Below are 40,735 nucleotides of genomic sequence, written 5' to 3'. Positions count from 1 at the left end.
AAGTATAAATAACGACACCTTATTTGCAAATAAATAACGTATTTTGTTGTTAAATATTTCTTTTTGTTTTTATTATTATTTTTTTAAAATTATATTTTTTTAAATCAAGTTTAGAATATTTATAATTTAATTATTTCCCTGCTTCCAATATAACTACTCTGTTGATTTTCAATAGAGTACGGCGAAAAGTCTTTCGGGATCACGATATAACAATAAGGCACAGTAATATTATGTGTAAGTGGGTGTTTGGGTAACAGGGGCAAAAACGAATAGGGATAATAACTGCGAAAATCACGCAGTTATCACCGATGAGTGAGCGGAAAAAATGCGGCATCCTGCACCGGGAGGTGGTCTCCCGGCGGATTGTGGGGGGATTAATCGATTAACTGGTATTTTTCTGACAAGACATGCGCCAGGTGTTTGAACATGTTGAATACTGCGGTGGTTTTGTGCGTTGGCAAACCATCATTATCGAGAAAGTATTCGCCACGGAATACCAGCACGCCATTTTTCTGTTCCACCGCATTAGCCACCATGCCATGCAAGTAGTCTTCGTGCTGCTGAATCAGCGCATTGGCTTCCTGCAGCAGGGCTTCACGGCCAATCGGCGTTTTTTCTTCATTTATGTGTGTAAAACCAGACATGGAATTTCTCTCCTGCAAATACCCCTTGCTTTGATAGCGTTATTGTACCGCCGGAACATAAATTATCGCAAACCGACTGATTTTTAGTCGTGTGTCTGCCGATAAACACAAGATGGTCCATTGGCGAAAAGGCGTTTTACATGCTAATTAGGTTGCGTGGTGTTATTTATCAGGTAGAGTGTGGGATTTTGCACCGTCCGGCGGAATGATGGTGTTGCACTGGGACGGAGCCGGTGATCGCCTGAAGCGGTGCAGTAAAAATAATCCTGAATGATCATAGGGTTGCGACGCTGCTAATGCGTGTGACGCGCCGTCGCAGCGCTAAAAAAACGATTTTCCCGCAACCATGATGGTTCAGGCTACGCCGGCTGGAAAGCCAGAGAGAATAACTGAGAAAGTTTTTTCTTTTTTTAAAGAATTCAGTAGGTAACAGTATATTATGGGTAAAGCTCTCGTTATCGTCGAGTCCCCGGCAAAAGCCAAAACGATTAATAAGTATCTTGGCAATGACTACGTGGTGAAATCCAGCGTGGGGCATGTACGTGACTTGCCGACCAGCGGTTCAGGTTCCACAACTAAGAAAGGCGTTGAGGCCAACGGCGAGAAAGCCAAAAAAGCAGTTAAGAAAGATGAAAAAACTGCGCTGGTTAACCGTATGGGGGTAGACCCGTATCACGGCTGGCAGGCCCATTACGAGATCCTGCCTGGCAAGGAAAAAGTGGTATCGGAACTGAAAACGCTGGCGCAGAACGCCGATCATGTCTATCTCGCAACCGACCTTGACCGCGAAGGGGAGGCCATTGCATGGCACCTGCGGGAAATTATCGGTGGCGATGACAAGCGTTTCAGTCGTGTGGTGTTCAATGAGATTACTAAAAATGCTATTCGTCAGGCGTTTGATAATCCAGGTGAACTGAATATCAACCGTGTCAATGCCCAGCAGGCGCGCCGTTTTATGGATCGTGTGGTGGGGTACATGGTGTCGCCGCTGCTGTGGAAAAAAATTGCCCGCGGTTTGTCAGCCGGGCGAGTGCAGTCGGTGGCAGTGCGTCTGGTCGTGGAGCGTGAACGCGAAATCAAAGCGTTTGTACCGCAAGAGTATTGGGAATTACATGCTGACCTGATGACGAGCGCGGATATCGCATTGCAAATGCAGGTTACGCATCACAATGGTAAACCGTTCCGGCCAGTAAATCAGGTACAGTCGCAGGCCGCGGTCGCGTTGCTGGAAAAAGCCAGCTATGTGGTGGCGGAACGCGAAGACAAACCCACCAGCAGCAAGCCGGGCGCTCCGTTTATTACGTCTACGTTGCAGCAAGCCGCCAGCACCCGCCTGGGCTTTGGGGTGAAAAAAACCATGATGATGGCGCAGCGCTTGTATGAAGCTGGCCATATCACCTATATGCGAACCGACTCCACCAACCTGAGCCAGGATGCGCTGGCGATGGCGCGTGGTTATATCCAGGGTGAGTTCGGTAAGCGTTATCTGCCGGATGCGCCCAATCTCTACACCAGTAAGGAAAATTCACAGGAAGCGCACGAAGCTATTCGACCTTCTGACGTTAGTGTATTGGCCGAACAACTCAAAGACATGGAAGCTGATGCGCAAAAACTGTATCAACTGATTTGGCGACAGTTTGTGGCTTGTCAGATGATGCCAGCCCAATACGACTCCACCACACTGGTAGTGAGTGCCGGTGATTATCAATTGCGCGCCAAGGGGCGAACCCTGCGTTTTGATGGCTGGACCAAAGTGATGCCTGCGCTGCGTAAGAGCGATGAAGATCGCACCTTGCCAGCGGTAGACGTGGGGCAATCTTTGTCGCTGGAAAAACTGTTGCCAAGCCAGCACTTTACCAAACCGCCAGCGCGTTACAGTGAAGCGTCGTTGGTTAAGGAGTTGGAAAAGCGTGGTATTGGCCGACCGTCGACGTATGCCGCTATTATCTCCACCATTCAAGATCGTGGTTATGTGCGGGTGGAGAATCGCCGTTTCTATGCGGAAAAAATGGGTGAAATCGTTACTGATCGGCTGGAAGAGAACTTCCGCGAGCTGATGAACTACGATTTCACCGCCCGTATGGAAAATAGCCTCGATTTGGTAGCGAATAGTCAGGCCGAATGGAAGGCCGTGCTGGATGAGTTCTTCGCCGAGTTCAGTAAACAGCTGGAAACTGCCGAGATGGAGCCTGATGAGGGGGGAATGAAGCCGAACCAGGTGGTGCTGACCAGCATTGATTGTCCAACCTGTGGCCGCAAAATGGGAATTCGTACCGCCAGTACTGGGGTATTCCTCGGTTGCTCCGGTTATGCGCTGCCGCCTAAAGAGCGTTGCAAAACCACCATCAACCTGATTCCGGAAGCCGAAGTGCTAAACGTGTTGGAGGGGGATGAGGCTGAAGCTAATGCGTTGCGCGCTCGTCGTCGTTGTGCGAAGTGCGGTACCGCAATGGACAGCTACCTGATTGATAATCAGCGTAAACTTCATGTGTGTGGTAACAACCCGTCCTGCGATGGCTATGAGATTGAGCAAGGCGAATTCCGGCTTAAAGGTTATGACGGCCCGGTGGTGGAATGCGAGAAATGCGGTTCCGAAATGCACCTGAAAATGGGGCGCTTCGGTAAATATATGGCCTGTACCGGTGAAAATTGCAGCAATACCCGCAAAATTTTGCGTAATGGTGAAGTCGCGCCGCCGAAAGAAGATCCGGTGTCGCTGCCGGAGTTGTTGTGCGAAAAATCCGATGCTTATTTTGTGTTGCGTGATGGCGCGGCTGGTGTGTTCCTGGCTGCGAATACGTTCCCGAAATCGCGGGAAACGCGTGCGCCACTGGTGGAAGAGCTGGTGCGTTTTCGTGACCGTCTGCCGGAAAAATTGCGTTATCTGGCCGATGCGCCGGTAACAGATCCGGAAGGCAACAAAACGCTGGTGCGGTTTAGCCGAAAGACCAAACAGCAGTATGTTGCTTCTGAAAAAGAAGGCAAGGCGACGGGATGGTCGGTGTTCTATGTCGATGGAAAATGGGGTGAAAGTGCCCGTTAATTAAGGCAATAATTGACTAAAGCCGTATTTTTTTCCATCGATAGGGGTTACATTACGTTAAGCCAGCCTGCACAGGCTGGCTTTTTTGATCCATCAACCATGAATATCATCCGCAGGCAGCCGATAATAAAAAGGAAATAAAAACCCATTTTCCAGTGCCAGTACTGTCTAACCAATACAGAAAATGGTTATATAAAATAAATTTTTATGATTAAGTGGCATTTGCCTGGCGAGAATCTACACCGTTGCATTGAGCTGTCACCACCTTGTCAACGCAGATAACGTCAATAGCCCAGATGCCGCCGCGAATGACATATTACGGAATGGGATAACTTATGAAACTGCAACAGCTTCGTTATATCGTTGAAGTTGTTAATCACAATCTGAACGTTTCTTCCACTGCTGAAGGGTTGTACACCTCACAGCCGGGGATCAGTAAACAGGTTCGGATGCTTGAAGATGAACTGGGTATTCAGATTTTTGCTCGCAGCGGAAAGCATTTGACTCAGGTGACGCCTGCAGGACAGGAAATCATTCGTATCGCTCGTGAGGTACTGTCCAAGGTGGATGCCATCAAGGCGGTTGCCGGTGAGCATACTTATCCTGATAAAGGTTCGTTGTATGTCGCAACCACCCATACCCAGGCGCGCTACGCGTTGCCTGAGGTGATCAAGGGATTTATCGAGCGTTATCCGCGAGTGTCGCTGCACATGCATCAGGGGTCGCCCATGCAAATCGCTGAGGCGGTAGCGAAAGGGTCGGCGGATTTCGCTATCGCTACCGAAGCGCTACATTTGTATGAAGACCTGATCATGCTGCCGTGTTATCACTGGAACCGTGCTGTGGTGGTGAAACCCGATCACCCTTTGGCGGGGAAAACCGAAATCAGTATCGAGGAACTGGCTGCGTACCCTATAGTCACGTATACCTTCGGTTTTACTGGCCGCTCTGAGCTGGATACAGCTTTCAATCGCGCTGGGCTGACACCGCGCATTGTGTTCACCGCGACGGATGCTGATGTGATTAAAACCTATGTCCGACTAGGGTTGGGTGTTGGCGTTATTGCCAACATGGCGGTAACGCCGACCAGCGATCCTGATCTGGTCGCTATCAATGCCGATAATCTGTTCAGCTACAGCACCACTAAAATCGGTTTTCGTCGTAGCACGTTTTTGCGTAGTTACATGTATGACTTTATTCATCGTTTTGCGCCGCACCTGACACGCGACGTGGTAGATAAGGCCATTTCCTTGCGTTCGAATGAAGAAATTGAAGCCATGTTTAAAGACATCACATTACCGGTGAAATAAGGCACTGGCTTTCACATCACCACATAACGCAACAAGGGCAGGTGAGAACCTGCCCTTGTGATCATGAAATCAGATAAATAAAAGGATAATCAGTTAGATATCCACCTTTTCTTTATATTCGCATAAATCTTCTATCAGGCACGCGCCACAGCGTGGTTTACGAGCAACGCAGGTATAACGACCATGAAGAATCAGCCAGTGGTGGCAGTCAACCTTGAATTCCGCCGGAACATATTTGAGTAGTTTTTCTTCTACCTGTTCGACCGTTTTGCCCGGTGCAAAGTTGGTACGATTGCAAACGCGAAAGATATGAGTATCTACTGCGATAGTGGGCCAGCCAAACGCGGTGTTCAGTACCACATTAGCCGTTTTGCGGCCCACGCCAGGCAGTGCTTCCAGCGCAGCGCGATCTTCCGGTATCTGGCCCTGATGCTTCTCCAGCAGAATGCGGCAGGTTTTGATGATGTTCTCCGCCTTGCTATTGAACAACCCGATGGTTTTGATATACGACTTTACGCCGTCAACGCCTAAATCCAACATTGCCTGCGGCGTATTCGCTACCTGATAGAGCTTTTCCGTTGCTTTGTTGACGCTGACGTCGGTCGCCTGTGCGGACAGCAGCACCGAAATGAGCAATTCAAACGGGGTGTTGAATTTCAGCTCGGTGGTCGGATGCGGGTTGCTATCCCGCAGGCGGCTAAGAATGGCAATCCGTTTCTCTTTGTTCATGTTATTCCGCTAGCGTATGCGAACCAAAGGGAGCGGGACGCACCGTACGGGTGCGCCGCTGTTTACGTCTCTCGTCAATAACGTATTTGCCGGCCAGCATCAACCCCAGCCCGATAAACGCGCCGGGCGGCAGAATCATCAACAGGAATGGCGAGTCCATATGTACGACTTCGACCCGCAGCACTCGCGCCCAACTGCCCAGCAGCAGGTCTGCGCCGTCAAACAGGGTGCCGTTGCCAAGGATTTCCCGCATTGCGCCCAGTACAAACAGTGCGCTGGTTGCGCCCAGTCCCATAAAAAGCCCATCCAGTGCCGACAGTATGACGGTATTTTTTGATGCAAACGCTTCTGCGCGCCCAATGACGATGCAGTTGGTGACGATCAGCGGGATGAAAATCCCCAGCGACTGATACAACCCATACGCGTAAGCATTAATTAGCATTTGCACGATGGTGACCACGGAGGCGATAAGCATGACGTAAATCGGAATGCGAATCTCGCCCGGTACCCAGCGGCGCAATGCGGAAACGGCAATATTGGTGCATGTCAGCACCAGCGTAGTAGCCAATCCTAGCCCGATGGCATTGGTGGCGGTAGATGAGACGGCCAGCAGTGGGCACAGCCCCAACAATTGCACCAGTGCAGAGTTGTTTTTCCACAATCCCTGCAGGGCCAGTTCTTTAGTCTGGTTCATGATTTGTCTCCACATGGCGTCAGGCTGGACAATTGCGGTGGCAAGGTTTGTAAAAACAGTGCGCTGCGTTTCACTGCATTCACCACGGCTCGCGGGGTGATGGTGGCACCGGTAAATTGGTCAAACTGGCCGCCGTCTTTTTTTACTGCCCAGCGCTTGTCCTGCGGGTCAGTGATTGTCTGACCGGTAAAACGGGTGATCCAGTCGGAAACGCGAATGTCTATCTTGTCGCCGAGACCCGGTGTTTCATGATGTTCGGTGACGCGTGTGCCCAGCACGGTACCATGAAAGTCTGCGCCAATCAGCAGATGAATCGCGCCGGAATAGCCGTCAGGCGCGATACTTTCCAACGCGGCGGCCACTGGAATGCCATCACGACGGGCGATATACACGCGATGAGGCGAGGTGGAGCCCAGCGCCGGGTTGGTCACCAGATAACATTCGCTGAGCAGATCATTGTTATAACGATCAGCAGGAAGCACCTGGTCCAGCAGTGCGCGCTGTTGCATGATGACCTGCTGTGAAATGGTTTTTTCGGTCAGATAATTGACCAGCGCCGTTAGCCCGGTGGTGAACGCAGCGAACAAGGCCAGCGTAGTGGCGTGGCGACGCATAGTGGTCAGCAGCATAATCCGTCCTTAGCGATGGCCGTAAGCGCGAGGTTTGGTGAAGTAATCAATCAACGGCACAGTAATGTTGGCTAACAGCACGGCGAAGGCCACACCGTCGGGATAACCGCCGTAGGTACGAATCGTCCATACCAGTATGCCAATCAAGGCACCGAAGATCAGGCGGCCTTTGGGCGTAGTGGAGGCTGTCACCGGGTCGGTGGCGATGAAGAACGCCCCCAGCATGGTTGCGCCGGAAAACAGATGTAGCAGCGGCGGGGCGCTGACCTCCGGATGAAGATGCCAGCCCACCAGTGCGCACAAGGACAATGCGAGCAGAAAACTGAACGGAATCTGCCAGTGAATCAGGCGTAACAACAGCATGAACAGGCCACCGGCCAGAAACGCCAGGTTAATCCATTGCCAGCCTTGTCCGGCCAGTACACCGGCAAATAACGGCTGATGCAACACCACATCAGGTTGATGGCCGCTGCGTAGCCCGGTTTTGAATGCATCCAGCGGGGTAGCCTGACTAACGCCATCAACGCCCTGAATCAGTTGCTGGATAGTTTGTCCCGCTGTTCCATGACCGGTGAAAATGGCCATCAGCGCATCCTGGAAACCGACCGGCGAGGCTTGCAGACCCTCTGGCGGTAACCAACTGGTCATCTGCACCGGAAAAGAGATCAGCAATACCACATAACCTATCATGGCCGGATTGAACGGATTTTGCCCCAGTCCACCATACAGTTGCTTGGCGATGATAATGGCGAAGGTGGTGCCTAATACCACCATCCACCAGGGGGTAAATGGTGGCAGACTGACTGCCAGCAATAGTGCCGTCAGCAACGCGGAACTGTCCTGCAGCGTTTCCATTACCGGACGTTTTCGCAATGACAATACCATCGCTTCGGTAAAGAGTGCGGTAACGCTGGCCAGCGCCAGTTGAATCAGGTTGCCGTACCCGAAAAACCAGACTTGTGCCGCGATGCCGGGCACACAGGCGATCAGAACCCAACGCATAATGGCGCGGGTGGATTGGCGGTTATGGGTGAACGGTGAGGGTGCGATTCTGAAAGCCATTTAATCCTCTTGCGACGCCAGCGTTGCGGCGGCCTTGCGAGCATTGACTCTGGCGATAGCCGCCGCAACGGCGGCTTTGCGCGGGTCGATGTTTTCGGTCTGGGTGGTATTATCTGATGAGGCTGAGAGCACCGGCTCCGGTGGCTCTGCCGCTATTGATAATGACTCGTCAGGTGACAACGTCACGTCTGCTGTGCTGGCGGACTGCGCGGCCTTGCGAGCGTTGACTCTGGCGATAGCGGCAGCAACGGCGGCTTTGCGCGGGTCCGCCTCATCGTGTGTTTCAGCCTGTCTGGTTTGAACGTGAGCCATATTTGCCGCCGCAGCAACGTTTGGCACGTCGTTTTCTGTTGTGCTCAGCGATTTTTCTGTCTGATGCTCACGTGCTTGTGCCTTGCGAGCTTCGCGGGCAGCAATCACCGCGCTGTTATCAGGCTGCTGGCCCGGTTGAATCAGGATGTCGGGTTGAGCTGCGGTTACTTGTTTGCTGCGAACCCTTTCCAGCGCCGCCATTACCGCGTCTTTGTCGGTGGCGGCTACGCTGGCGGCTGCCTGTTTATGACGTTGCTCGCGTGCCTGTTTTTCTCGTTCCAGGCGGGCCTGACGTGCATCAAAACGCGCTTTGGCTTCCGTTGCTTTACGGGATTCCAGATCCAGCGCCTGAATCTCGGCTTTTTCCTGACGGTAATACTGCACCAGCGGGATATTACTGGGACAAACGTACGCGCAGGCACCGCATTCGATGCAATCAAACAGATGATGCTGACGCGCTTTTTCGTGTTCCTGCCCACGGCTGAACCAGTAGAGTTGCTGTGGCAGCAGCCCGGCTGGACAAGCATCGGCGCATTTTCCGCAACGAATGCAGGCTTGCTCCTCTTCTTGTGCCTGAATCTCATCACGGGCGGGAGCCAGAATACAGTTACTGGTCTTGATGATCGGCACGTCCAATGCCGGCAGGGTGAACCCCATCAGCGGCCCGCCCATGACGACCATCGGCTGGGTAGTCGTGACGTGATAACCCGCGTGACGCAACAGATGACGTACCGGTGTGCCCAGTCTGGCCCAGACGTTGCCGGGCTGGCGCAATGCATCGCCGGTCAGGGTGACTACACGTTCAGTTAACGGTTCTCCATCAATCACCGCTCGTTTGATGGCATACGCGGTGCCGACATTTTGCATCAATACGCCGATAGACGCCGAATGTTTGCCGAAGGGCACCTCTTTGCCGGTCAGAATACGGGTTAACTGTTTGGCGCCGCCGGATGGGTATTTCGTGGGAATGACCCGCATTTGAATGCGTGGGTAATCCACCAGCGCCACCCGCAGAGCGGCGATGGCTTGCGGTTTGTTGTCTTCTATACCGAGCAGGATGCGTTGCGGCTGCAACAGATGGTCGAGGATATCGACTCCTTGTGCTATTTCCTGTGCGCACTCTTGCATCAGCCGGTCGTCGGCGGTGATGTAAGGTTCGCACTCGGCAGCGTTGATAATCAGGGTGTCGATGCCATGCAAGCCGCCCTGCAATTTGGCGGCGGTGGGAAAGCCAGCGCCGCCCAGCCCGGCGATGCCGGCCTGATGCAGGTGTTCAACCAATTCAGCCGGTGTTGCCTGACGATAATCAACAAGAGTGCGGCGCTCACCCCATCGGTCCTGACCGTCAGGAATGATAATGATGCTGAGTTCCGTCAAACCGGAAGGGTGGTTGCTCATGTGCTGACGAATGGCGTGCACGGTTCCGGAGGTTGGTGCGTGAACCGGCAACATTCGGCCAACGCCACGCGTCAGCGGCTGCCCACGCCGTACCGTATCACCGACCTTAACACACAGCTCGCCCTCCGGGCCGAGATGTTGCTTGAGCGGGATAATCAAATAGTCAGGCATAGGAACCTGCCGCAGCGGTACCTGACTGGACTGGGTTTTCATTTCCGGAGGATGGATTCCACCGGCAAAATCCCAGATTCTGTTTTTTCTGAAGGCGGCGAACAACTTAAACATGATTTTCGATCACACGGTTTTCCGCCTGGATGACGCGCACTGGAATGGCATCAAGATTCCATTTCCAACTGGCGGTCGTCGGGGCTAACGGTCTTAATTCAATACAATCTGTCGGGCAGGGGGCTACACACAGGTTGCAGCCGGTACACAGATCACGAATGACGGTATGGACGGCACGGGTAGTGCCGACAATGGCATCTACCGGACAGGCCTGGATGCATTTAGTACAACCGATGCAGTTGCCCTCATCAATCCAGGCGACCTGAGGTTCCGGCTGTTGCGGTACCCCGGCGTCAAGCGGTTGCGGTTCGATATTCAGGCGTTCCGCCAGCTTGAGCATCAGCGGTTCACCGCCCGGTACGCATTTGTTGATCAGCTCGTCGTTAAACGCGATAGCTTCAGCATAAGGCCGACAACCGGGATAGCCGCACTGACCGCACTGACTTTGCGGCAGCATGGCTTCCAGTTGTTCCACCACAGGATCGGCATCCACCTGGAAACGACGGGAAGCAAAACCCAGGATAAGCCCGGAGACTAACGCCAGAGCACTGAGCGCGGCGATGGCTATCCAGATTGTATTCATCACAGTTTCACCAGACCGGTAAAGCCCATAAAGGCCAGCGACATCAGACCGGCCGTCACCAGCGCAATAGACGATCCCCGGAACGGTGCCGGTACGTCGGCCACAGCGAGGCGTTCACGCAGTGCTGCAAACAACACCAGCACCAGCGAAAAACCGACGGCGGCGCTGAACCCATAGATAGTTGATTGCAAAAAGTTGTGCGACTGATTCACACTCAGCAATGCCACGCCGAGCACGGCGCAGTTGGTGGTGATCAGCGGCAGGAAGATACCCAGTAAGCGGTAGAGCGCCGGACTGGTTTTACGTACCGCCAGTTCAGTGAATTGCACTACCACGGCAAAAACCAGGATAAAGGCCAGTGTGCGCAAATAGAGCAGGTTTAGCGGCAGCAGCACGTAGGTGTTGACCAGCCAGGAGAATACTGACCCCACAGTCATCACAAATGTGGTGGCAAACCCCATGCCGATAGCGGCTTCCAGCTTTTTGGACACCCCCATAAACGGGCACAGACCCAGGAATTTCACCAGTACGAAGTTGTTGACCAGAATCGTGCCAACAAACAGTAAGACATATTCGCTCATTACAGTGCCTACACAATAAAACCGGCGTATTATCGGGTATTGTCCGGCATTCGGCAACTTACCCTCTGTAGGGATATTCCACAATCGCACCAGTGGGAGTGCTATAAAGAGCGGCTAAAAGGTAAGGAAATATGAATGGATAGACGCAAAGGCGCTGAAAGGAAGAACGCGTGGCAGGATCACGCGTTCCCGTTGTTTTTCGTCATACGACAAAATGCCAGACAGATTTCGGCACGTGTCCGATGTCAAAGAGTTTTCCGCCAGAAGCTAATTCTGCGCGACGATGGTCGGCTGCCCGATACATATTAATAATTTCATTATTGTCAGTCAGAGAATAATTTAGGTGATCAAATAATTTCTCTAGATTTTCCAGTGTATGAACTTTTCTGAATTTTAATAAATATTCGTAGACGCTCATTTTTGCAAATTTATCAATAGTAGAATTTAAGGTAAATCAGTATATTCGTCCCGACGCCTCTGTCTAGTAATGAATTCAAAAATACAGAGCTAATCACACTGGTTAATAAAAAATATTCAAGCCTTGGGCGTTGGAACATCATTACTGGCTTAATTAACGACGTGCACTGATGGATACCTTCTTAACTGATAAATAATATGGCAAATAAAAAGCCAGGAGCGTATTCACCCAATTCTTCCTGAATAAGTTGAGTAACAGACGCGGGCTATTTCCCAATAGATGGAGAATACATAAAAAAGCCGACACGATATTGTGTCGGCTTTATAACGAGGTGGGGTAGACGTAAGCGTTATGCCCGATTGCCGCACAGTTTGTAATACAGCTCGTTCCAGCGCAGCCCGTCTTTGAAAGCTGGCAGGGTGGTGTGCTGATCAATTACCGTCAACTCGATGTTATGCAGGTCGGCGTACAACCGCAGGTAATCGAGGTCGAGTGACTGAGTGAATACGGTATGGTGTGCGCCGCCAGCCAAAATCCAGGCTTCAGCTGCCGTTTCCAGCGATGGCTGTGCTTGCCAGAGCGCACGGGCGACCGGCAGTTTCGGCAGCGGATGCGGCTGGGCGACCGCATCGACCTGATTGACCAGCAGACGGAAACGATCACCCAGATCAATCATACTGACGTTCAGTGCCGATCCGGCTGGTGCGGAGAAGATCAGCCGCACCGGATCGGCTTTGCCGCCGATCCCAAGGTGTTGCGCATCCAGCAACGGTGTTGCTTCGCTGGCGATGCTGGGGCACACTTCCAGCATGTGGGCGCCCAGTACCAGATTGTTGCCGGGGGCAAAATGGTAGGTGTAATCCTCCATGAAGGAGGTGCCGCCGGGTAATCCCTGCGCCATGACCTTCATCACGCGCAACAGTGCGGCGGTTTTCCAGTCACCTTCGGCGCCAAATCCATACCCTTGCTGCATCAGACGCTGTACCGCCACGCCGGGTAGTTGCTTGAGTCCGTAGAGGTTTTCAAAATTGGTGGTAAAGGCTTTAAAGTTGCCCTGATCGAGAAACCGTTTCAGACCGAGTTCGATGCGAGCGGCATCCAGCAGATTTTGCCGTTTCGGACCATGTAGCTTGACGGCTTCACTCAGCGTGTAGGTGGCTTCGTATTCTTCAATCAGCCCTTCCACGTCGCCCTGACTGACATCGTCCACCACACCCACCAGATCGCCCAGCCCCCAGGCACTAACGGCGTACCCGAACTGGATTTGCGCCCCCACTTTATCCCCTTCGGTGACCGCCACTTCCCGCATGTTGTCGCCAAAGCGCGCTACTTTAAGCTGGCGGCTTTCCTGCAACGCGGCGGCTACCCGCATCCATTTAGCGATGCGTTGATGGGCGTTACGATCCTGCCAGTGGCCGACGACAACCTGATGGGCCTGACGCATACGCGCGCCGATAAAACCGAACTCGCGGCCACCATGAGCGGTTTGGTTCAGGTTCATAAAGTCCATATCCATGCTGTCCCATGGAATATCGGCGTTGAACTGGGTATGGAACTGTAACAGCGGTTTATTCAGGATGCTCAGGCCGCCAATCCACATTTTGGCCGGCGAGAAGGTATGCAGCCAGGTCAGCAGCCCGATGCAGTTATCCTGATAATTAGCGTCGCGGCATAACGCGGTAATTTCGTCCGGCGTTTTGACCAGCGGTTTGAGTACCAGCCGCACTGGCAGGTTGGCGTCGCGGTTAAGGCCATTCACCACTTTTTCGGCGTTTTCTTTCACCTGACGCAGCGCTTCCGGGCCATACAGATGCTGACTGCCAATCACAAACCAGACTTCGAGCGGCTTAAACTGTTCCATAATAACTCCTGTTTGGGTTCCCAAAGGGATGTAAAAGTGATGTTCGGCAAAGACTCAATGCTCGGCCCCGGCATCGGGGCTATAGGCGGGTTCCGCCAGCCGACACCACTGCTGATAACGTTCGTAAAGCCGTTGATAACGGGCGACCCGTTGCGGGTCCGGCATCAAGGTGCGCTCAATGCCGCAGGCCATGTGCTGCTGAGCGGACGGAATGTCCGGATGAACTCTGGCGGCCACCGCGGCGAAGATAGCCGCACCCAGTGCGCAGCATTGATCTGACGCGACGACTTGCATCGGGCGATTCATCACGTCAGTACAGACTTGCATGATAGTGGCGGATTTACGGGCGATACCGCCCAGCGCTAGCACGTTTTCTACCGGGATCTGTTGAGATTCGAAGCAGGCCATGATGGCGCGAGCGCCAAAAGCGGTAGCGGCAATCAACCCACCAAACAGCGCCGGCGCGTCGGTGCCAAGATTGAGATCGGTAATGACCCCTTTGAGACGCTGGTTGGCGAATGGCGTACGACGGCCATTAAACCAGTCGAGCACCACCGGCAGGTGATCGAGCGATGGGGAGTTGGCCCAGGCTTGAGTCAGTTGCGCCAGCAGGCTGGCTTGCAGTTGATCCAGTTGCGACTGCCATTCGGGATGTTCGCTGGCGGCCAATTGCAGCGGCCAGCCCAACACGCGACCAAACCAGGCGTACATGTCGCCAAAAGCTGATTGTCCGGCTTCCAGCCCGATGTAACCGGGTACCACGCTGCCGTCTACCTGACCGCAGATCCCGGCGATCGTCTTGTCGCCAACCCGATCAGCTTCCGCAATCAGAATGTCGCAGGTCGAGGTGCCGATCACCTTAACCAGCGTATAAGGTTGTGCCCCCGCGCCGACAGCTCCCATATGACAATCAAACGCGCCGCCGGATATCACAACGTTTTCAGATAACCCTAACCGCTGCGCCCATTGCGGCGTCAGCGTGCCAACCGGATGGTCGGCGGTCCAGGTATCAGTGAATAACGGGTAGTGCAGTTTTTCCGTCAGGCAAGGGTCGAGCGCCTGCAAAAAGTCTTTGGGCGGCAAACCACCCCAGTCGGGGTGCCACAGGGATTTGTGTCCGGCGCTGCAACGACCGCGACGAATGGTTCCAGGCGCGGTGGTGCCGGAGAGCAGAGCGGGTACCCAGTCACACAGTTCTATCCAGGAGACCGCCGCCTGACGCACGGCTGGATCTTGCCGGGTGATATGGAGAATTTTGGCCCAGAACCATTCCGACGAGTACACCCCGCCGATGTAACGCGTGTAATCGGGAAACTGGCCACTGCGGCATAACTGGTTGATGGCTTCTGCTTCATCAATAGCGGTGTGATCTTTCCACAGCACAAACATGGCGTTGGGGTTATCTGCGAATTCCGGGCGCAGAGCCAGCACATTGCCTTGTTCATCTATAGGCGCTGGAGTGGAGCCGGTGGAATCGACGCCGATGCCGGTTATCTGCTGGCGCTGGGCTGGCGTCAGTCGCGTCACCACGGCACGGATAGCCAGCTCCATTGATTCGATGTAATCCAGCGGATGGTGGCGAAACTGGTTGCTGGCAGGGTGACAATATTGTCCCTGACGCCAGCGCGGATAGTAGACCACTTCTGTTTCCAATTCCTGTCCGCTGCGGCAATCCACCGCCAGCGCACGGACAGAATCGCTGCCAAAATCAAGACCGAGAGTAATGGCGCCCGCACTCATTGTTGCTGCTCCTGTTAATCGTAGGGATCACGTTGTTTACGATAGACAGGCCGTTCTGACGCCGTGAGGAACAGTTAGCTGGAAGTATGTATTTTTCTGTCACGCGCAGAGGTTTTGTGATGACGATCATAAGTTAATGGCAGGTTAAATTTGCTGAATCTATGTACAAATCAGCTGTAGTTTCTGAATGTGATTGCGCTCTCTCTTCGTGACAAAAATACCCGCTACAAATTACGCGTCTAAGTAAAAACGGAGGGTGGAATCAAACTAAACCTTTGTTTTTTCATTGTTCGAGAATGCAACATCTTGCTGAGAGCGTTTACACACGTAAGGGCACCTCCAGTTGCCTGCGTGTTTAAAGATAACAATGAGCGGAGAAGACCATGCATAAATTCACTAAGGTTCTGGCGGCGATTGGCCTGGCTGCGGTTATGTCACAATCGGCTATCGCGGAAAATATGAAACTGGGCTTTCTGGTCAAACAGCCGGAAGAACCCTGGTTTCAGACTGAATGGCGGTTCGCCGACAAAGCCGGTAAAGACCTGGGATTTGACGTTATCAAGATAGCCGTGCCCGATGGCGAAAAAACCCTCAATGCTATCGACAGCCTGGCAGCCAGCGGTGCCAAAGGATTTGTTATCTGTACTCCTGACCCGAAATTGGGGTCGGCCATTGTGGCTAAGGCGCGGAGTTATAACCTGAAGGTCATTGCGGTGGATGACCAGTTCGTTAATGCCAAAGGCCAGCCGATGGACAGCGTACCGCTGGTGATGATGGCTGCCACCAAGATAGGCGAACGTCAGGGCCAGGAATTGTGGAAAGAGATGCAGAAACGTGGCTGGAAACTACAAGACACCGCTGTCATGGCGATCACGGCTAATGAGCTGGATACCGCGCGCCGTCGTACCTCTGGTTCAATGGACGCGTTGAAAGCCGCCGGATTCCCGGAAAAACAGATCTATCAGGTACCGACCAAATCTAACGATATCCCTGGTGCGTTTGATGCCGCCAACTCACTGCTGGTGCAACATCCGAACGTGAAAAACTGGCTGATTATCGGCATGAACGATAACACCGTACTGGGTGGCGTACGTGCCACCGAAGGGCAAGGATTCAAGGCTGCCAATGTGATCGGTATCGGCATCAATGGGGTTGACGCCGTGAGTGAACTGTCCAAAGCGCAGCCGACCGGTTTCTACGGCTCGCTGTTGCCAAGCCCGGACGTGCATGGTTACAAGAGCATCCAGATGTTGCATGACTGGGTGACGAAAGGGGCCGAACCGCAGAAATTCACTGAAGTGACCGACGTGGTGTTGATTACCCGCGATAACTTTAAAACTGAACTGCAGAAGAAAGGGCTGATGTAATGATCTTTGCCCACCTATGCCTTACCGGGCCGGGTGGGCAAGACACTGGCCGCGCCGTCATACCGGACGGCGCAGACCATTGAGGATGCTGAAATGACCGTACAGTCACCTTATTTATCTTTCCGGGGAATTGGCAAAGTTTTTCCCGGCGTCAAGGCACTGGATAACATCAGTTTCGACTGCCATGCCGGACAAATCCATGCATTGATGGGGGAAAACGGCGCGGGAAAATCCACGTTGTTGAAGATTTTGAGCGGCAATTACACGCCGTCGCAGGGAGAGATCCAGATTAAAGGCCAGCCGGTGCGTTTCGCCAATACCATGGACGCGCTGAATGCTGGTGTGGCGATCATCTATCAGGAACTGCATCTGGTGCCGGAAATGACGGTGGCGGAGAACATCTATCTGGGGCAGTTGCCGCACAAGGGCGGGTTGGTAAACCAATCGTTACTGCGCTACGAGGCGAGATTACAACTGGAACACCTTGGATTGGATATTGACCCGGACACCCCGCTGAAATACCTGTCTATTGGGCAGTGGCAGATGGTGGAAATCGCCAAGGCGCTGGCTCGCAATGCCAAGATTATCGCGTTTGACGAGCCGACCAGTTCGTTGTCGGCACGGGAGATCGAACAACTATTCCGGGTAATCCGTGAGTTGCGTAGTGAAGGTCGGGTGATTCTGTATGTATCGCACCGTATGGAGGAAATCTTTGCGCTGAGCGATGCCATCACCGTGTTCAAAGACGGGCGCTACGTTAAAACCTTCACCGATATGCAGCAGGTTGATCATGAACAACTGGTGCAGGCGATGGTGGGGCGCAATCTGGGCGATATTTACGGCTATCAGCCGCGCCCCCACGGCGAACCGCGGCTGGAACTGCATGAGGTGAAAGCGCTTGGGGTCAAATCGCCGATCTCGTTGTCGGTGCGCAGCGGCGAAATTGTCGGCCTGTTCGGGCTGGTGGGCGCCGGGCGCAGCGAACTGATGAAAGCGCTGTTCGGCGCTACTGCTATTACTGGCGGCGAGGTACGTCTGGATGGTCAACCGTTACGTGCCAGAACGCCTGGCGATGCGATTCGTAGCGGGTTGATGCTGTGCCCGGAAGATCGTAAAGCCGACGGCATCATTCCAGTGCACTCGGTGCGGGATAACATCAATATCAGCGCCCGCCGCAAACATATCAAAAACGGTTTCATCATCAATGAAACCTGGGAGGAAGAAAACGCTGATCACCATATTCAGGCGCTGAATATCAAAACGCCGTCGCCGGCACAGCTGATCATGAATTTGTCCGGCGGTAATCAGCAAAAGGCGATTCTCGGTCGCTGGCTGTCGGAGGAGATGAAAGTGATCATGCTGGATGAACCGACCCGCGGCATTGACGTCGGTGCCAAGCATGAGATTTATCACGTCATTTATGATCTGGCCCGTCAGGGTATTGCCGTGCTGTTTGCTTCCAGTGACCTGCCTGAAGTGCTGGGGCTGGCGGACCGCATCGTGGTGATGCGCGAGGGCGCCATTTCCGGCGAACTGCTGCACGATGATGCCAGCGAGCAGCAAGTCCTGAGTCTGGCGATGTTAAAAACGACTGCTACTGAACCCGCGGTTGCCTGACCGCCAAGGAGTTGATGAATGTCTACGGTAAGTTCCCCTTCACACGCCGGTAAATCTCATGGCTTCAGCCTGTCCCGTATATGGGACAATTACGGCATGTTGGTCGTGTTTGCCGCCCTGTTTCTGGCCTGCACGCTGTTCGTGCCCAATTTCGCCACCTTCGTCAACATGAAAGGGCTGGGGCTGGCGATTTCCATGTCGGGCATGGTGGCCTGCGGCATGTTGTTTTGCCTTGCTTCCGGCGATTTTGACCTGTCGGTCGCCTCGGTGATTGCCTGTGCGGGTGTGACCACCGCGGTGGTGATCAATGTCAGCGAAAGCCTGTGGCTGGGTGTCGCCGCTGGGTTGCTGCTTGGCGTTGCGTTCGGTTTACTGAACGGATTCGTCATCGCACAACTGAAAATCAACGCGTTGATCACCACACTGGCGACCATGCAGATCGTGCGTGGGCTGGCGTACATCATTTCTGACGGTAAGGCGGTTGGTATCGAAGATGAGCGTTTCTTCACGCTGGGTTATGCCAACTGGCTGGGGTTGCCGGCACCGATCTGGCTGACGGTAATTTGTATGGTGTTGTTCGGTTTACTGCTGAACAAAACTACCTTTGGCCGCAATACGCTGGCGATTGGCGGTAACGAAGAGGCCGCCCGGTTGGCCGGGGTACCGGTGGTACGAACCAAAATCATTATTTTTGGCCTCTCCGGGCTGGTTTCCGCCGCGGCGGGCATCATTCTGGCGTCGCGCATGACCAGCGGTCAGCCGATGACCTCGATAGGCTATGAATTAATTGTCATTTCGGCATGTGTACTGGGCGGTGTGTCACTGAAAGGCGGTATCGGTAAGATATCCTATGTGGTGGCCGGGGTGTTGATTCTGGGGACAGTAGAAAATGCCATGAACCTGCTGAATATTTCGCCCTTTGCCCAATATGTGGTGCGTGGTTTGATTCTGCTGGCGGCAGTGATATTTGACCGCTACAAACAACTGGCGAAAAAAACGGTTTGATGGCCGTGGGTGCCGGCTCTTGCTGGCACCATCCATAACAGATAAGAATCTCTTTGCAGGAGGCCACATGTATCACCGTATGGCGCATGAGTCCCAGCCCAACCCGTTGCTGCCCGGTTATGCGTTTAACGCCTATCTGGTGGCGGGACTGACGCCGATTCTGGCTGGTGGACCACTGGATTTCTTCATTGATCGTCCAGATGGCATGAAGGGATATATCATTAACCTGACCATCAAGGGGCAGGGCAAGGTGCTGGATGGCGATGATACGTTTTTCTGTAACCCTGGCGATTTGCTGCTGTTTCCGCCCCGGTCGCGCCACTATTATGGTCGTGCGCCCGGTAGCGACTGCTGGTATCACCGCTGGGTCTATTTTCGCCCCCGTGCTTACTGGGCCGACTGGCTGGAGTGGCACAGTAAAGGCTGTGACGTCGGGCGGCTGACGCTCTCCAGTACCGGGCTGTTGCAGGAATTTGATAAGTTATTCGCCAATATCGAACAGACACACCGTTCTGGCCGTCGTTTTGCCGAAGAACTGGCGATGAACCTGTTGGAGCGCCTGTTGTTACGCGCGATGGAAGAAGATCCGCAAAGCCCGGAGCGTATTATGGACCCGCGCGTTATCGAGGCGTGCCAGTTTATTACCGGCAATCTGGCCGGAGAGCTGCGCATTGATGAGGTCGCGCGCCATGTGTGCCTGTCGCCGTCGCGGCTGGCGCACCTGTTCCGTGAGCAGGTCGGGGTGAATATCTTACGCTGGCGCGAAGATCAGCGGGTGATCCGCGCCAAACTGCTGTTGCAAACGACTCAGGAGTCGATTGCTGCCGTCGGGCGCGTGGTGGGCTATGACGATCAACTCTATTTTTCCCGTGTGTTCCGCAAGCGAGTAGGCGTTAGCCCCAGCGATTTCCGGCGTCGCAACAGTGAAATCCATCACCCGATGATGGAAAAAATACCCGACGCTTCTGGCTGGCGAGGTGAATCGCTTGCACCGCATCCCTGGGTCGTCACGCCGTAACGCTTTACGTCGTACCTCTTTACGCTGTAACTCTCTGGCAATGATGAGGCAATCGGCCATGATCGCCACAGGCGATTGTGGCTGGTGTTGAAAACGGACCCTTCCGATAATTATCTGTTTCCTCAGTGCTATACTAGGCTGTGCTCCGTCAGCAGTGAGCAATTGCAATCGGACAAATAGGCCAGAGCCTCCGGCCTGACAGGTATAAGGGGAACGATATGACGGATATTATCCGTGTGGGTCTGCTGGGTTATGGCTATGCCAGTAAGACGTTTCATGCACCGCTGATTGCCGCTACGCCAGGAATGACATTAGCGGCGGTGTCCAGCAGTGATGAGGGGAAAGTTCAGGCTGACTGGCCTTCAATGCAGGTGGTGCGTGAACCGCAGACGCTGTTCAATGATCCGGATATCGACCTGATTGTGATCCCCACCCCGAATGACACCCATTTTCCGCTGGCGCGTCAGGCGCTCATTGCTGGTAAACATGTGGTGGTGGATAAACCCTTTACTGTGACGTTGTCACAAGCCCGTGAACTGCGTCAGTTGGCAGAACATACCGGCAAGCTGCTTTCCGTATTCCATAACCGACGTTGGGACAGCGATTTTTTGACGCTGACGCAATTGCTGAAAACCGGGACGTTGGGCGATGTGGTGTATATGGAATCACATTTTGACCGCTATCGTCCGCAAGTACGCCAACGCTGGCGCGAAGACGGTAGCGAGGGTAGCGGTATCTGGTACGATCTGGCACCACATCTGATTGATCAGGTGCTGCAATTATTTGGTTTTCCGGTGGCGATTCAGGCCGATTTGGCACAACTGCGGCCAGGCAGCAAAGCGGTGGATTACTTCCATGCCACGTTGATTTATCCCCAGCGGCGCGTGGTAGTGCACGGCACCATGCTGGCGGCAGCGCCAGGCGCCCGGTATGTGGTTCACGGCACGCAGGGTAGCTACGTGAAGTTTGGTCTTGATACGCAGGAAGAGCAATTGAAAGCGGGCGAGACGCCACAGGATCACGGTCATTGGGGGCAAGACCATCACGACGGCACCCTGACGTTACATTGTGATGGTGTTCTGGCGACGCAAACGGTGCCGACTCTCCCCGGTCATTATCAATCTTATTATGCCGGGATACGTGATGCGTTGCTGGGGCGCGGCGATAATCCGGTACCGGTCGAGCAGGCTATCAACGTGATGGAACTGATTGAATTGGGAGTGGCCTCGAATGAACAGAAAAAGGCGATGACGCTTAAAAATAGCTAACTGGCGATTTGGTCATGGTCTGTGACGCAACACACCGGCGCTAAAGCGGGTTTCAGCCTTGCATTATGGGTAGTTATTGCTGATAGTAGGGCATTGTTTAAGCAGGCGATCTCAGGATCGCCTGTGTTTTTTATGCCAGAGGATGCAAGCACGCTATGTCATGGTTACAACGTTTGAAAATTGACAAATTTTTGCTGGTTTTGATTGCGGTCGTCATCACCGCATCTATTTTTCCGTGTGAAGGCGTGGCCAAGGTTTTCTTCGAAAACCTGACTAACGCAGCAATCGCACTGCTGTTTTTTATGCATGGCGCCAAGTTGTCCCGAGATGCCATTACTGCCGGAATGGGTCACTGGCGGCTGCATCTGGTGGTGTTTGCCAGTACGTTCATTTTGTTCCCACTGCTGGGCATTGGCATGGCGTTCCTGTCTCCGCAGATATTAACGCCGGGGCTGTATCTCGGTTTCCTGTATTTGTGCGCGCTGCCGGCGACCGTGCAATCCGCTATTGCCTTTACTTCCATGGCACGTGGCAACGTGGCTGCGGCTATCTGCAGTGCGTCGGCGTCCAGCATTCTCGGCGTTTTTCTCTCACCGATACTGGTCGGCTTGCTGATGCATACGCAGGGAGGGCAAACTGATACGCTCCACGCGATAGGCTCGATTATCATGCAGTTAATGGTGCCGTTTGTTATCGGCCATTTATCTCGTCCGTTGATTGGTGGCTGGGTTGATCGTCATCGTAAACTGATCAATATCACTGACCGCTCATCGATTCTGCTGGTGGTGTATGTGGCGTTTAGCGAGGCGGTAGTACAGGGGATTTGGCACCAGATCAATGGCTGGTCGCTGCTGGCGGTGGTGGTGTGTTCATTGGTGCTGCTGGGCATTGTGTTAGTGTGCACCACGCTTGCGGCTCGCAAACTGGGCTTCAACACTCAGGATGAAATTACGATAGTGTTCTGCGGTTCGAAAAAGAGCCTGGCTAACGGTATTCCGATGGCCAACGTACTGTTCCCCGCAGCTGCTGTTGGTGCAATGGTGCTGCCACTCATGATTTTCCACCAGATTCAATTGATGGTGTGTGCGACGCTGGCACAACGATATGCCAAAAGAACGGCGACGGCGGGTGAAGAAATAACAGAGAAATAAGCTAAGACATAATAATCAGGTAAGCGGCTTATTGTTTACCCAGTTCTATACTATAAATAATTCGGGTAGCAGGATAAAACATGTTGCGTTTGTCCTGCTGCTTGAAGTATGACGCGTGTTAATTGAAATAATCAACAAAGTAAATCTTTATTGTGGTGATTATCTGTGATGTTTTTTTCAGGCATACAGATACAAGGATATTTAAATTAATCATTACCTAATAATGAGGGATATAAATGTATAAAAAAGCTTTGTTATCTCTGGGCTTGCTTAGTGTTGTTGTCACTTCTCAGGCTTACGCAGCTAATACCGAAACCTGTGTTAATACTGACGAAAAAACTATCGCCAGTTTATTTGACCGTTGGAATGAATCGCTGCAGACTGGCAATGCCAGCAAAGTGAACGCCAATTATGCGACCGACGCGGTATTATTACCGACGCTGTCTGGAAAAATGCGTACTACAAGTGCTGAGCGCATTGATTATTTCGAGCATTTTTTGGCGAAAAAACCTGTTGGTAAAATTGATAACCGTGTTATCAAGATGGGTTGTAATGAAGCGTTGGATATCGGTAATTATACTTTCACCTTTGGCGATAAATCACAGGCTAAAGCACGTTACACCTATACCTATGCATACAAAGATGGCAAATGGTTAATCTCCAGCCATCATTCGTCTGTGCAGCCGAAAGACTAATAGCGTTGTTGCCGACATAAAAAAAAGCGGATACTTTTTGGGTATCCGCTTTTTTTTATGTCAGCCCTAAACACGTTATTATAACGCTTGCCGTTGCTGTGCCCGCTGACGTAATAGCTGTTTTTCCTGTTCGGAAATAAACGCTATACGCAACCCGTTTTCCTGTGCCAGACGAATATCCTCCGGTAACAGGCCAGCTTGTGGGGCGGCAATATCATATTCATGGCGGATGTCGATGCCCTGAATCGCCGGGTCATCGGTATTGATCGTTGCTGGAATACCATGACGCAGAAAATGCACCAGTGGGTGTTCGTTCATGGCTTTTATCGTGCTGGTTTGCAGGTTAGAGGTCAAACAGGATTCGATGCCAATCTGGTGTTCTGCCATATATTCCATCAGTGCACTGTCAATGATAGCGGTAACACCATGGCCGATTCGCTCAGCTCCCAACTGGTGTATTGCTTGCCAGATAGTCTCCGGCCCGGCAACTTCACCTGCATGGGCGGTAATATGCCAGCCTGCATCGCGGGCACGGGCAAAATGGGTGGTAAATAACTCACCGGGGAACCCCAGTTCATCACCTGCCAGGTCGATGGCAACAATACCGTCTTTGTGTGCCAGCAGCGCGTCAAGCTCTTGTTCGCAGGAATGAGTACCAAAAGTTCGGCTCATAATACCAATCAGACGAACCATGATGTTGTGGTTATAGTCTCGACAACCCGCGGTGATACCGTCGATTACGGCTTCAACCACGCCTTCCATCGGCAATTGATGATTGAGAGCCATGTAGTAGGGGGAAAAACGCAGTTCGGTGTAATCCAACCCGGCGCGGATAGCATCCTCCACATTTTCATAAGCGACCCGGCGGCAGGCATCCAACGACCCCAGCACGGCTACTCCCCAGTCCAGCTTTTGCAGAAAACTGAGTAGATCGGGTTCATGATTATCGACGACCTGGACATGGGGGAGCAGAGAGGCCAGATCATGGCCGGGCAAATCGATATTAAACTGGCGGCCTAAATCAAGGATGGTCTGAGGGCGGATATTACCATCGAGATGGCGATGGATATCCGTCAGCGGGATGTGCGGAACAATCATGTTTTACTCGTTTTTTATTAGAAAAGTCCATTAGTCAGGCGGTAATCCTCATCACGCTGGCTATCGCTGCTGTACCCTGAAAGGCCAGGGCTGATAACTTGCGGTGTAGTAATGCCAGAATAAAACCGCCCACTTGATATAAAGAAATCCATGTACCAATACTGACATAACACAGCGTTAGCATAAACGCGTTATTCTTGCCTGCGCAATAGCAGGACGTGGTGTACACCAATACTTAAAAACAGAAAGTGAGTATTGAGACGACGATATCTGGATGTGCAGCGTCGGGCAGAGGGGAATCCGGCGCCGGGTCGGGCGCCGGTGAGCGATTATGGGCTGACTGGTGTGTCTGGCGGGGTCTCTTCCTGAGAATCGTCGCCTTCTTCCGGCACGTTCTCTGCCGGCAACGTGATAAACGGCGCGATAAATTCCGCCAGTGGGATCTTACGTCCGTTGAATGTCACCATTCCGTCGTTGTACTGCAGCGAACTGGTGATCGTGTTGTCTTTCGTCACGGTAACCTGGCTCATCTGGCCGATGTTAGCCATCAGTTGCGTCTGCTGACGCGCCATCTGCTCCAGTTGTTTCTTCTCTTCGTCAGAAGTGGCCTTCGGCGCTATCTGTATCATCAACTCGGTAATCATGTCCAACGGCACATTGAGACGCGCATCCAGATTTTTAACCGATTGACGGATAATCGCTTCTTCGTCGGAGGGATTGCCGGTCAGCGCGGCACCTTTTTGCAAGGGGTCGGTTAAATCCAGCGCCAGCGTGAACGTGCTTTCGCCTTTGGTATTTTTCCAACTGAATGGGGCGATTTTGACGCTTGGATTGCCTTTCAATAGTTGCGGCAGATTATGCAAAACCAACGCTGCCAGTTGCTGATCGTAGATTTCCGGTGTGGTCTGGTCGATATTCTGTAACATCGACTGCAGGTTTTTCTGGTATTCGGTCATGAATTGACGGGTACCTTTACCATCCAACCCGGAGAAACTGACGTTTATATTCCATGACCCCAGATTTTGATCGCGGAACAGCGCAGCACCCAGCGACACTGTCATCTGTCCGGCCAGATTGGCGTCATCTTCCGAGGTGTGATTGGCTAACGCGAAATCATTCAACGTCAGGTTATCACCCCCCTGAACGTCCAGCGCCAGTTTTTTCAGCGTTAGTCTGGAGTCACCGACATCGAGACTGAATTTACCTTTGTGGGTATCGCTGTTCAGCGTCAAATCCTGTAGCGTCAGTTTTTCTTTCTGGCCCTGTGGATTAGGTTTCTCCAGCGTCAGATTGCTGACAGTACCGCTCGCTTTGCCAGCACGCAGGTCACTGGTCATATCCAGCAGCAGTGTCGTGCCGCTGAAATTGACCTTCATCTCCTGATTCTGTACGTCCAGCGGTTCCAGTGTAACAGCGGAGTGGGTGGCACCGCTGTAATCGATGCGGCTATTAGTGCTGATGAACGGCTTGCCTTTGGTCAGTTCAAATAGTGCTTTTACTGATTCGGTGTTGGCCAACTCGGCGTGCACCGAAGCCAGCGCCGGTTTCAGGCTAAACTGGCTGGCAGTAAGAGGAAAGGGACCGTGAAACACCGTCGCGTTAAATACCACTTCTTCATTAGCGCCCAACAGATGCTGTCTGGCATTGGAACCGTCTGACTGCAAAACCAGATCTACCTGGCTTTTGAAAATGCTACGCTGATAATCACGAAATGTTACCTTGATGCCTGCCTGCGGGTAGTTGCTTTTCAATTCGTTATTCAGATTATCGGTGACTTCGCCAATATGCTGTTCAATCTGTTTGCCAGTAAACCAGGAGGCCCCCCCCCAGGCCGCGGCGAGTGCAATAACAACGCCAGCGGCTACAACTGTTTTTTTGGCCACGTTATATTTCCTTGTTAATTAATGGTTTTCATCCCCTTATAGGGGAATATATGGCTTTATACCATTAAAGGCTGATTATAGACGCGGGCAATCTGGCCTTCTCCCTGAACCTGTACCGGGGATTCGTTGGCAGGGATAAAGCATGATTCGCCTGGCAGCAATCTGACCTGCTGTGCCCCACGTTCCAGCACCGCCTGACCTTCAACGCAAAAGACAATTGCCGCACTCTGTTGGCTGAGTATCTGCGGCACATCCGTAAGATAATGCAGTGAAAAGGCAAAGTCATCGACTGGGATAGGGAAATTCAGTTCGTTGGCGGTTTTTATCGGTAAGGTGCGCAATGATGCAGCAGGTTTCGATTCAAAACGGACATTGGCGAGTAATTCGGGAACATCAATATACTTGGGCGTCAAACCGGCGCGCAGGACATTGTCTGAATTGGCCATAACTTCCAGTGCGACGCCATGCAGGTAGGCATGTGGGGTTTCTGCATACAAAAACATGGCTTCACCCGGTTGCAGCGTGACTACGTTGAGCAATAACGGGGAAAACAAGCCACCATCATCAGGATAAAACTGCGCGATAAATCGAATGGTATCCCAAGGCTCACCATGCTGGTTATCCAGCACCTGTTGCAGTTTGGCGATGGCCAATGCTTTCTGCTCGCCGCTCATACTCAATAGTCCGGAAAATAGGGTGGTCAGCGTCTGGCTGTCTGGGCGTGACAGAAATTTTATGATCGCCGGATGAGCGCTGACCAATGGTTGTAGCAGAGCAGCAATTTCCGCCAGCTCGCGAAAGCCATTCATTGCCAGATAAGGGGTGAGTGCGAAAACCAGCTCTGGTTTGTGGTTGGCATCTTTGTAATTGCGTTGGGGGGCGTCGAGCGGGATGCCGGCGGCATTTTCCCGGTCAAACCCTACCTCGGCGGCAGATTTATTCGGATGGACCTGAATCGACAAGGGCTGCTCAGCACATAATACTTTGAACAGGAAAGGCAACTCGCCAAAGCGCTTAGCGACCGCGCTGCCCAGAAAACCGGGCTGGTCGCTATTGATCAACTCCCGCAGGTTGTGCGTTTTCCCTTGTTCGTCGAGCAGCAGGGAACTGCTTTTCGGATGGGCACCCATCCATAGCTCAGCCATTGGCAGATTGTCCGGATTCGCAATCCCATACAGCTCAGTCAACGCATGTTTACTACCCCAAGCATAATTTTGCACGCTGTTGCGCATTTTTTGCATCATGTTTTCCTGCCATTAAAACGGATTGTTAATTCATGTAACGATAACGGCGGATAGTCAGACCATAAAGACTGCTCCATCTTTAATACCCGTTATGCTAATCCCTTATATGCCATGATTCCGGAAGGGTAAAAATTCGCACTCATCTGAAAATGATTTGTTTTGTAAAGGAGAAAACCATGTCAGACATGCGTATCGAAAAAGACTCTATGGGAGCGATTGCAGTACCCGCAGCACATCTGTGGGGCGCGCAGACCCAGCGTTCACTGGCGCATTTTCGTATTTCGGAAGAAAAAATGCCCAGTTCGCTTATCATCGCGTTGGCACAGACCAAACGGGCGGCGGCTCGCGTTAATATGGATTTGGGATTATTAGCGGCCAATAAAGGTGATGCCATCATTCAGGCGGCCGATGAGGTACTGAGTGGTCATCATGCCGACGAGTTTCCGCTGGCTATCTGGCAAACGGGGTCTGGTACTCAAACCAACATGAATATGAACGAGGTACTGGCGAATCGGGCCAGCGAATTGCTGGGGGGCGTACGGGGTAATGAACGATTGGTTCACCCAAATGATGATGTCAACAAAAGCCAGAGTTCTAACGATGTGTTCCCCACGGCTATGCATGTGGCGGCGGTCACTGTGGTGCGGGAACAGTTGATTCCTGAACTGAAGGTGCTGCAGTGCACACTGGCAGATAAAGCGGCGCAGTTCGCCGATATCGTCAAAATTGGCCGAACCCATTTGCAGGATGCGACGCCACTAACGTTCGGGCAGGAGATTTCAGGCTGGGTAGCGATGTTGTCGAATGGCCTGCGTCATATTGATAACAGTATTCCACATCTGTGCGAGCTGGCGTTAGGTGGCACTGCAGTCGGCACCGGGTTAAATACGCACCCGGAATATGCTGTACGTGTGGCAGCGGAATTAACGACACTGACCGGTCACCCATTCGTCACCGCACCAAACAAATTCGAAGCATTAGCGACTTGTGATGCGTTGGTCCATGCTCACGGTGCGTTGAAAGGGGTGGCCGCATCATTGATGAAGATGGCTAATGATATCCGCTGGCTGGCCTCCGGGCCACGTTGTGGGATTGGTGAAATCGCTATTCCGGAAAATGAACCGGGCAGCTCGATTATGCCTGGCAAGGTTAATCCTACGCAGTGTGAGGCGATGACCATGCTGTGTTGTCAGGTGATGGGAAATGATGTGGCAGTAAACATGGGTGGCGCATCCGGCAACTTTGAACTGAATGTGTTCCGACCGATGGTGATTCACAACTTCCTACAGTCGGTACGATTACTGGCTGATGGCATGAAAAGTTTTAACGATCATTGTGCTATCGGGATTGAGCCTAAACGTGAACGCATCACCCAGTTGTTAAATGAGTCGCTGATGCTGGTAACCGCGCTTAATCCACACATTGGTTATGACAAAGCGGCGGAAATTGCTAAAAAAGCGCACAAAGAGGGCCTGACGTTGAAAGCCTCCGCGTTGAAGCTGGGATACCTCACCGACGAACAATTTACCCAATGGGTACGCCCGGAGAATATGGTCGGCAGCATGACGTCATAACGCTCAGGCTCCATCATCGGTGTAAAGATGCAGCCGGGGTATCAATAGCCGTAATGGTTTGGCTTTGGGTCGATGGCGATGCTGAATGTTGTCGGCATCGTAGTCGTTCAATTCGCCCATTACTGGCATGGTGTCTTGATGACATAACACCAACAATGGTGAAGGGCAGGGATACTGTATTTGCTTCTGTGCTTCCTGATACCAGACTCTGGCGATAGGCTGCACTTTAACCGGTCGCTTTATTTTCAGCGATGCCTGCTCCGGCAGGCGTTTTACGTCACGTATTTCCTGCTCCAGCAGCGATGTCCACTGCTCTTTACTATATGGTGCCTGGCTGCGTCCTGCACGCAGGCTTTTCTCCAGTTTTTCCAGCAATGCATTGCGGGTGATATTATTGATAATGTTCTTATTCGCCCAGCCAAACCGTACCGAGGTGGGGTCAACCAACAGGGTAATGGTACGATAAGCGCTTAGCGTGATCAGTCCTTTCAGGTGTGTATGAACAAAATCGAAACGCTGCTCCGGCTCCACCCCTGATTCTACCGTAATGATATGTTCCAGCTCTTTTTTTCGGGTATTGATCTCTGTGATTAACTGGTGAGCTTGCAAATATTCTGCGTGATTAACCCTAAAACATAAGACGCCGGGTAGACGTATTGCGGCCTTACTGCTGATGGTTTCAGCATGATGGTGAATAAATAAATGGCGAAAATGTTGTAAACCATGATCACGGGCCTCTTCACCGACGCGCGGCGTAACGGAAATATGCGTGATCGGATCATGTTCGGTGCCTTTCTCTATAGGGGGAAGGGTGAAGATACGTCCGCCGGTAAAATGAAATGTCAGAAAAAGTTGGTGCAATTGGGCCAGGTTTGCTTCAAGCATCGAGAAGCAATGATTCATACGCTCAATCAAATCATAAGCAGCCATAATCAAATCGCTTTTTAGTTACAACATACTTTTATTTTATCCCAAACGCTCAGTTTAACAACTGATGTTCATATTCGCTTAACAGCACGGATAAATGCAGAAACGAGGGAAAACCCACCGAACTAAGAGCCTATTGGGGGATAGGCTCTTAGTTCGGTGGGGAATGAACAGTGATGGATAACGATCAGATCTTGTTTTTCAGGAGGTTCAGCTTACCCCCCAACCATAATGCCAGCATCAGCAAACATGACAGAAACAGTACCAGACCAGTCCAGCCATAGTGATACCAGAAGAATCCCCCTGATGTCCCTGCTAAACTCGACCCCAGGTAATAACAGAACAGATACTGTGACGAAGCCTGTCCTCTGGCTCGCAACGCACGCAGTCCAATCCAGCTACTGGCGACGGAGTGGGCGGCAAAGAACCCGGCAGCAAATAGCATCATCCCTGCAAACATTAGCAGAAGTGAACTAAATAGGGTCAACAGCAATCCAGACAACATCAAAGCAATACTGCCGACCAGCACCGGTCCACGACCAAAACGCGCGATCATCGCACCGGCGCGCGGAGAAGCATAACTCCCCGTCAGAAAGACCACCGACAACAGCCCCACCACCGTCTGGCTCAGGTTGTAGGGAGCCGCCAGCAAGCGATAGCCAATATAGTTAAATAACGTCACAAAAGATCCCATCAGCAGGAACCCTTCGGCGAATAGTAGCGGTAAGCCAGCATCGCGCCAATGTAAGCGAGCATTGATCCACAACGTTTTGGGGCGTAGCGAGCCTGCGCGAAAGTGGCGAGAGTCCGGCAGAATTCGCCAAAATGCCAGTGAGGCCAGCAACGCGACGATACCAATGCAAGTGATGGATACACGCCAGCCAAAAAAATCGGCAATCACCCCGGTCAATAAGCGACCACTCATACCGCCAATTGAATTACCGCTGATATATAACCCCATTGAGAATGCCACCACGCTGGGGTGGATTTCCTCGGTCAGGTAGGTCATTGCCACCGCCCCCACACCGCTGAGCGATAAACCGACCAGTGCCCGCATAACCAACAGCCCGGCCCAGTTGGTCATCATGCAACCAATCAGGGTAAAGACCGAAGCCAGCAATAGCGATACCACCATGATATTTTTGCGGCCAATGGTGTCTGAGAGCGGGCCGGTAAACAATAGACCAATCGCCATAGTGATAGTGGAGACAGAAAGCGACAGGCTACTGGTTGCCGGGGATACGTCAAAAGCCTGCGACAACAATGGCAATATTGGCTGTACGCAGTACAGCAAGGCAAATGTCGCCAGACCTGCGGAGAACAATGCCAGCGTAACGCGAATGAATGATGGCGAACCTCGCTTGATGAACGGACTTTTGTAAACGGGAACGCGGGTGTTTCGTTGGGGTTGGATATCGTCAGTGACAGAAACGGACATTCCCTGTGCAGACATCGGGGTACTCAAAATCAATCCTTATCCGGAGAAAATACGGCATCAACATCAGTGACCACATCATAGAATTGGCCCAATTGTTTTGTATAATATATTAATTATTAATATTGATACTTTATAAATATGAATATCGAACTCAGGCATTTACGCTACTTCATTGCCGTCGCCGAAGAACTTCATTTTGGCCGAGCGGCTGAAAAGCTACATATCTCCCAACCGCCACTCAGTCAGCAGATACAAGCGCTGGAAGAACAAATAGGCGCTCAGTTGCTGGAACGCAACAACCGCAATGTGCGCCTGACTCAGGCAGGCGAACTGTTTCTGAAAGAAGCCTGGAGCATCATCAGTCAGGTTAACCAGGCAGCGGAACGCGCTGCACGTATTCAGCGTGGGGAAATAGGGGAGCTTAATATCGGTTTCACCTCGTCCGCACCTTTTGTCAAACAGGTTTCGCGCAGTCTGCTGCAATTTCGCCAAAGTTATCCCGACGTGCATATCCAGATGTTGGAGATCAACACTAAGCAACAAATTACACCACTACTCGACGGCAAGCTGGATTTAGGCGTAATGCGCAACAATCCGCTGCCAGAAACACTACGTCATCAGTTGTTATTGCATGAACCCATCGTTGCGGTGGTACATGAAGAACACCCTCTGGCCTCAGCGCCCGGCGGGTACATCAGTATCCGGCAACTGGCCAACGAACCGTTCGTATTTTTCTCCAGGAAAGTGGGAACCGCTCTCTACGACGAGGTACTGACGTTACTCAAAAAATACGGCATTACACCTTACATCACACAGGAAGTCGGCGAGGCGATGACCATTATCGGTCTGGTGTCATCCGGGCTAGGGGTATCGCTGCTGCCTGCTTCATTCCGCCGAATCCGGATAGATGGCGTCAAATACCTGTCGTTACAGGAAAAAGATGCTATCAGTGAAATGTGGCTGGTCACTCACCAGCAGCGGCCACTTAACACTGCTACTCAGACACTAATCACACTTATGTTGGGGAATACTGGCAAAAATATGTGCAGTTAATCACATATCGAATCAAATATTTGACGGCTATTTACAAAAGCCCCACCATAGCCGCAGTTTTTTATTTTACAGCGTAAAAAATACCGATTACGCCTTATCGCAGGAGCCGTTTCACCGTGATTGTCAGTGGCCAGCCGGGACACATCGATCAAATCAAACAGATGAATGCAGGTGGCGTTTATCGGTTGATCGATGAATATGGCCCCATCTCCCGCATTGAGTTGTCAAAACAGGCCCAGCTTGCTCCTGCCAGTATTACCAAAATTGTACGTGAACTGATGGAGGCCCATCTGGTACGAGAAACCGAGTATCAGGAAATGGGGAGCCGTGGTCGCCCGGCTATCGGTTTGGTGCTGGATACCGAAGCCTGGCACTATCTGTCAGTACGCATCAGCAACCAGATGATGACACTGGCTCTGCGCGATCTCAGCGGCCATCTGGTAGTAGAAGAACAGGTTAATTTACCGAGCGAACATCCCCAACCGTTGCTTGACCGCATCCTGGCTGAAATCGATCAATTCTTCATCCGCCATCAACGCAAGCTGGAACGGCTGACCGCTATCGCTATCACATCACCTGGCATGGTGGATTCTTCCACAGGCATTATTCATCGTATGCCGTTCTACCCCGTGGAAGACATGGCGATTGGTCCGGCACTGGAAAAGCGCACCGGCGTACCCGTTTATCTGCAACATGATATCTGTGCCTGGACCATGGCGGAAGCGCTGTTCGGCGCGTCACGCGGTTGTCAAAACGTCATCCAGATAGTGATCGACCATAACGTCGGTGCCGGCATCATTACTGGTGGCCGCATCTTACATGCTGGTAGCCGAACACTGGTGGAAATTGGTCATACCCAGGTTGATCCTTACGGCAAACGCTGTTACTGCGGCAATCACGGTTGTCTGGAAACTGTCGCCAGCATTGAAAGTATGCTGGAACTGGCGCAACAGCGCCTGAAAGGTTCAATGAGTTCGCTATTGCATGGCTCGCCGTTAACGGTCGAATCACTGTGCGATGCAGCGCTAAAAGATGATCAACTGGCAAAAGATATTATTGTTGATGTCGGTAATAATGTGGGGCGCATTACCGCCATCATGGTGAACCTGTTCAATCCGGAAAAAATTCTGATCGGTTCGCCATTGAATCAGGCCGCCGATATTTTATATCCCGCCATCATCGACTGTGTTCGTCGCCAGGCATTGCCTGCCTACAGTTATCACCTGAAAGTTACGTCAACCCATTTCTACAATCAGGGAACCGTACCCGGTGCAGCGCTCATCAAGGATGCGCTCTATAGCGGCGCGTTGTTGATTAAACTGATGCAGGGCTAACAGCAAATAACCTGGTGTCTCCGCTGACCGACAAAACATTGCGCTAACGCAAGCTGCTCCGGCTGCCCATCCCCTAGACTTCAGGTTTCATCAGTAAGTTTTTTTGAGGTTTATTTTTTCAGGTGGGGCCTGCCGGAGTGGTGTTTTCATGTTAAAGCGTATGTTTGTTACAGGAACGGATACTGCCGTTGGAAAAACAGTGGTATCGAAGGCGTTATTACAGGCGCTGGCGAAAACGGGCAAAACTGTGGTGGGTTATAAACCTGTCGCCAAGAGCTGTAAGGAGACGGAAGAGGGGCTGCGTAACAAAGATGCGCTGGTGCTGCAGGAAGCTTCATCAATCCCGCTGTCTTATCTGCAAGTCAATCCTATATCGCTGCCGGAAGATGAAATCAGTGCCAGTGAACAAGAGATTAACTACTGCGCCATGACTGAAGGGCTGAATCAACTCGGCGGGTTATCAGACATGGTTGTCGTAGAAGGTAGCGGTGGCTGGCGTACGTTGATGAACGACTTACAGACTTATTCTGAATGGGTTGTTCAGGAACAATTGCCGGTTGTCCTGGTGGTTGGGATCAAACTGGGTTGTATCAACCATGCGCTGCTGACGGCACAAGCGGTGATTAACGATGGATTGCCTTTGGTGGGCTGGGTTGCGAACCGTATCAACCCAGGGTTGGCCAACTATGCCGAAATCATCCATGCTCTGCGCGAAAAAATCCCGGCGCCTCAATTAGGCGAGCTACCGTATTTGCCTCGCGCTGAACAACGGGACTTATCTGCTTATATTGATCTTTCCGCAATTAGACAGTCATTTTAACCGGTGCCCGGCTTTCCCGCACCAAGGGGGAACGATCCCCCTTAGATCATTCTCCTGACTGGGCATAACGCCTGATGTGATGATGAGAAATCAGGGCATTACCGGGCGACCGGAACGACGGTCAAGGCAACGTGACGAACTGGGTTCCCAGTACGCGTTGAAGTTAGCGCTGGCTTTGCATTTCTCTTCAAGCGCCTGCGCCATATCAGCTTTGTCGAAATCTCTGTCTGCCTTATCGACCCGTTTTTCGAGATGTTTGTTGACCTTATTACGCAACGTGCGTGTTTCGTTCCAATCCTCGCTGCTCTGGCGAGCGGCTTCTTTAGATAATGCACTGTTGCCATTATCAATCACAATGTGCTGTGCCGCCTGTGCTGATGACAAGAGACTCAAGCCAAACAGCGACGATACAATAAGAAGTAAATTACGTGTTTTTTTCTGCATGTTTCACCCAGATAGGAATTACTGTAAATATGAAAACAGTGTTGGCATATCCAAACGCTCATTACGGTAACGATAGCATCCGCTGACATCAACAAGCTATAGCTGCCAACCGTTCAGTTATTCGTCCCTGAATCCGCGATTTCGGCAAGATGCTGAATATTGAACAAAACACTTAGATAAACAGCGTGTTATTCGTCTCGATTAACCTTCAGACCACCGTAAGTCTGGCTTACCGGCATCATTTCCAGGGTGTTGATATTGACATGGGACGGCAGTGTTGCCACCCAGAACACCGCTTCCGTCACATCCTCAGGCGTCAACGGGTTAGATTTGTCATACGTCTGGTTAACCTTAGCCTCATCCCCTTTAAAGCGCACGGCGGAGAATTCCGTACCGCCGACTAACCCCGGTTCGATGTTAGTCACACGCACCCGCGTCCCGGACAGATCAGTCCGCAACCCCAGACTAAACTGACGCACAAACGCCTTGCTGGCACCATAGACATTTCCGCCGAGATAAGGCCAGTTTCCCGCAGTAGAACCGATATTAATGATATGGCCGACATTGCGCTCCACCATTGCCGGCAGCAACGCCTGAGTCATAAATACCAGCCCTTTATTGTTGGTATCGATCATGGTTTCCCAGTCGTCAACATTGGCTCTGTGAGCCGGCTCCAACCCCAGTGCCAGACCAGCGTTATTCACCAGCACATCAATGTTGCGCCACTCGGCAGGCAGGGCTGCGATGGCCTGTTCAATGGCCTGTCGGTCACGCACATCAAGACAAAGCGTGAAAAGCGCCGCACCAAACTCAGTTTTTAATGCATCAAGACGCTCCTGACGACGCCCTGTGGCGATAACCTGATGACCTTCTTTGATAAACCGCCGGGTAATCGCTTCACCAAAGCCCGCCGTCGCGCCGGTAACGAAAATAATCATGCGTTTTTTCCTCTTTATATTCCTGACTGCAATGCCTGGCAGCGATCTTTCGCTTAAACACAATATTTCGTTTAAACACAATTTCGTTTAAACACAAAATCGCTATAGCGTGCGCCACGTTATCACGAAGATCCTGCCTGTAACACCATAATGAAAATCAGCATATCTCAACGCCGAGGCTATCTCTATGTCAGCGTTGATCTTTTCGGTATGTATCGCAGACCGGATGCCGCGTTGCACTATTTTGCAGGCACCATATCGGGCAGAGATTACGGTTGGCTAAAATAGATTTGTCACAGGTGTTATTGCGCACTAATTTCCTGATTATCTGCCTCAACGGCATCGTACAGCCGCTCCAGAATATCAGGAAATGCTGACTGAACCCGGTTCCAACTAGGTACAAACGGTTTATCACCCGGACTTTCGATGTATGCCTGTCCGGACTGGGTAATGACATCAGCAAACAGTTCTACTGCCGATTCTTCGGTATGACGATCAAAGTGCAATCCATTCATACGTGCATCATGCTCAAACGAGTCGATCATATCCAACGCAGTCCGGTAATACGTCGCTCTCAGTACCCGAAATGAGTCAGTGGTAATGCTGACACCCTGAATCGCCAGTTTACGGTATAACGCTTTGGTGATATCCATCGCCATACGCTGTAGTCCGGAATTGGGATCGTTTTCCGACATGGGCTGATGCTTATGATCATAGTTGTCGGCAATATCCACCTGGCAGATACGGCTGGTTGCCGTCCCCCGATGGATTTCCGACAACATGCCGATTTCCAATCCCCAATCACTCGGAATACGCAGATTACGCAATACGTGGCTGCGCATAGCGAACTCACCGGATAACGGATAGCGGAAACTGCGCATATATTCGAGATAGTCTGAATTACCGTAAACGCTTTGCAACGATTTCAGCAGCGGAAACACCAGCAAGCGCCCAACGCGACCATTTAATTTTCCTTCTGATACCCGTGCATAGTAGCCTTTACAGAAATCGTAGTGGAAATTAGGGTTAGAAATCGGGTAGAGCAGGCGTGCCAGCATAGCGCGATCATAAGTGACAATGTCACAATCATGCAGTGCAATGCACGCAGTACGGCGTGATGCTAAGGTATAACCAACGCAAAACCAGACATTGCGACCTTTGCCTTGTTCCATTGGTGCTAACCCAATGTCCGTCAGTTCCTGGCTGAGCCGAGTCATACGTGGGCCGTCATTCCACAAAATACGATGCCGTTGTGGCAGGCGGGAGAAAAATTGCCGGGCAAACAGAAACTGATCGCGGTCTGCCCGATCAAGACCGATGACAATCTCAGACAAATAAGGCACCTGGGCTAGCATATCGACAATCTTATCTAGCGCCGGTCCTTCCAGCTCAGAGTAAAGGGAAGGGAGGATCAGCCCCATACTACTTTGACCGGAAAATACCTGTAACTCATACTCCAGTTCCTCTATGCTGCGCCGGGTAAGGTTATGAAAGTTGGTGATAATACCATCCTGATAGAATTCACTCATAGCCGCTGTTTCTCCCTTGTCAATCAAGTAACCCGGTCTCATAACGACCGAAAAAATAGGTTATGCCTTCACTCCAGCCAGCCGGGCCGGCAGCCTGGGTATAGTAGATTTCCCTCCCCCCAAAAGGTGACAACGTCACTTTTTTACTGGATGGCCCTTTAATGATTACTGCATAATCCATTGATTCCAAAAAAGAAATATCGTTTGGCCCGTCGCCTAAACCAATAGTGGCCAAGGACCGGCGACTCATCAATTCAATATTTGATTTGATATGTTGTATTAATCGATTTACTGCTGCGCCTTTACTGACGTCTTTATGCATCACGTGAAAAAAACGACCACCTTCGGTCAACGATAATTTCTTTTGGGCCAAACATTTCCTGAACATTTCCAGCGATGCGGTATCTCCTTGCCAGAGCAAGGGTTCTGAGGCAGTACGTTGGCGAGCCAGCGTGGCTTGCTGCAGCGTAAGGCCAGTGACAGCTGCCACAGCGGCATCATCCATATCGGAAAATCCATAGAATGGAAAACCGTATTGCTCGCGTAGTACGTTCAACTGTTGGCATAAATCGGGGTAGGTAAGGGAAATCGGTGAAAGCGATGACTGCAATCCAATCTGCCAGGATGTCGGCAACAGAATATGCGCGCCGTTTTCCGCAATAGCAGGCATTTCCCATAAACCTAAATCCTGCTGCAACGACGTGATTTCTGCCGAAGTTTTACTGGTTGTCATAACAATTGGCACCTGATGGAACAGTAATCGATTAAGACACCGTTGAGCGTCATCCCATTGATAGGTGTCATGATCCAGCAATGAGCCATCAAGATCGGTGAAAATAACCCAATTTTTAGTCAATTCAAGCATTTCGTCTCCTGTAGCTATGCAGATTATTCAGAGTGGGATGCAAGAAAAATTGACATGCGGCTAGATGACAAAGCGTCACTGATTGACTATTTTCATGGAAATTATTTGAGTGCTTTGTTAAGCCTAGGCCTAGATCACCGTTTTCGCAAACTCAGCCAAAACGTGGTCGTTAAAACTCACTAAAACGCAATTACTGTCGAGTCTATGATGCACGGCAAGCAAGTAAGAAGACTCTTAACCAGCCCGGATGCCAGAACCCGCCTGACCTTATCTTGGTTCGCATAATGTATATTATGTTAAATAGTCTTTATTGGTTAACAACTTCATATGTGGTCGTAGTTTTGCTACATATCAATGAGTTATTGATCTTTGCCCTACCTCCTATTTCTTGCAATTGAGAGTACATTAACTTCATATCAATTTAGAACGTTTATGGGGTTATCTGTTCATGTTCGCACTTAGCCAGCTAACTGCAGCGGGCCACAAACGACAGTGGATTCTGATGGACACCAGAACTTGCCTACCTTTGCTGTATCCACTCAGGTATCACATTGACCACTTAAGTTTTCGTTCGCTATCCACTCAATCGGCCTCACTACAGGCCATCAAATACTTTTATGAGTTCTGGCTGAAAAAGTATGGTGTCACATTTTGCTATAGTTTTTACTCATCTGGCCATGACCCGTGTATAGCTATTGACGAGATGTCGGCATTCTCCCACTATCTAGAAAATGGTCGCACATGCCAGTCGAATATATTGGTATTAGCACCTGTAAAAAATGCTGGCACTTTCACTAATGCGGCTCGGTTTCGCGCGATAATTCAGTTCATTTCTTTTTTGATTAACAAGTATATTTCGCCTTTTTATTTAGACGATAGTCCCAAGGCATTGTCACAGCTGTCTTTTCGCTTGCATGCTCGCTTGCACCTTTGCAACGATAGCTATCGTACCATGGTCACAGGAAAACAAAGCCGTACCATCCAGGGATTTCAGAGTATGAATAGCGACATGGTGAGCTGTCTATACAGAATTATCACCCCCTGCTCTGCTCGGAAGTTTAATCCATTAAACCCCTTTCCGTTTGGAAATCTGCAGTTCCGCAATTTTCTCATTGTTCGTTTATTGCTCAATTATGGTTTAAGAATAGGAGAATTATTACTTCTTGAACGCCAATCAATAAAATGCAATATAAAAGGCGACAAGTTTAGCCTTGTCATTACTACGACTGATGGGGAGCGCGACCCCAGAGGATATGCCCCTTCGCTTAAAAATGTCTGGGCAAATAGGGTTTTAGAGTTAGATAAGCAGGATCATGATTTTTTGGTCATTTACATAGAAAAGCTTCGACCAAAAACTGAGCATGATTATATCTTCACATCAATGCATCCTGGTGGGAAACCATTGTCTTACAATTCGGTATATTCTATTTTTTTACAAATTGATTCAAAGTTTAGCAAAGAATTTCCAGAGTATAAGTCATTGAAGTATTTCGACTCGATACAAAAACTGACTCCACATGTTACCAGACATACTTGGGCTTATCTGACTTTGCAAAAGTTGTATTACATGAAACTCATGAAAAGCAGGACAATAAAAAACCACACTGACTTTGATTTTTTTATGAATGGATTGATGGGGGAAGCTAAAAATGAGTTACGTTTGATGGGTGGATGGAGCCAGAAAAGTGAAATGCCTGACATTTATGCAAAGAGATTTCTATCGGAGTTGGCTAACAAGGCTAACATCCATCGCATTGTTCAGGACAATCGAGAACTAAATGATACTCTTAGTTCTTTTTTTGAGGATGTTAATAATGATTATTGATAATAATCATTCAGTCATTGGTGATTCATCATATTCAAAAGACTTTACTAGCACTATCCTTAATATTAAGTTGCCCGATAGGATTTTTCTGGCAACAGCAAGTGATTTTGATGATCGGTATATTGTTAACGATAAAAATCGGTGGGTTTTCTATTTTTCCGGCAGTAGACGTTATCTATCTTTTAAACAAGATGACGTATCTGACAGATTAGCTAAATATATCTGCTTCAAATATGCATCAACAAGAATACCTACTTTTCTCCCTTTTCTATTGTACGATTGGAAGCGTTGTTTACTTTATTCTAAAAGAACTGGAGAATTTTCACTATCAGTATTACGAGATTATTTAAAGA

General features: G+C 51.1%; 34 protein-coding genes and 1 pseudogene. 15 read left to right on the top strand and 20 right to left on the bottom strand.

All coding sequences use genetic code 11. From position 1 onward, the window contains the following. Positions 1–374: 374 nt before the first annotated feature. Entirely contained in the window at positions 375–644 is a 270-nt protein-coding gene (locus Dpoa2040_RS00180; protein ID WP_168639894.1) for a YciN family protein, read from the bottom strand. A gap of 439 nt (positions 645–1,083) precedes the next feature. On the opposite strand from Dpoa2040_RS00180, the gene topA reads away from it, so the two are divergent. Continuing rightward, a complete protein-coding gene (gene topA / locus Dpoa2040_RS00175; RefSeq protein WP_168639893.1) occupies positions 1,084–3,687 on the top strand; it encodes a type I DNA topoisomerase in 2,604 nt (867 codons plus the stop codon). 335 nt (positions 3,688–4,022) lie between these two features. After that, positions 4,023–4,997, top strand: a complete 975-nt coding sequence (gene cysB / locus Dpoa2040_RS00170; RefSeq protein ID WP_042870500.1) for an HTH-type transcriptional regulator CysB — start codon at positions 4,023–4,025, stop codon at positions 4,995–4,997. 93 nt (positions 4,998–5,090) lie between these two features. On the opposite strand, the gene nth is transcribed toward cysB, so the two are convergent. The 10 genes from nth to Dpoa2040_RS00120 all read right to left on the bottom strand — a co-directional run bounded on the left by nth (position 5,091) and on the right by Dpoa2040_RS00120 (position 15,289). Beyond that, complete coding sequence (nth, locus tag Dpoa2040_RS00165) at positions 5,091–5,726, bottom strand: endonuclease III (protein WP_042870501.1); 636 nt, start codon at positions 5,724–5,726, stop codon at positions 5,091–5,093. 1 nt (position 5,727) lies between these two features. Further along, positions 5,728–6,420, bottom strand: coding sequence for an electron transport complex subunit E (locus Dpoa2040_RS00160; RefSeq protein WP_168639892.1), 693 nt, complete (start codon positions 6,418–6,420; stop codon positions 5,728–5,730). Further along, positions 6,417–7,046: an electron transport complex subunit RsxG gene (gene rsxG / locus Dpoa2040_RS00155; protein WP_168639896.1), complete on the bottom strand. Its 630-nt coding sequence runs from the start codon at positions 7,044–7,046 to the stop codon at positions 6,417–6,419. Before rsxG ends, Dpoa2040_RS00160 begins: the two co-directional genes overlap by 4 nt. Positions 7,047–7,058: 12 nt before the next feature. Next, the gene (gene rsxD, locus Dpoa2040_RS00150) at positions 7,059–8,111 is read right to left on the bottom strand and encodes an electron transport complex subunit RsxD (RefSeq protein WP_168639891.1); all 1,053 of its coding nucleotides are present in this window, start codon (positions 8,109–8,111) and stop codon (positions 7,059–7,061) included. Then, positions 8,112–10,106 (bottom strand): electron transport complex subunit RsxC, encoded by a 1,995-nt coding sequence (rsxC, locus tag Dpoa2040_RS00145; protein ID WP_168639890.1) that lies wholly within the window; start codon positions 10,104–10,106, stop codon positions 8,112–8,114. Next, the gene (gene rsxB, locus Dpoa2040_RS00140; protein WP_042870509.1) at positions 10,099–10,689 is read right to left on the bottom strand and encodes an electron transport complex subunit RsxB; all 591 of its coding nucleotides are present in this window, start codon (positions 10,687–10,689) and stop codon (positions 10,099–10,101) included. Before rsxB ends, rsxC begins: the two co-directional genes overlap by 8 nt. Beyond that, entirely contained in the window at positions 10,689–11,270 is a 582-nt protein-coding gene (gene rsxA, locus Dpoa2040_RS00135) for an electron transport complex subunit RsxA (protein WP_042870511.1), read from the bottom strand. Before rsxA ends, rsxB begins: the two co-directional genes overlap by 1 nt. A 202-nt stretch (positions 11,271–11,472) precedes the next feature. Beyond that, on the bottom strand, positions 11,473–11,688 hold the full coding sequence (ydgT, locus tag Dpoa2040_RS00130; protein ID WP_071604299.1) for a transcription modulator YdgT: 216 nt from the start codon (positions 11,686–11,688) through the stop codon (positions 11,473–11,475). Positions 11,689–12,037: 349 nt separating this feature from the next. Next, positions 12,038–13,549, bottom strand: a complete 1,512-nt coding sequence (gene araA, locus Dpoa2040_RS00125; protein WP_168639889.1) for an L-arabinose isomerase — start codon at positions 13,547–13,549, stop codon at positions 12,038–12,040. Positions 13,550–13,603: 54 nt separating this feature from the next. After that, entirely contained in the window at positions 13,604–15,289 is a 1,686-nt protein-coding gene (locus tag Dpoa2040_RS00120; RefSeq protein ID WP_168639888.1) for a ribulokinase, read from the bottom strand. Between the two features lie 383 nt (positions 15,290–15,672). Between Dpoa2040_RS00120 and Dpoa2040_RS00115 the strand changes: the two genes are divergently transcribed. The 7 genes from Dpoa2040_RS00115 to Dpoa2040_RS00085 all read left to right on the top strand — a co-directional run bounded on the left by Dpoa2040_RS00115 (position 15,673) and on the right by Dpoa2040_RS00085 (position 23,410). After that, on the top strand, positions 15,673–16,656 hold the full coding sequence (locus Dpoa2040_RS00115) for an arabinose ABC transporter substrate-binding protein (protein WP_168639887.1): 984 nt from the start codon (positions 15,673–15,675) through the stop codon (positions 16,654–16,656). Positions 16,657–16,749: 93 nt separating this feature from the next. Further along, a complete protein-coding gene (gene araG / locus Dpoa2040_RS00110; protein WP_168639895.1) occupies positions 16,750–18,273 on the top strand; it encodes an L-arabinose ABC transporter ATP-binding protein AraG in 1,524 nt (507 codons plus the stop codon). A gap of 18 nt (positions 18,274–18,291) precedes the next feature. Next, positions 18,292–19,278 (top strand): L-arabinose ABC transporter permease AraH, encoded by a 987-nt coding sequence (gene araH, locus Dpoa2040_RS00105; protein ID WP_042870520.1) that lies wholly within the window; start codon positions 18,292–18,294, stop codon positions 19,276–19,278. A 67-nt stretch (positions 19,279–19,345) separates the two neighbouring features. After that, on the top strand, positions 19,346–20,296 hold the full coding sequence (gene araC / locus Dpoa2040_RS00100) for an arabinose operon transcriptional regulator AraC (protein ID WP_168639886.1): 951 nt from the start codon (positions 19,346–19,348) through the stop codon (positions 20,294–20,296). Positions 20,297–20,514: 218 nt separating this feature from the next. Then, positions 20,515–21,564, top strand: a complete 1,050-nt coding sequence (locus Dpoa2040_RS00095) for an oxidoreductase (protein ID WP_168639885.1) — start codon at positions 20,515–20,517, stop codon at positions 21,562–21,564. A 155-nt stretch (positions 21,565–21,719) separates the two neighbouring features. After that, positions 21,720–22,715 carry a bile acid:sodium symporter family protein gene (locus Dpoa2040_RS00090; protein WP_042870524.1) on the top strand — a complete coding sequence of 332 codons (996 nt, stop codon included), beginning with the start codon at positions 21,720–21,722 and terminating at the stop codon, positions 22,713–22,715. 236 nt (positions 22,716–22,951) lie between these two features. Further along, on the top strand, positions 22,952–23,410 hold the full coding sequence (locus tag Dpoa2040_RS00085; RefSeq protein WP_168639884.1) for an SgcJ/EcaC family oxidoreductase: 459 nt from the start codon (positions 22,952–22,954) through the stop codon (positions 23,408–23,410). Positions 23,411–23,488: 78 nt separating this feature from the next. Here Dpoa2040_RS00085 and add read toward each other — a convergent pair whose 3' ends face one another. The 3 genes from add to manA form a co-directional block, all read right to left on the bottom strand. After that, positions 23,489–24,508 carry an adenosine deaminase gene (gene add, locus Dpoa2040_RS00080; RefSeq protein WP_042870531.1) on the bottom strand — a complete coding sequence of 340 codons (1,020 nt, stop codon included), beginning with the start codon at positions 24,506–24,508 and terminating at the stop codon, positions 23,489–23,491. 329 nt (positions 24,509–24,837) lie between these two features. Beyond that, positions 24,838–26,391 (bottom strand): YdgA family protein, encoded by a 1,554-nt coding sequence (locus Dpoa2040_RS00075; RefSeq protein WP_168639883.1) that lies wholly within the window; start codon positions 26,389–26,391, stop codon positions 24,838–24,840. 56 nt (positions 26,392–26,447) lie between these two features. Continuing rightward, a complete protein-coding gene (gene manA, locus Dpoa2040_RS00070; RefSeq protein ID WP_042870535.1) occupies positions 26,448–27,632 on the bottom strand; it encodes a mannose-6-phosphate isomerase in 1,185 nt (394 codons plus the stop codon). 179 nt (positions 27,633–27,811) lie between these two features. Between manA and fumC the strand changes: the two genes are divergently transcribed. Continuing rightward, positions 27,812–29,209, top strand: a complete 1,398-nt coding sequence (fumC, locus tag Dpoa2040_RS00065) for a class II fumarate hydratase (protein ID WP_168639882.1) — start codon at positions 27,812–27,814, stop codon at positions 29,207–29,209. Between the two features lie 3 nt (positions 29,210–29,212). On the opposite strand, the gene tus is transcribed toward fumC, so the two are convergent. Next, positions 29,213–30,139, bottom strand: coding sequence for a DNA replication terminus site-binding protein (gene tus / locus Dpoa2040_RS00060; RefSeq protein ID WP_168639881.1), 927 nt, complete (start codon positions 30,137–30,139; stop codon positions 29,213–29,215). A gap of 184 nt (positions 30,140–30,323) precedes the next feature. After that, positions 30,324–31,574, bottom strand: a complete 1,251-nt coding sequence (locus Dpoa2040_RS00055; protein ID WP_050569439.1) for an MFS transporter — start codon at positions 31,572–31,574, stop codon at positions 30,324–30,326. Positions 31,575–31,712: 138 nt separating this feature from the next. Here Dpoa2040_RS00055 and Dpoa2040_RS00050 point away from each other — a divergent pair, with 138 nt between their 5' ends. From Dpoa2040_RS00050 to bioD, 3 genes are all read left to right on the top strand, one after another. After that, positions 31,713–32,627: a LysR family transcriptional regulator gene (locus Dpoa2040_RS00050; RefSeq protein WP_168639880.1), complete on the top strand. Its 915-nt coding sequence runs from the start codon at positions 31,713–31,715 to the stop codon at positions 32,625–32,627. A 116-nt stretch (positions 32,628–32,743) separates the two neighbouring features. After that, positions 32,744–33,961, top strand: coding sequence for an ROK family transcriptional regulator (locus tag Dpoa2040_RS00045; RefSeq protein WP_168639879.1), 1,218 nt, complete (start codon positions 32,744–32,746; stop codon positions 33,959–33,961). Positions 33,962–34,109: 148 nt separating this feature from the next. Continuing rightward, a complete protein-coding gene (gene bioD, locus Dpoa2040_RS00040; RefSeq protein ID WP_042870546.1) occupies positions 34,110–34,781 on the top strand; it encodes a dethiobiotin synthase in 672 nt (223 codons plus the stop codon). A 90-nt stretch (positions 34,782–34,871) separates the two neighbouring features. On the opposite strand, the gene Dpoa2040_RS00035 is transcribed toward bioD, so the two are convergent. The 4 genes from Dpoa2040_RS00035 to Dpoa2040_RS00020 all read right to left on the bottom strand — a co-directional run bounded on the left by Dpoa2040_RS00035 (position 34,872) and on the right by Dpoa2040_RS00020 (position 38,557). Beyond that, positions 34,872–35,225, bottom strand: a complete 354-nt coding sequence (locus tag Dpoa2040_RS00035; protein WP_168639878.1) for a DUF1283 family protein — start codon at positions 35,223–35,225, stop codon at positions 34,872–34,874. Between the two features lie 188 nt (positions 35,226–35,413). Further along, positions 35,414–36,163, bottom strand: a complete 750-nt coding sequence (gene ydfG / locus Dpoa2040_RS00030) for a bifunctional NADP-dependent 3-hydroxy acid dehydrogenase/3-hydroxypropionate dehydrogenase YdfG (RefSeq protein WP_168639877.1) — start codon at positions 36,161–36,163, stop codon at positions 35,414–35,416. 302 nt (positions 36,164–36,465) lie between these two features. Next, on the bottom strand, positions 36,466–37,692 hold the full coding sequence (locus Dpoa2040_RS00025; protein WP_168639876.1) for a glycosyl transferase: 1,227 nt from the start codon (positions 37,690–37,692) through the stop codon (positions 36,466–36,468). A 19-nt stretch (positions 37,693–37,711) separates the two neighbouring features. Next, a complete protein-coding gene (locus tag Dpoa2040_RS00020) occupies positions 37,712–38,557 on the bottom strand; it encodes a mannosyl-3-phosphoglycerate phosphatase (RefSeq protein WP_168639875.1) in 846 nt (281 codons plus the stop codon). Between the two features lie 448 nt (positions 38,558–39,005). On the opposite strand from Dpoa2040_RS00020, the gene Dpoa2040_RS00015 reads away from it, so the two are divergent. Together Dpoa2040_RS00015 and Dpoa2040_RS18240 are read left to right on the top strand one after the other, a co-directional pair. After that, complete coding sequence (locus Dpoa2040_RS00015) at positions 39,006–40,382, top strand: site-specific integrase (RefSeq protein WP_038925899.1); 1,377 nt, start codon at positions 39,006–39,008, stop codon at positions 40,380–40,382. After that, positions 40,372–40,735, top strand: a pseudogene (locus Dpoa2040_RS18240) (site-specific integrase); the annotation flags it as partial. The gene Dpoa2040_RS00015 and the pseudogene Dpoa2040_RS18240, both read left to right, overlap by 11 nt.

The organism is Dickeya sp. CFBP 2040 (genome assembly GCF_012273755.1).
Lineage (GTDB): Bacteria > Pseudomonadota > Gammaproteobacteria > Enterobacterales > Enterobacteriaceae > Dickeya > Dickeya poaceiphila.
This window is presented reverse-complemented; position numbering and strand designations above follow the sequence as displayed.

Coding starts and splice junctions, on each gene's coding strand:
- Dpoa2040_RS00180 (WP_168639894.1), bottom strand. CDS start 644: ATGTCTGGTTTTACACACATAAATGAAGAAAAAACGCCGATTGGCCGT.
- topA (WP_168639893.1), top strand. CDS start 1,084: ATGGGTAAAGCTCTCGTTATCGTCGAGTCCCCGGCAAAAGCCAAAACG.
- cysB (WP_042870500.1), top strand. CDS start 4,023: ATGAAACTGCAACAGCTTCGTTATATCGTTGAAGTTGTTAATCACAAT.
- nth (WP_042870501.1), bottom strand. CDS start 5,726: ATGAACAAAGAGAAACGGATTGCCATTCTTAGCCGCCTGCGGGATAGC.
- Dpoa2040_RS00160 (WP_168639892.1), bottom strand. CDS start 6,420: ATGAACCAGACTAAAGAACTGGCCCTGCAGGGATTGTGGAAAAACAAC.
- rsxD (WP_168639891.1), bottom strand. CDS start 8,111: ATGGCTTTCAGAATCGCACCCTCACCGTTCACCCATAACCGCCAATCC.
- rsxC (WP_168639890.1), bottom strand. CDS start 10,106: ATGTTTAAGTTGTTCGCCGCCTTCAGAAAAAACAGAATCTGGGATTTT.
- rsxB (WP_042870509.1), bottom strand. CDS start 10,689: ATGAATACAATCTGGATAGCCATCGCCGCGCTCAGTGCTCTGGCGTTA.
- rsxA (WP_042870511.1), bottom strand. CDS start 11,270: ATGAGCGAATATGTCTTACTGTTTGTTGGCACGATTCTGGTCAACAAC.
- ydgT (WP_071604299.1), bottom strand. CDS start 11,688: ATGAGCGTCTACGAATATTTATTAAAATTCAGAAAAGTTCATACACTG.
- araA (WP_168639889.1), bottom strand. CDS start 13,549: ATGGAACAGTTTAAGCCGCTCGAAGTCTGGTTTGTGATTGGCAGTCAG.
- Dpoa2040_RS00120 (WP_168639888.1), bottom strand. CDS start 15,289: ATGAGTGCGGGCGCCATTACTCTCGGTCTTGATTTTGGCAGCGATTCT.
- Dpoa2040_RS00115 (WP_168639887.1), top strand. CDS start 15,673: ATGCATAAATTCACTAAGGTTCTGGCGGCGATTGGCCTGGCTGCGGTT.
- araG (WP_168639895.1), top strand. CDS start 16,750: ATGACCGTACAGTCACCTTATTTATCTTTCCGGGGAATTGGCAAAGTT.
- araH (WP_042870520.1), top strand. CDS start 18,292: ATGTCTACGGTAAGTTCCCCTTCACACGCCGGTAAATCTCATGGCTTC.
- araC (WP_168639886.1), top strand. CDS start 19,346: ATGTATCACCGTATGGCGCATGAGTCCCAGCCCAACCCGTTGCTGCCC.
- Dpoa2040_RS00095 (WP_168639885.1), top strand. CDS start 20,515: ATGACGGATATTATCCGTGTGGGTCTGCTGGGTTATGGCTATGCCAGT.
- Dpoa2040_RS00090 (WP_042870524.1), top strand. CDS start 21,720: ATGTCATGGTTACAACGTTTGAAAATTGACAAATTTTTGCTGGTTTTG.
- Dpoa2040_RS00085 (WP_168639884.1), top strand. CDS start 22,952: ATGTATAAAAAAGCTTTGTTATCTCTGGGCTTGCTTAGTGTTGTTGTC.
- add (WP_042870531.1), bottom strand. CDS start 24,508: ATGATTGTTCCGCACATCCCGCTGACGGATATCCATCGCCATCTCGAT.
- manA (WP_042870535.1), bottom strand. CDS start 27,632: ATGCAAAAAATGCGCAACAGCGTGCAAAATTATGCTTGGGGTAGTAAA.
- fumC (WP_168639882.1), top strand. CDS start 27,812: ATGTCAGACATGCGTATCGAAAAAGACTCTATGGGAGCGATTGCAGTA.
- tus (WP_168639881.1), bottom strand. CDS start 30,139: ATGGCTGCTTATGATTTGATTGAGCGTATGAATCATTGCTTCTCGATG.
- Dpoa2040_RS00055 (WP_050569439.1), bottom strand. CDS start 31,574: ATGTCCGTTTCTGTCACTGACGATATCCAACCCCAACGAAACACCCGC.
- Dpoa2040_RS00050 (WP_168639880.1), top strand. CDS start 31,713: ATGAATATCGAACTCAGGCATTTACGCTACTTCATTGCCGTCGCCGAA.
- bioD (WP_042870546.1), top strand. CDS start 34,110: ATGTTAAAGCGTATGTTTGTTACAGGAACGGATACTGCCGTTGGAAAA.
- Dpoa2040_RS00035 (WP_168639878.1), bottom strand. CDS start 35,225: ATGCAGAAAAAAACACGTAATTTACTTCTTATTGTATCGTCGCTGTTT.
- ydfG (WP_168639877.1), bottom strand. CDS start 36,163: ATGATTATTTTCGTTACCGGCGCGACGGCGGGCTTTGGTGAAGCGATT.
- Dpoa2040_RS00025 (WP_168639876.1), bottom strand. CDS start 37,692: ATGAGTGAATTCTATCAGGATGGTATTATCACCAACTTTCATAACCTT.
- Dpoa2040_RS00020 (WP_168639875.1), bottom strand. CDS start 38,557: ATGCTTGAATTGACTAAAAATTGGGTTATTTTCACCGATCTTGATGGC.
- Dpoa2040_RS00015 (WP_038925899.1), top strand. CDS start 39,006: ATGTTCGCACTTAGCCAGCTAACTGCAGCGGGCCACAAACGACAGTGG.